Here is a 57254-nt window from a genome sequence, read left to right as displayed (position 1 = left end):
GGAGATCAGCACCAGGCGATCACCTACCCGCGCGTGCAGGCGGCGGAGGACCTCGAGGGATCGTTCGGCGACCGGAGGTCCCGACAACCCGCCCGCGCCGATCGCGGACACCTCGTCGTCCGGGGTGTTCAGCCCGTCTCGGCGGATGGTGGTGTTGGTCGCGACGATGCCGGCCAGGCCGAGTTCGAGCGTGAGATCCGCGACCGCGTCGACGTCGTCGTCGGACAGGTCGGGGGCGATCTTCACCAGAACCGGGACGGTCACGCAGTCGAGAACGGCACGCAGGAGAGGCCGGAGAGATTCGACGGCCTGCAGGTCCCGCAGTCCCGGGGTGTTCGGTGAGCTGACGTTGACCACCATGAAATCGGCCAGCGGGCCCAGAAGTTGCGCGCTCGCCGTGTAATCGGCCGGAGCGTCCGCGGCGTCGACGATCTTGGTCTTGCCGATGTTCGCGCCGATCGGGACACCGGCCCGGCGCTGACGGAGGTGGTTGGCGGCATTGCCTGCGCCGTGGTTGTTGAAACCCATCCGGTTGATCAGGGCGCGGTCCGCGGGCAGCCGGAACAGGCGGGGAGCCGGGTTGCCGGGCTGGGCCTGGGCGGTGACGGTGCCCACCTCGGCGAACCCGAAGCCGAGGGGACCCCACGCGTCGACGCCGGTCGCATCCTTGTCGAACCCGGCGGCCAGTCCGAGCGGTGCCGGGAAGTCGAGTCCGAACACGGTGTTCCGCAGTACCGGATCGTCCACGACGAGAACCTTGCCGACGAGCTGACGCAGCGGTGAGAACCGCGTGACCAGGCGCATCGCAGCGAAGGCCAGGTGATGAATCCGCTCCGGAGGAACGCGGAACATCACCCGTAAGAGCAGGTGGTACAAAGAGGTCTCCCTAGATTGCGGGGTCGGGGACATGATGAGCGGTCTTCCTTCGTTTGAGCAGCACACGGCGGCTTCCGTCGGAGTACAGGCGGACTCGGGACAGCTCCCAGCCACCGAACTCCGCCTGGATGGCCAACCTCATCGAAGCGCTGATACGGGTGACATCGGGTGGCAGCCGGAGCGGCACGTACTCGAAGTCCTCGGATTCGATCTCCCACCCGGAGGGGAGTCGACGTGAATGCGATGCCATCTACGAACTCCTCGTCGGGATCTGCTGCAGGCCGTCTCCCGTCGCGGAACCGATCAGGAGGTCACCGTTCACGGTATCCACAGTGACAGAGTTCGGCTGCCGGACGGTGGGATACCGTGCCGTTTCCACGCCGACACCGCTCGACAGGTCGAATCCCACCACTTCGTTGGTCTCGGTCAGCGTGACCCACGCCCGGTCGGCGGTGTCGTCGTAAGCGACGGCGTACGGCGCGAGCCCGGCGGGGAACCGCTGGCGGAGCATCAGTGTGTCGGTGGTGTAGGCGAGCAGTTCGTCGCCGGTGGTGTCGGTGACGAGGATCCGTCCGTAGTGATCGGTCGTGAGCTGCGTCGCGCCTTCCCCGGCGCGCAGCGCGACACCGAGCGCGGCAGCGGGGACGTCGATGGCGGTGACGGACGTCTGACCACGGTCGAGCGCGGTGAGCGAGTCGCCGACGACGGCAAGCCCGTCGACGGATGTGAGGCCGCCGATCACCTGTGACTCGTTCGTCTCGGTGTTCACGATGTGAATCTCGCCATTGCCCAGGCCCATCGCCAGCCGCCCGTCGGGCAGTTGGGCGACCGACCGGACGTCGCCGTCGGCCGGGACGAACGTCAGCTCGCCCGTGCGCAGGTCCAGGCGTCCTACCTGCGTGTTCATGGCGAGTAACGCCACACCACCGGGGGCGAGGGAGACCTGGGCGACGGTGTCGTCCAGCGGAATCACCCGTGGAGGCGCCGTGAAATCGCCGGCCGGGAACAGCAGGATCTGGTTGCCTTCGCCGCCCAGGACGACGGTCGTGCGGGTCTCGGTGTCGAATGTGGTGGATTCGATCGGCAGGCCGACCGGGTGGACGACACCGGCGGGCGTGGTGTTCTGGGCCGGGGACTGTGCGGCACTCGCGGGCGCGATCGTGATCGCCTGATCCTCGTCGGAGTTCGACGAACAACCCGTGACCAGTAGAAATGCCACTCCGATACACGAGGCGACGACGCGCGCTCCCGGTCTACCCATGTGCTGCTCCTCGGGGTTCTCTCATCGACCTACACCTGCACAACTGCCCACAAGCATCCCTGATCCGCGAAACGCCCACGAACGCGGTCGGTGCCGAGCGGGTGCCGAGGCGATACCGTGAGAAACATCGACCCCGCGCCCGGCGGTTTCCCGATCGCCGGCCCAGGTCATCGAGGAGAAGACCGTGGAAATACCCGAAACACCCACGTTCACCGTCGAAGACATCTCGGTAGGACCGCACGCACACGGCTTCGGCCGGACCGCAGAAGGTAACTCCTACGCATTCCGGGTGCGCAAGAGCACGATGCACGTCGAGGTCTACCGCGCCGACGTCGAAACCGAGGTTCCGGCTCCGGACGACATCGTGGCGTCGGCGCGGCGCTCGGTCCGGGAGATCGACCTGACCGATGAACGCAGCATCGTCGCCGTCGTGAGAGATGCCGTGTCCGATCCCGATTCGCACGTGGCAGGGCCGGAGGACGGGATCACCGTGCGTGCGGTGCTCAGCCGTCTCGGGGCGGTCATCGACGGGCTGTGAATCCCGCGGTCTAGCGCTGATCGCGGCGGGGGAGGACGAGGGTCGCACCGGTCACCGGGTGCTCGATGACCTCGACGGGGTGCCCGTACACCCGGGTCAGCAGGTCCTCGGACAGGACGTCGGCGGGAGGCCCGTCGGCGGCGACACGTCCCTGCTCGAGGACCACGATCCGGTCCGCGTACGCGGCGGCGAGCGCGAGGTCGTGGAGGACGACCACCACCGCGGTGCCCTGCTCCGCACGGGAGCGGGCGAGACGCATCACGGTCTCCTGGTGGCCGAGGTCGAGGGCGGCAGTGGGCTCGTCGAGCAGGATCGTCTCGGTGCGCTGCGCCAGCACCCGCGCCAGTGCCACCCGCGCACGTTCGCCACCCGACAACGCCGTGAACGGCCGGTCGGCGAACGCCACGACGTCGCAGATCCGCATGGCCTCGGCGATCGCGGCGGCGTCGTCGTCGGAGCGGGGTGTGCGTGCCCACGGTGAGCGGCCCATCGTGATCACCTGACGGGCGGTGAACGAGAATCCGACCGTGTTCTGCTGGGGGAGGACCGCCCGGCGCTGAGCCATCTCGAGCGTCGTCCAGTCGCCGAGGGTCCGGTCGTCGAGGTGCACGGTTCCCGAATGCACGTCCTGATCGCCCGACAGCGCCGCGAGGAGCGTCGACTTGCCCGCCCCGTTGGGGCCGACGAGAACGAGGACCTCCCCGATCCGCACGTCCACGGAGACGTCCTCGAGCACGGGCCTGCCCCCGCGGGTGACCGCGATGCCGACCGCCCGCAGCGTCACGGCCCCCGAGGAGCGCGGCGGGGGCATCGGGTCGGTCCGTCGGAACAGGCTCTGCTCGATGGCTTCGCCGATGCGGGTGCGGAGAGGGCGGGATGCCGGACTCATGCCCACCCGCCCTGGCTGGCCCGGGTGCGGCGCAGCAACCAGAAGAAGAACGGCCCGCCGACGAGGGCTGTCAGCATGCCGAGCGGGAGGTCCGCGTTCGCCACGAGCGATCGGGCGCCCAGGTCGGCGAGGAGCAGCACGAGCGAGCCGCACAGCGCGCTCGCCGGAATCAGGGCCCGGTGGCCGGGCCCGACGGCGATGCGCATCAGGTGCGGGACCACCAGTCCGACGAACAGGATGATGCCGGTGAAGGCGACGCTGGACGAGACGAGCAGGGCGACGATCAGCACGGCGATCTGACGCAGCCGCTCGACGTCGAGGCCGAGGTGCCGGGCCGCGCTCTCGCCGAGGGACAGCAGGTCGAGTTTCCCAGCGATCATCATCGTGGCGGCGATCCCGGCGACAGTCATCGGCGCCACCACCGCGACCGCGTTCCAGGTGGCCCCGTTGAGGCTGCCGAGTTGCCAGAAGACGATCTGATCGCGCGCCGCAGGGGACGCGACGAACGTGAAGAAGGCGATGAGGCCGCCGGCGAACGCGTTGACCGCCACACCGGTGAGGACGAGGGTGACCACCTCGGTGCGGCCCTCGTGCCGGGAGAGGACGTAGACGGCGACGGTGGTGATCAGTCCGGCGACGAAGGCGGCCGCGGCCACCGTCCACCCGGCCGCGAACGCGCCGCCGACCACGATGGCGGCGCTGGCGCCGACCGCGGCGCCGGCCGACACCCCGATGACACCCGGTTCGGCGAGCGGGTTGGCGAACACCCCCTGCAGCAGCGCACCCGCGCATCCGAGCGCCGCCCCGACCAGGATGGCGAGGACCACCCGCGGGAACCGGACCTCCCACAGCGTCACCTCACCGCTGGGGTGCGCGGGCATCGGTCCGAGATCCAGGCCGATGCGGTGCAGGATGCTGCCGAGAACCTCTCCGGGTCCGGTCGGCACCTGTCCGATGCAGGCCGAGAAAACGGCGGCGACAACGAGGGCGATCAGCAGGCCGCCGAGGACGGCACCGGTTCGAGTACGTGAGGAAGGCTTACCCGGAGCGCGGAGGTCTTCGACGGTCATGGATTGGCGGTCGGGTAGACGGCGTCGGCCAACGCGCCGAGAACACGGCCCGTGTTGGGGCCGAAGCTGAGCAGCACCCCGTCCTGCATGTCCACGACGCGCCGGTTCTTGCCCGCCGGAGTCTGCGCCACGCCGGGGATCTTCTCGAGTCCCTCGATGCCGCCGATCGATTCGAGCCCGCCCGTCATCATCAGGAGGACGTCGGGGGCGGCGGCGATCAGGGCCTCGCTGGTGATCGGCGCGAACTGCTGCGTGATGCCCGATGCGGTGCCCGCGTCGACGGCGCCGAGCGCGTCGATCAGCGAGTCGGCACCCGACCCCGGACCGCCGATCATGGTGATCGCGGTGCCGCGCAGATAGAGGAACGCGATCTTCAGCGGCTCGTCGCCCTGCGGGGCGCGACTCCGGGCGGCCGCGATCTCACTCTCGGTGCGGGCCGCGAGTTCGCGGCCCTGCTCGGGCACACCGAGCGCATTCGCCACCGCCGTGATCTGGCCGGGCACACCCTCGAGGGTCCGCGTCGGATCGAAGAAGACGACCGGAACACCGGCGGTCCGCAGCTGATCCTGCACGGCCTGCGGTCCGATGCTGGTGTCGGTGAGGATCACCGTCGGAGCCAGGTCGAGGATGGCCTCGGCGTTGAGGGACTGCCCGCCCGGGGTCACCACCGGCACGTCCTGTGCGGCCGGGAACTCGGAGGCGATGTCCCGGCCCACCACGTTGTCGCCGAGTCCGAGCGCGAAGACCGTCTCGGTGAGCGTTCCGTAGCGGTCCGCGGTCACGATCCGGCTCGCGTCCGTGATCGTCACGTCCACCCCGTCGAAACTGCGGACCGTGACGGGCAGCACCGGCGTGGCGGGGGACGCGAGAGGTTCGGGATTCAGGTCGTCGAGGACCGCCGTGCGCGCACCGCCGGTGCCGCCGGCGCTGTCACCGGCGCCGGAAGCGCAGGCCGACACCCCCACCGCGGACACGAGAAGCAGGACGAGGACGGCGAACAGCGACCTGTCCGTGCGGGTCCGGAACACCGATCTCATCGTGCGAGGTACCGGTCGATGTCCGCTTCGAGGGCGGCGAACAGGTCGCCGTTGAGACGGTAGGCAAGGTTGACCTCGTCGATCACCCGTTGCTGGTCCTCCGGAGTCAGGGGCGCGGCGTCGAGTTTCGCGCGGTAGGTGTCCTTGAACACCTTCGGTTTCGGGATCTCGCCGAAGATGTAGAACTGCAGGCCGTCGGTGGTGTACCCGTAGGCGCGTTCGAGCATGCGCCGGATGATCTGCCCACCCGACAGGTCTCCCATGTACCGGATGTAGTGGTGCGCAACGAAACCGGCGGGCCACTCGTACGCCACCTCGCGGAGCCGCTCCACGTAGCGGGTGGTGGCGGGCAGCGCGGACACCGTCTCGCGCCACGACGGCCCGCGCAGGAATTCGAGATCCGCTTCCAGCGACGGAACCCGCAGCAGTTCGTCGTGCAGAAACGGCGACGCGACGGGGTTGCCGGTGTGGGTGCGCCCGGCGTCCTCGAGTTCGCGGTAGACGAGGTAGGTCTGCGCGAGCAGTTCGGCGTAGCCGTCCGAGGTGAGTTCACCGGCGAGGAGGGCCCCGACGAACCGGGACTGCTCGGTCTCCCGGTGAGCGGCGTCCGTCCCGGCCTTGATGCGCTCGGCGAAGCCGACGGTTTGGCGATCGGCCGCGTCGGCCTCGTTCAGCGTGGTCATGGACTCTCCTGCAGATCTACGGGCGTCGGCCGGTGAGCACCAGGTTAGCCTGCCCTGCACGTGAACTGCAGGTGCACGTCTGCCGGCTCCTGTACACGCTAGGCGCTGACGTCGTCGAGCGCCGCCGCGATCGCGGCGGGCAACTCCAGTTCCTCGGCAACGAGCACACCGGTCAGCTGTGCAATGTCTCTGGCCCCGACGACCGCGCTCGCGACACCCGGACGGTCGCGCGCCCACGCGAGCGCGACGGCCAGCGGGGAGGTGCCGAGCCCGTCGGCCGCGGTCACGACCGCGTCGACCACCCGGACGGAGGAGTCGGTCAGGTAACTCTGGACGTCCTGCGCGTGCGCGTCGTCGGCACCGCGTGAATCGACGGGGATGCCGTTGCGGTATTTGCCGGTCAGGACCCCGCGGGCGAGCGGCACGGCAGCGAACACACCGATCCCGTGATGCACCGCGGCCGGAACGAGTTCTTCCTCGACTCCCCGGGCGAGCAGCGAGTACTCCACCTGGGTGGCGACGAGCGTGGTGCCGCGGGACGCGCCTGCCGCGGTGGCCAGCTGCCACCCGAGGTAACCCCGCGCCCCGACATACCGGACCCGGCCGCTCGCCACCGCGAAATCGAGTGTGGCGGCGACCTCGTCGACCGGCGTGAACGGATCCCACGTGGCGACCTGCCACATGTCCAGGTAGTCGGTGCCGAGCTCGCGCAGGGTGGCGTCGAGCTGGGCGACGAGACCCCGTCGCGAGCAGTCGATCCGCGAGGGACCCGACGGGTTGATCCCGGAACTCGAGCTCAGGACGAGTTCCGTTCGCGGCACCACGTCGTCGAGCAGTTCCGCCAGGATCCGCTGCGCCACACCGTCGCCGTACGCGGGCGAGGTGTCGACGAGCGTTCCGCCCGCATCGACGAACGCCGCGATCTGCGCCGCCGCCTCGTCGCCGTCCGTGTCCCGACCCCACGTGAGCGTGCCCAGGCCGAGCCGTGACACTCGCAACCCGCTTGCTCCGACCGATCTCTGTTCCATAACCGCCTGCGTCTCGTACCGTAGCTGCAACCCCGGCGTCGCCCCCGAAGATGCTGGTGCCCCCCGGAACCGGCCACCACAGGTGCAGAGTAGTGGGGTATCGCGTGGCAGGGGTCCTGCCACGCCGGATTCTGCCGGAGGTCACCCTCCCCGGTACCGTGGCGCCGGTGAATTACGAACGCGACATGGGAAATTGGCGTCAGAGCGGCACATTCGACCTCGGGACCGGTGAGTGATGGGCGAGGCGATGTCCTGGCTCCAGGCGATTGTCCTCGGTGCCGTCCAGGGATTGACCGAGTTCCTGCCGATCTCCTCGTCCGGCCATCTCCGGATCGTGTCGGAGGTCTTCTTCGGAGACGACGCCGGTGCGTCCTTCACCGCCGTCACCCAGCTCGGCACGGAAGCCGCGGTGCTCATCTACTTCGCCCGCGACATCGGACGAATCATCGCCGGGTGGTTCCGGGGACTGTTTCACCCCGAGCATCGCGGTGACCTCGACTACCGGATGGGCTGGTATGTGATCATCGGCACGATCCCGGTGGGTGTGCTCGGCTTCCTGTTCAAGGACCAGATCCGCACCGGTGCCCGCAACCTGTGGCTGATCGCCACCATGCTGATCGTGTTCGCGTTGGTCATCGCGGCGGCCGAGTACTACGGGCGGAAGGTGCGTCCCGTCGAGGACCTGCGCGCCAAGGACGGCATCATCATGGGTTCGGCCCAGGCGCTCGCCCTGATCCCGGGCGTCTCGCGGTCGGGCGGCACGATCAGCGCCGGCCTGTTCCTCGGACTCACCCGCGAAGCCGCGGCGCGCTACTCCTTCCTTCTCGCGATCCCCGCGGTCGTCGCGTCCGGGCTGTTCAGCCTGCCGGACGCCTTCGAACCGGCCGGTGAAGGTCTCAACGCGAGCGGCCCGCAGCTCCTCGTCGCCACCGCGATCGCGTTCGCCATCGGCTACGCGTCGATCGCGTGGCTGCTCCGTTTCGTCGTCGACCACTCGATGTACTGGTTCGTCGGCTACCGCATCATCCTCGGCGTGATCGTCCTGTCGCTTCTCTCGACCGGCGTCGTGTCGGCCACCTGAGATCGGGCGGCCGGGGAGTGCACGACACTAGGCTGGGCCAATGACAGTTGTGCTGCTGCGCCACGGGCGGTCGACCTCGAACACTGCACACACGCTTGCCGGCCGGTCACCGGGAGTCGAACTCGACGACCGCGGCCGCGAGCAGGCGCAGGCCATCGTGTCCCGGCTCGCCGACGTGGCGATCGAGGAGATCGTGCATTCGCCGCTCCTGCGGTGCGAGCAGACCGTGGAACCGCTCGCCCGGGCCCGGGGCCTGACCCCCGTGGTGGAACATCGGCTGGTCGAGGTCGACTACGGCGAGTGGACGGGTCGCGAGCTGAAGGTCCTGCTCGAGGAACCGCTGTGGAAGATCGTGCAGCAGCACGCGTCGGCCGCGGTGTTCCCGGGAGGGGAAGGTCTGGCGCAGGTCCAGGCGCGCGCCGTCGCCGCGGTCCGCGAGCACGACGCGCGGCTCGCGGAACTGCACGGCCGCGACGTCGTGTGGGTGGCGTGCTCGCACGGCGACGTCATCAAGTCGGTCCTCGCGGACGCTCTCGGCGCGCACCTCGACGGATTCCAACGGATCGTCGCCGAGCCGGCCTCGATCAGCGTCGTCCGGTACACCTCCACCCGTCCGTACGTGCTGAAGATGAACGACACCGGGGCCGATCTGTCCGGAGTGAACACGCCACCGGTGTCCGGAGACGGCGCCCGCGCCGAAGTATCCGGATCGGTGCCCGGCGGGGAGGTCCGCCTGTGAGTATTAGGCGGACCCCGCTGGTGACGATTGACGGATAATGAACGCAACATGCTGCGAGGAACAGTCCGAGACGGAACAACGAGTGGGCAGCGCCGCAGTAGGGCCCGGCTCCAGCTGAAGGAGGTGCAATGTCACGCGCAATTCACGTATTCCGCACTCCTGACCGATTCATTGCCGGGACGGTGGGTGAGCCCGGCGACAGGTCGTTCTATCTCCAGGCAGTACACGAGGCGCGAGTGATCAGCGTCCTGCTGGAGAAACAGCAGGTCCAGGTACTGGCCGACCGGATGGGGCTCCTCCTCGAGGAAGTGCACCGCCGGTTCGGGACGGAGGTTCCCCCGGAGGGGGCCGAACTCGACGACGCGAGCCCCCTCGTCACCCCGATCGACGCCGAGTTCCGGGTCGGCACGATGGGCCTGGGGTGGGACGCGGACGCCGGAGCCGTCGTGGTGGAACTGCTCGCCGTCAGCGAAACGGAGTTCGACGAGTCCGTCGTACTCGACGACTCCGAGGACGGACCGGACGCCGTGCGCGTGTTCCTCACCCCGTTGCAGGCGCGGGACTTCTCGTTGCGGTCCGAGCGGGTCATCGCCGCCGGGCGCGCGCCGTGCCCGCTGTGCGGTGAGCCGCTGGCCCCGGAGGGGCACATCTGCATCCGGACCAACGGGTACCGCCGCGGCCAGAGCTTCGGCCTCACCCCGGAGATGGACGAGGAGGACTGACGGTTGACTGCCGAGGAGTCCGATCCTCTGGAGTCCGGCGAGCTGACCCTCATCGGCCAGATCACCCACGCCAGTAACGCCACCCTGGTGTGCGACGCGGTCGAGGGCGAGAACACCGTCCGCTGCGTGTACAAGCCGGTCCGCGGGGAGCGTCCGTTGTGGGACTTCCCGGACGGCACGCTCGCCGGACGTGAATACGCGTCGTACCTCGTGTCCGAGCAGCTCGGATGGGGTGTGATTCCCCGCACTCTCTTGCGGGACGGTCCGTTCGGCCCGGGGATGGTGCAGCGGTGGGTCGACACCCCCGACCGGCACGCCGACGACCCCGGCGGTCTCGACCTCGTCGACATCTGCGCCCCCGACGCCGTCCCCGAGGGGTGGTTCGAGATCCTGCGCGCCACCGACATGGACGGCGAACCGGTCGCGCTCATCCACGCCGACGACCCGCGGCTGCAGCGGATGGCGGTTCTCGACGTGCTGATCAACAACGCCGACCGCAAGGGCGGCCACGCACTCGAGGGGCTCGACGGTTCCGTCTACGGCGTCGACCACGGCATCTGCCTGCACACGGAGAACAAGCTGCGGACCGTGTTGTGGGGGTGGGCCGGGACGGAGGTGCCGGGTGCCCTCGTCGTCGACATCGCCGAACTGATCTCCTCGCTCGAGGGCGACTTCGGTACGCGCCTGGGTGAGCACATCACGTCCGACGAGGTCGCCGCCCTGTACGAACGTGCCGTGGACCTCCTCGCGGCGCCGGTGATGCCCCGGCCGAACGGTCATCGGCCCATCCCGTGGCCCGCGTTCTGACGGACCCGATCAGCGGCCTGCGGGCGGCGGCTCCCTCCGAGGCGGAAACGCGGGTCCACTAGGCTCGCTGTCATGCAGTCTTGGTCCGAAACCGCTGTCCCGTCCGTTCCAGGCCAGGGGCCTCCGCTGCGGTTGTTCGACACCGCTGACCGGCAGGTTCGTCCCGTCACTCCCGGGCGCACGGCCACGATGTACGTGTGCGGTATCACCCCCTACGACGCCACTCACCTCGGTCACGCGGCCACATACCTGACGTTCGACCTGGTGAACCGGATCTGGCGTGACGCCGGGCACGACGTGCACTACGTCCAGAACGTCACCGACGTCGACGACCCGCTGTTCGAGCGCGCAAACCGCGACGGCGAGGACTGGGTCGTCCTCGGCATGCGCGAGACCGCGCTGTTCCGCGAAGACATGGAAGCCCTCCGGGTGCTGCCCCCGCGCGACTACATCGGCGCGGTGGAGTCGATCGGCGAAGTGATCGAGATGGTCGAGAAGTTCGTCGCGTCCGGCGCCGCCTACGTCGTCGACGACCCCGAGTTCCCCGATGTCTACTTCCGCGCCAAAGCGACGGAGCAGTTCGGGTACGAGTCCGGCTACGACCGCGAGACGATGGACAAGTTCTTCGCCGAACGCGGCGGTGACCCTGACCGCCCCGGCAAGGAAGATCCCCTCGACGCCCTGGTGTGGCGTGCGGTTCGCCCGGGCGAACCGTCCTGGCCGTCGCCGTTCGGCCCAGGGCGCCCCGGCTGGCACATCGAGTGTTCGGCCATCGCCCTCAACCGCATCGGCTCGGGTTTCGACGTGCAGGGCGGCGGCAGCGACCTGATCTTCCCGCACCACGAGTACTCCGCGGCGCACGCCGAGTCGGCCACGGGCGACCGTCGCTTCGCCCGCCACTACGTGCACACCGGCATGATCGGTCTCGACGGCGAGAAGATGTCGAAGAGCCGCGGCAACCTCGTGTTCGTGTCGAAGCTGCGCGGCGAGGGGGTCGACCCGGCCGCCATCCGCCTCGGACTGCTGTCCGGGCACTACCGGCAGGACCGTCCGTGGACCGAGCAGGTTCTCGCCGACGCCCACACCCGGCTGAAGCTGTGGAAGGACGCCGCCGCACTCGAGTCCGCGCAGTCGGCCACCGACACGATCGCCCGGCTGCGCCAGCATCTCGCGGACGATCTCGACACCCCGAAGGCGCTCGACGCCCTCGACGGCTGGGCCCGTCGCGCCCTCGACAACGGTGGCTCGGACACGAGCGCGCCGGGCGAATTCGCCGCCGCCGTGGACGCCCTGCTCGGTGTGCGCCTCCGGCGCCCGTGAGTACTTCTCAACCNNAACTCGAAGGCACCCTCCGCGGGCGTCGGGACGCGCCGGCGCAGGGGCGAACCGAGCGCCTGCGCCAGGTCGGTGCCGTCGTGTTCGGCGAGCAGTTCGCCATCCGACCACACGAGCAGCGTGGCGCTGACACTCTGCTCGGCCGTCGAGTGCGCCAGATCGTAGTGCGCACACCCCGGCACGCCGCCGTACGTGATCCACAGGTCGAACCCGGTCATGAACAGGTCGAGGTCGAATTGCACGCTGAGGCCGAGCAGTTCGGCGCGGCCGTTGTCGTCGACGCCGGCGAACGCCTCGTCCAGCGCCAGCAGTCGCGGTGCATGGGGGTCTGCCGAATCGAGCATGACGTGCGCTGCGGCGAACAACGGCAGGTGCAGCGAGACGGACTGCTCGCCGCCGGAGAGTGCGCTGTGCCGGGCGACGGTCAGCCGGTCCTCGTTGCCGTTGCCGCTGATCAGGGTGAACGAGAACACCCGCCACCGCCGGTAGTCGAGGGCGGACGCCAGGATCTCCGGGTACGAACGCTCCGGGTGCGCGGCGCGGGCGGTCCTGATCTGGTGGGCGAAGTGGGCGCGCATCGTGGCGAGCTCGTCCGGCCCCAGCGCCGAGGTGTCGCGCTCGAGCAGTTTGGAGATCGCCTTCGCACTGTCGTCGAGGTTGTCGGCGAGCACCCAGTGGACACCGATGGTGTTGCCGGACGACATCCGCCGCTCCCGCATCTCGGTGCCCATCCTGGCGATGAGTTCGCGGGCGTCGACGGTCCGTTCGTGGATCTGCTGTGCGAGACCCGTGAGCAGCGCGTCCTCCAGGATGCGACGCTCGGATTCGGTGAGCAGCAGTTCCTGATCGGAGCGAGCGGACGCGATGCGGGCGGCGAACTCGCCGATCGACGAGTAACCCTCGTCGTCCTGCACCTGCACCACGGTCACGCCGTCCGGGGCGTCCCACTGCAACCGGTAGTCCTGGCCGGCGGCCGCCAATTGTGCGTCGAAGTCCTGCAGCGCGGTGGTGAGCGCGGTGCGCGTCGACTTGCGCGCCGAGTCGCTGACCCGCACCGATTCGGTGGCGCCGTCCAGTGCGTGGAACAGCGCATCCACTTCGGGCGGCAGGATCGGGGTGTCGCCTTCGGCGTTCTGGATGCGATACACCAGCTGTTCGGCACTCATCCACGCCGCCGAGCTCGCCGGCCAGGTGTGGCCGCCGTCGACGCCGAGGAGTTCGAGTAGGTCGCGCCGGGCGTACGGCGCGAGGCGGGCGGCGTCGGCGTGCGTTTCGGTGAGCGCCAGCCGGAGCGTCTGGACGGCGGTGTTGTACGCGCCCTCGGCCTTACCGATGGCCTCACCCGCGTCCTTGTCCGCCTTGCGGGCGTCGCGCTGCTCTTTCTTGCACGCCTCGATCCGCGCGTGCGCCTCCTCGAGTTGCCGGTCCAACTGCTCGGCCCCCGCTCCCAGCGTGTCGCGCAGCGTCTCGAGGCGTTGGACCTGTTGCGCGAGAACCTCTTCGGCGATGGCAGCTTCTTCCGCGAACTCCTCCGCGCTGCCGCGCGCCTCGTGCAGTCGGTCTTCGGACTCGCGGGTGTGCTCCACCTCCTTGGCGTGTTCGCGCCTGCACCGCTGCACCATCTCGCCCTGCTTCTCGAAATGCCGGACGGCCGCGGCGAGCGAGTCGATCTCCCGGGCGACGTGCGGAGTCCGATGGGTGGACGCGGTGACCCGGAGCTGCTTCTCCTTCGCGGACAGGTCGGCGATGGCCTGGTCGAGTTCGCGACCGACCGCTGTCGCCGTGTCGGAGCGGCTGCGGAGTGCGCCGGCGGATTCGGTGACCTTCTTCAGCGCCGTGAGGATCGATCCGGTGCGGGGCAGGGCCTGCGCCGCCGCGGTGGTCCGCGACAGCAGCGCCGCTGCCGCATCCGCGGCCGCACGGGTCTCGTCGAGAGTCGCCCGGGTTTCCTCGAGGATCCTGTCGAGTTCGGCGATACGGGTGGCGCGCCTGCGGGCCCGTGCGGTGGTTCCGATGTACTCGGCGTCCGATTTCGTGTGGCGTCCCCGCTGGATTCCCTGCCGGTACGCACCGTCTTCGGCGACACCGACCGGACCTTCGGGCAGGTCGAGGGATTCGAGGGCGATGGATTCGAGGATCCCGCGCACGCGATCGTCGGGAACGCCCGTGTCTTGTTCGACCTCGAGAACGTCGGCGAGGGTCTTGCCGGTGGGCCGATCCTCGGCCGGAAGGGCCACGAGGAACTGTTCGGATTCGACGTCGGGGAGTGCGTCGTCGACGGGCACCCAGCCGTCGAGGAGATTCGCGGCCTGCAGTGCGGCCTCGATTCCTGCCGCCGCGGCAGCGTCGACACTGTCGGTGAAGCGGACCAGACGCCACAGCGGTGCACCGGTCAGCCGGGACCGGGCGTCCTGCCGGGCGGCCGAGAGCGGCGGGGCGTCGTCGTGCTCGGATTCGATGGCCGCACGGGCGGATTCGTGTTCGGCGATCGCCTCCTCGGCGGCGGCGACGTCGCGGTCGTACTGCTGACGACGCAGCCGGAGCGCGTCGACGGCGTCCGTCGTCTGTTCGGTCAGCGTCTCCGACAGGGTGGCGGCGTCGTCGTCGCCTATCAGGCCGAGGGCGGTGTCCAGGGCCTCGAACAGTGAAGCGGGCGTGTCGATCTCGGCGTAGAGGGACGACTGTTCCGTCCACCAGGACCGGAGTTCGGTGGCGCACCGGCTGCGGGCCGATTCGACCGCCGTCTCGGCTTCGAGAACGGCCACCTTCGCGGTGTCGAGTTGCTCCTGGCCGCGGCGTGCCGCCTCGTCGGCCCTGGTCCGTTCGGTGGCGGCCCTCTCGACGGTGGCGAGTGCGGCCCGGACCGCGCGGATGTCGCCGTCCCGTTCTTCGGTGTGCCCGCGCAGCGCCGCGGTCAGCTGGTCGGTGCGCGCGTTCTCGGGGAGTGCGGTCCAGGTGATTCCCGCGTCCTCGGCGGCGAGGTGAAGTTCGTCTTCGGCGTGGGTGAGCGCCTCGACGGCGCGGGCGACGGCGTCACCGGCCTTGTCGTGTTCCTCGGCCCGCTGTTCGAGGGTCGCCTTGGCCTTGCGTGCCTTCTCGGCCTGCAGTTCGGTCGATTTCTCGAGTGTCGAGACGGCCTGCGCGAGGTCGTCGAGTTGTGTCCGTCCCTCGTATGCCGTCGACCGCTTCAGCGCGTCCAGGGTGGCATTGGCCTGGTCGAGTGCGCGTTCGGCGGCGGTGAAGCGTTCCTCTGCGGCCGCTCGGCTCTCCTGGCTGCGCGCCCGGTCCGCTGCCGCCCCATGGAGGGCGGCGATACCGGATCGGACGGCCTCCAGGCGGGTCGCGAGGTGGTCGACGTCCGTACGCGCCTGCTGGCGAAGGTATTTCGCGTACACGCCGACGAAGCTCTGTGCCGCCTGGTCCGCCGCGGCCAGCCCCTCGAGCGCTCGGCCGACCTCCTCCATGTCGCTGAACGAACGGGCGGCCTCGAGGACCAGTTGCTCGTCGAGCGGTCGCAGACCGTCGGTGAGTGCCTGCGACAGTCCCTTGGGGTCGAGGTTCTTCGCGAGCTGAGGTCGCCGGAGCGTGAGGATGAGGTTGATCAGCTGGTCGTAGCGCTGGACGCCGAGCCCGAACATTCGGGCGTCGATGGCGGCGCGGTAGTCGAGCGGCCGGTCGGTGATGGAGTCGGTGCCGATCTGTTCGCCCAGTTGCTTCTTCGTGAGCGGACGGTCGTCGCTGCCGAGCAGGGAGAAGTCGACGCCGACGCGACCGTCGGCCACGAAGTACCAGCGTGTGACTTTGTCGTTGGTGCGGGTGGCGCGCATGCCGATGCCCACGGTGACGGCCTCGGGGTCGTCCTTCGCGCCGCGGCAGAATTCCATCCAGACGTACGAGTACGCGCTCTCCTGCCCGCGGTACAGGAGGTTCGACTTCATGGTGCGTTCCTCGCCGGCGAACGGATTGAGCCGCCGGGGTTCGATCCTGCCGTCGAATACGAACGGGAACAGCACTTCGAGGGCCTTCGTCTTGCCGGATCCGTTGGGACCGCGGAGAACGAGGCGACCGTCGGCGAAGGAGAACTCCTGATCGCGGTAGTCCCAGAGGTTGATGATCCCGGCGCGGGTGGGCCGGAAACGCGCACTCGTCATGCTGTGACTTCCTCGCTGTCGTTCGCTGAGCTCTGGAACAGGTCGATCTCGGGTGTGCGGTCGCGGATCGTGACCACCACACCCCGGTAGCGGGCGAGTGCCGGGAGTGCGAGCACACCACCCGGTACCGCCGCGGTGAGGCGTAGCCGCTCGAGCAGCGCCAGCGCCGCGCGTCCCAGACCGTCGGGGTCCGCCTGCCACCCGGCGGCGAATGTGCGCCCGAACCGTTCGGTCAGTGTGCGGACGGTGCCGGCGATCCACTCGTCCTCGACGACCGGGAACAGCCGGTCCGCGGGGGCGGGGTCTTCGGGCTCGAATCCGTCGTGGCCGGCGAGGCTGTCGAAGATCCCGGACTGCGGAATGGCGCTGTCGACCTGTTCGATCAGGTCGTCGAACCGGCCCCGCGGCAGCGGCATCCGGGCGGTCTCCGGGGCATCGGGATCCAGTACGCGATCGGCGATCTCCCCGGCGAGCAGAAGTGCGACCTGCGCGACCGTTCCCGTCCCGGGGAACCGGACGTCGGAGAGACGTCCGGAGGAGTCGATCATCGCGACGCCCTCCTCCCGCCGTTCCGCGACCAGTCCGGTGAGCAACTCGACATCGGCTGCGGTGCGGGGGAGTGCGAGTTGCACCAGTTCGTCATCGTCCAGGTCGGCGGCGTAGACCACGGGCCGTTCGACGAGGGCACGCCGCACTCGCCGCGCCGTCTCCTTCACGTCCACCGGCCGGGCCGTCCCGAACTCCGAGGTGTCGTCCTCGGTCACGGAGTCCGCACCGGCAAGCAGTCCGCGGATGGACCGGAGATGCTGTAGTGCGCGCGGCGGCCGGAACAGGGCGATGACGACGGACCTGTCGATGTCGTACAGCGCTTCTCCTGCATCGGGATTGGCGGCCCAGCCTCCCGCGTCACCGTCGGCGAGTGCGATCGCGCCGCGGGCGGCGAGCCAGCCGACGGCGTCGACGAAGGCGTCCCGGTCGGACGCGCGTTCCGTGGACAGATCCACACCGTCGACCTGTGCGGCGTCGGCGGCTACGTGATCGGCGAGTTCGGACAGGGTGATCTGGTTTCCGGCGCGGCCGAGCGCGGCCAGCGCCAACGCGAGGTAGGCGTAGCGGTACCGGTCGAACGTGCGGTCGGTGGCCGTCTTGGCCGGCGTCCCGGCGTCGAGTCGGTCGCTCACCGTGAACAGCCGGGCGGTCGTCTCGGTGACGTCGAGTCGGTACCCGAAGAGCGTCATCAGATCGTCGCGTAGTTCGGTCGCCCACCGGCGGAGCAGGGGAAGAGCGATGCGATCCGGATAGGTCTGTGTCACCAGGTGATTCGACAGGATGACACGGGCGGCGCGCTGATACGAATCGAGGGCGAGCGGCGAGATCTCCCGCGCCTTCACCGAACGCTCACCTGAAGTCCGTCGAGGTGCAGACGTCCTCGGGCGGTGCGCACCACCGTCGATTCGCTGTGCGGGCTGAGGGTCAGTTTCACGCCGTTCTCCGATCCTGTGCTGCTCTTCACGCGGCCGCTGACCGGTACCCGCGCCGTCAGTGCGGCGTTGAGCAAACTCAGCAGCACGTCGGTTTCGGCCTCGTCGAGTTCCCGCTCGTAGACTCCGCCCCGGGCGAGCGACTGGGCGGCGGAGGCGCGAAGTCGTTGTGCGGTCAGCTGTTCCTCCCGCAGGCGGCGCACGCTGCCCTCATTGCGCTGCACCCGTGCGGGCAGGCCGGGCGACGGGGGACGTCCCGTCTCGGCGAGCGTGCGGGAGATCTCCACGGGCTGGGCCTCCCACCACGACCGCGTGTCGGGAATGATGTCGGCGTCCGGATGCACCATCGACAGATGGCGCGGACGCCCGAGGTCGAACACGGCTCGGAACAGCGCATGCGCGGCGTCCTCGGTCGGAGTGGCGGCGAACCAGCCTGCGAGGTGGCGCAATTGGCTCTCCCTGCTGACACCACCCTTGCGGGTTTCGGTGACGCGGCGCAGCAGCGACAGGACGGCGGCGATGGCGCTCATCGTGCCCTCGCGCAGGCGTTCCGACTCGCTGAGACCGGCCTCGCTCCCGACGAACCAATGCGTCAGGCCTGCCCACCGCGCGCGCCAATCGGCTTCGCGCTCTTCGATGCTGAGGAACACCCGCTCGTCGCTGGCGGCGGCTCGCGCCACCATCGTCTCGACGCCGGTGTCTTCCACGAGCGCGATCGCCGCCGCGAGTTTCGGTGCATAGCGCGAGAGGTCGGAGCTGAACTCGCGCATGTGCGTGAGGAGAGCGTCCTTGTGGGACATGAACGTCTCCGGCGTGATCTCCGTGGTGCGGACGAGGTCGCCCAGGGTCAGGTAGAACTGGGCGGCGCGTCCGGCCATGTCCGACAGCGTCGCATCGAGACGGTTGAGTTTCCGGTACACCAGGTCGTTGTCGGCCGCGCGGTTCGCCGCGGCCAGGTCGTTCATGTCGGCGAGGAGGTCGGGCAGTGCCAGCCGGGACAGCGACGCGTCGTCGAGCCGGGCCGCCAGTGCGTCCTCGACTGCTCGGAACACCTGGTAGCCGGCCTGGCTGAATTGATAGACGAAGTGCCGGTTCCGGTATTCGGCCAGCGTCGCGGCGCGTGTTCCGTCGTAGCTGCGTTCGAGCACTTCCCAGACGTGCAGTTGCTCGAGTAGGGGAGTGACGTCTCCGGCGCCGAGTTGTCCGGCCAGATCGTCGCCGGCGAGGCCGTCCAGAATGCGGGCGACGTCGGCGGCGTGCAGCAGGACGACGTAGTTGGCGCGGGCGTGGTCGAAGGCCCGCAGCACCCACAAGTACTCCGCGCGCTTCTCCGCCGTGGTGAAGGCGAACAATTTCAACCGGTCGTCCCGGAGAGGGGGAGCAACCGCCGGGCGCGCTGCACGCAGCCCCGAGGGGGACCGACCTGGATCGCTGCCTGATTCACTCACCGTGACAGGTTATGCGGTCGCGCAGCCGTCGAGCGAACGCCGTGCCGACCTGCATCATCAACCTGTCGCTCTGAATCGGCCCCTGACGGAACACCATGAATTTCCGAATTACAGGGTCCGGCTCGGCACCAACCACCCTCTGTCACCGATGTTCCATCGTCACGATCGGCCCGCCTCACCCCACCGCTGCACCGATGAAGGCGGGCAGGCATTCAGAGGACGAACAGCACGAAGGCGATCGCCACCAGCACGAGAGCCAGCCCGACCGCTGCAGCGACGAGCCAGGACGCCCGGGACGTCGAGTCGGCGGTGGATTCGTCCCCGGACTGCGCGACGGCGCGAGGTTCCGGCGGAGCGGCCACGGCTGTTCCGCCCGACACCCGCGCGGGGGACGCGCCGACCGCTGCGGCGGACGCGGGGTTGTGCGCGCGCGTCGCCGGCCGGCTCGGGGTTGCGGGACCAGAGGGGACGGGCTCGCCGACCACGGCGTCGATCACCTCGGTGACGTCGTACGACGGCGGCAGGCCGATCGGGGTGACCTTGTGGGTGGTCGGGTTGAACCCGGCGGCGCGGATGGCGGCACCGAGCGCTGCGGTCTGCTCGGGTCCTGGGCCGACGACACACCGCACACCGAACTTCTCACCGACCGTGGTCGCGAACCCGTGAACGGTCGCGGAGTCCCGCGCGATCAGCCCGTCGCCCGTCACGACCACGGCATCGAGGTTGCTGGGCAGCCAGCCGAACGCACCGAGCGCGGTGGCGATCTGGGCCGTGGGGGAGCCCCCCGAGGAGAAGCGGAACGCCTTGCCTGCCTCGACGCCCGAGCGGATCAGCGCGACAGTCGCGCCGGTGTCGTCGACGTGATAGATGCCGACCAACTGCCCGGGACGCTCCGCGATCTCGGATTCGAACCAGGCCGCGGCGGCTTCGGCGTCCGAGACGAGGGACAGGTAGGACATGTCGGCGTAGTCCAGTGCGTCGCGCAGCGCCGCGACGGCGGCCGAGTCCCAGCGGGTGGGGTAGGTGGCCATGATGTCGGGGGCACCGCCGGTCCGGCCGCCGTGGTCGGGGAGAGGCTCGCACTCCCGGAGCAGGCATCGCATCGCGCCGGCGACCAGGTCTTCGGCGCGGTACCGTGATCCGTCGCCTACCGCGACACCGGCCGGGTCGCCGACGCGGGGAAGGAACCCCGACACGGTGTGGGTTTCGCCGATCGTGTGCGGCGCCGACCCGCCGAGAATTGCGGTGCCGTCCGGACACATGTGCAGGACGGTGTCCCGGACGATGACGACCGGATCCGGGGATCCTGGATCGTTCGACGCCACCACGGCGGTGGACACGACACTGCCGATCCTGAGCCCGACTCCCATGGACATGCAAGTACCTCTATTCGTTTCACGAACGGATTGCGACTTCCGTCAGGCCCGTTCCGATTCGCTCGGTGAGGCCACAAGATGTACATCCTGCTACCCGAGCGCGCTTGTGCGCGCCATCACGCGCGGCGTGGCGTGGTCGTGTTGCGCACAGTCGGGTCGTTTTCGCTCGTGGCGTGCGATCCGTCAGGTAACCGTCGGTGCGCCGAGGGCCGTTCTCCACTCGGTCACGTTCTCGGTCATCCAGTCGAGGAGGTGCTCCGCCTCCTGCGGATGGCGACCGGTGCCGGCGAGAAGATCCGCGAAGGCCTGCGCGGGGGCGACCAAGCGGACGTTGTCGCGGAAGAGGGTGCGCTCGAAGACCGCAGCCGATCGGGGAGTGGCGACGAGGACGTTGGCGCCCTGATCGACGGGGCGTAGCTCGAGTGCGCCGGCCAGCGCCTCGCCGTGGTCTGCGTAGATCTGGACCTGGTGCGCCGGCGCGTACTCGACGAACGCCGCGGCGGCGAGTGATCCGGTCACCGCATAGAGGTGGCCGGAGACTCTCGCGAGTTTCGCGACGAACGACTGCACGCCCTCGGGTGCGAAGTAGCCGACGGTGGGGCAGTCCTTGAAACTGGAGTCGCTGCTCCAGGCGCGCAGCATCGGCTGCCACTGGACGCTGGTGATGGGACCACGGGGAAGTCGTTCGAGCAGATCGCGTTCTTCGAGGGTTTCGACCACCCGATAGGTCGCGCCGGTGGACGCGCCGGACAGCCGGACGAGTTCGGGGACCGTCAGCTGACCCGAATGATCGGCGAGGGCACGCACGACCCGGGCGGCGGGATCGCCGGTCAGCTGCGCGGCCGGGCGGCCGGGGCCGCGCCATGGGTCGGCGTCCGCGCCCCGGTCGCGCACCCAGATCGCAGGCCGGTCCGCGGCAAGGGAGGTGTTGCCCGTCGCATCGGCGTAGGAGAGGCCCCTGGCGTCGAGTTGTCGACGAACCGGCTCGGAAAGATAACGGGCACAGACGAATCCGCGATCCGATCCGGACAGTCCGTCGGCGAACCGGGCGGCGTCGCCCGCGAGCACCCCTCGGGCGGGGATGACGGAGAAGGACGCCACCTCGCCGTTGGGCGCGCCGACCAGCAATCGTTCCGGTGCGTCGGCGAGGGAGCGGGACTTTCCGGACGTCAACGTCCAGCCGTGGGGGAGTGCGGCCTGGAGGGTGGCGATCGCCCGGCGGTAGAGATCGATGTCGCGTTCCGGCTTGGGAAACGGCACCTTCGGCTCGCTACCTGCGAATTCGGCGTTCTCCTGATTCGGCACATCGCCAGTCTACTGAATCGGTCCGAGACGGAACCAAAAAATAGACCGAACTATCGTGGTCGGCTCCCAACACCACCGAGTAGTCGGATCCCGCCACCACTGGCCACCTCCACGTGAACATTCCCCAAGGCCGGGACGGCGTGGCGAGTTCCACTCCGACCGGCGGGTTCAGGGGCGACGGGCAATCCAGACGGTCCGGCTGCCACGGACCGTCAGGTCCCCGCGGTGCAGGACGCTGTCGGGGTTGTCTTCCGAGAGAAGGCGATCGAGAGTGTCGCGGTCGTCGGCGGCAAGTTGCCCGTCGAGCGCGGTGCGGATGCGGCGCAGGAAATTCTGTGCGTAGCGTCCGGTGCTCGGCGGAGCCGGGGTTGCCTCGCTGGTGAAACTGCGCTCCTCGACGTCCACGAAACCGGCCCGTTCCACGTGGGCCCGCCAGTTCGGGTGTGAGTTCCAGTCCAACCGCGCCAAGGCTTCGTGGCAGCGCGACTCCAGGCCCGGGCGGCCCAGGCCGAGGTCGTCCGGCAACAGGCGCGGCAGCGCGTCCATCTCGACGACCACCAGCACGCCGTCGGTGTTCAGCGCGCCGTACATGTCGCGGAGCACCCGGTCGGGAGCGGCGACCTCGTGCAACGAGGAGGCCGCCCACACGACGTCCGCCGCGTCGACTGCGGGCCACGCGACATCCAGATCGGCGCGCACGACGCTCAATCGGCCGGCAAGTCCCTGCCCGCTCGCGGCCGTGCGGAGGCGCTCGAGCATCACCTCCGATCTGTCGATCGCGATCACCTCGGCCGCGGGGAATTGTCGAGCAAGGGTCAGGCTGCCGACTCCCGTTCCCGCCCCCACGTCGACGACCCGGTGCGTGGTCTCCCCGGTGCGCTGTCCGACCCATTCGGCCACCGGGTACAGGTAGGAGCCGAAGACCTCGCCGTCCAGGTCCAGTAGATCCGCCAGCGCTGCCTCGTGATCCCGGGTGTGCCCGCCGTGGTGACGGGCGTGGTGATGAGAATGCTGTGTCATTACTCCAGGCTAGCCACATACTGCGCGATACGCATACACTATTGCCTATGACGCAAGAAGTCGGGTTGGACAGCGTGATCCGTAAACGCATCCGAGGCCTTCGGCTGGCCCGCGGCTGGTCACTGGACGTGCTGGCCGCGCGCTGCTTTCTCAGTCCGTCCACCCTGAGCCGCATCGAAACCGGCCACCGCAGGATCGCCCTCGACCAACTGGTTCCCATCGCGCGGGCCCTCGGCACCACGCTCGATCAGCTCGTCGAGTCCGTCGAGGACGAGGATGTGGTGATCCGGCCGCAGCCCGAACACACGCGAGGCCTGACGATCTGGCTGCTGTCCCGCGAACGCGCGCTCCACGGCGCGACCGTGGCGAAGATGCGCATCACCTCCGACCGGCCCGCAGGCCCGGAGCATGTGAGTGTGCACCCGGGCCACGAGTGGTTCACGGTGCTGTCGGGGACAGCCCGCCTGCAGCTCGGTGAGCGAACCATACTGATCGAAGCGGGCGCCGCAGCGGAGTTCTCGACCATGGTGCCGCACTCCATCGGCGCCCACGACGGTCCCGTGGAGATCCTCACGATCTTCGACCACGACGGGGAACGTGCCCACCTGCACGCCGATCACAACGAGTAGAGAGGACAGGCATGTCGACTTCCGACACTGCAGGCCAGACGGAGTTTCCGGCGACCATGGGGAAGGTCTCCCGTCGTGAGCTCGCATCCCACGGCTATACGCGTTTCGACCAACTGACGACGGTCACCGCCAAGGAGCTGTTGAAGATCCACGGCGTCGGACCGAAGGCGATCCGAATCCTCGAGGAGGAACTCGCTGAGCGGGGGCTCGGCTTCGCGAAGTGAGCCGAGCCCGGCCGCGCTACAGCACGCCGCGCGTGCGCTGATAGGTGGCCGGTGGTGTCCCGACCACGTGAGTGAAGACACGGGTCAGGTGCGCCTGGTCGCTGAACCCCAGTTCGTAGGCGAGCGCCGACCAGTCGATCCTCTCGCCCGAGTGGGCGGCGCCGGCCGCGTCGAGGATGCGGAATCGCTGGATCACCCACTTCGGGCCGATGCCGACGTACTCGGTGAACAGCCGTTGCAGGGTGCGCAGGCTGCAGCCGGCGTGTGCGGCGAGCTGGTCTGCCCGGACGAGGTCGCGGTTGCGCTGGGCGTCGCCCACCAGGGCTGTGATCTCCCGTCCCGTGGGGTCCGGAACCGGATCGGTGCGAAGAAGGTATCGCTCGAAGGCGTCGATCATCTCCGCGCTGTCCGTGCCGGCGAGGATTCGCTCCGCGACCGGGCGATCGTCACCGGCGAGCAGATCCCGTCCGGGCTGGACGGTTCCCGAGATCGCGCCGACGCTGCCCTTCAACAGCGGCCGGAACCCTCCCGCGTGGAAGGCGGCTCCCAGCACGTGGCCCTTCCCTGTCAGCGTTCGATAGAACGGCGACCGGGAGATCCCGTGCACCAGCAACTGTCCGTCCTCGGCAGCGACATGCACGCGCGGCTGGGGCACCACCTGCTGACGATGGGGCTGCGGCACCGACCACCTCACCAGCCAGTGGTAGTCGACGAACTCGGCCAAAGCCTCTCGGGGAGCGACCCGTTCGACCTCGAACCCCGGTGCGGCGGCCGTCGGGCGGACGATCGCCTCGGGATGTCCTGGCACAGTCGACATTCGCTCATCCTAGTGTCGCGAATGTTCAAGAACGCCACGCTGCCGCGTACCTAGGGTCACGTGTCATGAGCTACTCACACACTGCACGAGGCAAGTTCTCCATCGCGTCGTGGTCGGAATCGGTGATCGTCGACATCGACGGCGAAGGTACGAGCGCCGGCGACACCTATTACCCCACACGCGGTGCCAACCGAGCGACCGTCGCGTACTCGTACTCCGGGGACATCGAGGGAACGAGCACGGTGGTCTACCTGATCGCATACAAGGCCGATGCCGCGCCGGTGCTCGGCCTCGAACGCTTCGAGGGCTCGATCGGCGGGCACGACGGAACGTGCGTGTTCCAGCACATCGGCAGCCAGGACCAGGGGTCGGTGGCGGCACGGATCGAGGTGGTGCCGGGTATGGGCACCGGCGGTCTGATCGACCTACGCGGCAGCGCGGACCTGTCGATCGCGGGCCCCGGCGACAGCGGCTACGAATTCGTTCTGTCGTACGACGTCGGCTGACATTTCGACGTCGCTCATGTCGTCGAGGGTGCGGCGAGGGGCTTCAGGCCACACGCCGTCGCGAAGCCCTGTGATTCGATGCCGAACGCGGTGTTGGTGCGGGTCGCGAAGTTCGCCAGCGCGATGAACGCGGTCAGTTCCACCAGCGCGGCCGGGCCGAGCGCGTCGAGCAGCCTGGCCGACATTTCGTCGGTGACCGTCGGCGGGGTCTGGGTCATCGCTTCGGCGTACTCGAGCACGTCCCGCTCCAGCGGCGTGAACACGTCCGACCGGCGCCAGCGGGGTACCTCGCATGCCTTGGTCAGATCGAGGCCCTCGTTGTGGGCTTGGAAGTAGCCGAAGTCCAGGCAGAAGCTGCAGCCGACCAGGCCGGCCACCGCCATGTGGGCAAACGACTTCAGGTTCGCGTCACACTGATCCCACTTCTGTGCCTGGCGACCGACGCTGAAGCTGAAGTTCAGCACCTTCCGGTTGTGCCACGCGACCTCGACCGGCTCGGCCACCTCGCCGAGCATCTTGCGGGACATCCGCTTGACGATCGCGCCGTAGATACCGGTCAGTTCGGCCTTCGGGATCCGGGTATTGCCGGCCATGATTCCTCCTCCGGTTGTCGTGCTCTCGGCATGAGACACCGGCCACGAACCGAATGTGACACCCGAACCGGAATTGGTTGCAGGAACCTTCGCTACCGCTCAGCCCGGTGCGAGTGCGCGGTCGGCCACCGCGGCGACGACGGGCGAGAGTGCCTGAGCGTGTTCGAGGGTCAGGTGGTTGTCGTCGCGGTACACGAGGTCGTTGCCGACGATGACGGGGCAGCGCTCGGCGGTGCAGAACAGGGCGGTGAGGTCGGCGTACCGCCCGCCGCCTGCCGCGGTGGCCACCGCCTCGGCCACGACGCCGGCGTCGTTCACCGCGACCGGCCGTGGCGGCGAGCAGGCGGTCGCGTCGTCCAGATGGGCGGACAGGCACGTCGGTACGGTCGACTGCGGATCCGGAATCGGTCCGAGGACGAGGACGGCCGCACCCGTGGCCCGCAGTTCCGTGACCAGGCGGGTCAGGCTGTCGAGCCAGGCCTGACCGTAGACGGTGAAACCGAAATCGGCGCCGTACCGCCGGGACATGCTCAGCACCACCAACCGGGGCCGTTCGGTCCGCAGCCGATCGACGATCTCGCCGCGCCACTGCTCGCACTCGGTGTATTCCCGCCCGAGGTAGGGGCTGGTGAGTGGGAGGTCGAGAAGCGGGCAGGTGACCTTGCCCATCGTCTCGAGCCGCCAATGATTCTGCTCGGCGGCCGATTCGAACGCCGGGGCCCACATCGCGGCATGCGAATCGCCGACCAGCGCCACCGTCGTCGGAGACGCCACGTCCCCCGTCGCACACTCGCCCTGACCCACTTCGAGCCACGACCGCACACAGCCGTTGACGAACACCTCCGGCTTGTCTGCCGGCGCGTCGGCGAGTGGTGGAGACAGATTCGACGGGACCGCTTGCAGCCCTGCCGATTCCGCGACAGCCGCCTGCACCTGCGCGGTCATGTCGTGCACCGCCGCGTCACGCGGATCGACTGCGGTAGGCGCCGATTCGGCCGGCGCAGAGACGGTGAGGGCTGTGGCCGCGGCTCCGTGTCCGACCGGAACCGGCCGCGTGATCAGCAACACCAGTGCCGCACACACTGCGATGGCGGTGACGGCGCCGCCGAGCACGAGGCTGCGCGAGGCCGAACGACGCAGCGGAGCAGCGAAGCGGACGGGATTCTCGACCAGGACCAGTGTCAGTCCGGCCAGACCCGCGGACACCATGACCATCGCCAGACGATCGGTGAGGTCGAGCGAGCGGCCGAGCACGATCGGCGCGAGCAGCAGCACCGGCCAGTGCCACAGGTACCAGGAATAGGACACCCGCCCGACCGCCCGCATCGGTGGCAGCGACAGGCTCCGCCCGACCCCCAGCCGGGGTGCGGCACACCCCGCCCCGATCACCAGCACCGTGCCGACGACCGGAACCAGCGCGGCGGTTCCGGGGTAGGGCGTCGTCTCGTCGAGTCGGAAACAGGCGACCACGATCAGTGCGAAACCCGTCCAGCCGGCTGCGGCGGCAACCACCGACGGCAGCCGCTGCCAGTGCCGAACCGACAGGGCGACCAACCCGCCTGCGGCCAGTTCCCAGCCGCGGGCGGGCAACGAGAAGAACGCCCACGGCGGCAGGGTCCGGGTCCAGTCGAGTGAGACCGCAAACGACACTGCGGCGACCACGGCGAGCACGATCAGATACGGGGTCGTCGACGGTGTTTCGTCCGCGTCGAGGCGCCGTGTCCTGCGCCGGACGAGCCAGGCGACCCCGATGATCAGCGCCGGCCACAGCAGGTAGAACTGCTCTTCCACGCCGAGCGACCAGTAGTGCTGGAACGGTGACGGGGGCGCGTCGGCGGCCAGATAGTCGGTGCCGTGCAGCGCGAACCGGTAGTTACCGACGTAGAGCGCACTGGCGACCCCGTCACCGAGGACCGCGCGGGCCTGCAGAGGGGGCAGGAGCAGGGCCGAGCCGATCGCAGTGGCCACCAGCACGATGCACCCGGCGGGCAGGAGCCTGCGGGCCCGGGCACCGTAGAACTCGGCCAACCCCACGCGGCCGCTGCTCGCGACGTTCCGCCACAGCAGCCCGGTGATGAGAAACCCCGAGACGACGAAGAAGATGTCGACACCGACGAAACCTCCGTCGATTCCGGGCACGCCCGCGTGAAAGAGAACCACGGCCAGCACGGCGACGGCCCGTAGACCCTCGATGTCCGCGCGGAACCTCGTCTCGGCCGGCTGGACACCGACCGGAGGGCGGTTACCGGATCGGCGTCGCCGTTCCGGACTCGCGACGGTATTCACTCGACCAGCGATCTGTCCATGCGACGCGCCCCTTCAGCTGCAGCATTGAGCTCATGATGACAGCGGTGCCGAGACTTTCCCGAAAGGCACGCCGTATCAGGGCAGAGCACTGGTGACTGGCCACTCACACGTGCACGACGACCGACCCCTCGCGAACCGAGGCGGCGTAGGTGCGGACCGTGCCCACACCCTCGGATGCGCAGGCGCCCGTGTCGAAGGCGAACGCGTACTGGTGGAGCGGGCACATCACGCCGGTGGCGTCGATCTGTCCGTCGGCGAGGGGACCGCCCTTGTGCGGGCACACCGCATCCATCGCCCGAACGGTGCCGTCCGACAACAGGAATACGGCCACCTGACGGTTCTGCACGACGTACGTCCGGCCTTCGCCGGGCGTCAGGTCGCTGACCGGCCCCACCGCGACCTCGGAAGGCCCCTCGATCAGGGCGGTCATCGGACCGGCACCTGGGGAAGCGGCAGCAGTGGGAGCGACGGAGCGAACTGTGCGGGCGATTTCGGCGCGCTGCGCTCCTTCCAGGGATCCCGGTAGCCGTCCACCGCCGTCTGGATCCGCTCGTCCAATCCCGTCACGATGTCCTCCTCGTCTCGGACCAGTAGCGCCTGAAGATGTTCGAGTCCCACCCGCGGCACGAAGTCGTACGTGCGTTCGAGCCATTTCGCGTTCTCGCGGTAGTACTGGATGAACCGTCCGCCGAGTTCCACGACGGCGTCAGGGGATTCGACCGTCGCCAGCAGATCGCCCTTGCGGATGTGCGCTCCGGCGGCGCCGCCGACGTAGATTTCCCACCGGCCGTCGCCGACCGCGACCACCCCGAAGTCCTTGCACAGGGCCTCCGAGCAGTTCCGTGGGCACCCGGCGACCGCGAGTTTCAACTTCGCGGGCGTCTCCAGGCCCTGGAACCTCTCCTCGAGCGCAATGCCGAGGCTCGTCGAATCGCCGAGACCGTAGCGGCAGAAATCGGTTCCGACGCACGTCTTCACCGTGCGCATGCTCTTGCCGTAGGCGAACCCGGACGGCATGTCGAGGTCACCCCACACCTTGGGGAGATCCTCCTTCTTGATGCCGAGGAGGTCGATGCGCTGCCCGCCGGTGACCTTCACGAGCGGCACGCCGTACTTGTCGGCCACGTCGGCGATCTTGCGGAGTTGCTCTGGCGTGGTGACGCCGCCCTTCATCTGCGGGACCACCGAGAACGTGCCGTCGCGCTGGATGTTGGCGTGCACGCGGTCGTTGATGAACAGCGCGCCGCGCTCGTCCACCCAGTCGGGACCCCAGATGGTGCGGAGCAGCGAGGCCAGGGGCATCTTCGCGGACGCGTCCTCCTTCGCGTCCGTCGCGAGCTCGGCGAACACCTGGGACACGGCGCGGAGGTCGCGTTCCCGGATGGTCGCGATGAGTTCGGGTTTCGTCATCGGGATGCAGGGCACATACCAGTCTGCGGAGGGGTCGGCCTCGAGTTCGCCGCCCGCGGCGCAGGCCACGATGTCGGCGACGAGACCCTTGCACGAGCCGCAGCCCTTTCCGGCCCGGGTCTGGGCGCAGACGTCGGTGAGTGTCTTGGCGCCGGAATGGACGCACGCCACCAGATCGCCCTTGCTCACACCATTGCAGTTGCACACCTGCAGGTCGTCGGGGAGATCGGCGACACTCGTCGCGGCGCTCGGGGCTCCGACGTCGAAGAGCATGCTGATCCGCTCCTCGGGCAGCGGCACTTTGCCGTCGAACGCCTGCGTGAGGAATCCAGCCTTGCTGATGTCGCCCATCAGGGTGGCGCCGATCAGCTTGCCGTCGCGGACGACGAGGCTCTTGTACGTGCCGCTGCGCGGTTCGTAGTACTGGACGAACTCGTCGTCCGCCGTCTCGGGTCCCTTGACTCCCATCGCGGCCACGTCGACACCGGCGACCTTCAGTTTGGTGGTGGTGCGCGAACCGATGTACGCCGCTTCGGGATTGGAGCCGGTGAGGACTTCGGCGAGGATGACCGACTGCTCCCACACCGGGGCGACGAGGCCGTAGGTCTCCCCGCGGTGCTGTGCGCACTCGCCGACGGCGTACACGGAACCCTCGTCCTCGCAGCGCATCTGGTCGTCCACCACGACGCCGCGTTCGACCACGAGCCCGGCGGCCCGCGCGAGTTCGGTATTGGGCCGGATTCCGGCGGTGACGACGACCATGTCGGCGTCCAGGGTGGAGCCGTCGACGAACGACACCCCGGTCACCAGGCCCGCGTCGTCGCGCAGCACGGCGGTGGTCCGCATCGAGGTATGGACGCCGACACCGAGTTTCTCGATCTCGGCGCGCAGGACACTGCCGCCGCGTTCGTCGAGCTGCTGGTTCATCAGGTGCCCGGGGGAATGCACGACGTTGACGGTGAGACCCTGAGTGCGCAGCCCGTACGCGGCCTCCAGGCCGAGCAGACCGCCGCCGATCACCACCGCGGACACGTCGTCGCGGGCCTGCGCCATCTGCAGCATGCCGTTGGTGTCGGCGATGTTCCGGAATCCGAACACCCCACGGGCCAGGCGCCCGTCGTGCTCCCGCAACCCGTCCATGTTGGGGAAGAACGTGTTGCTTCCCGTGGCGATGATGAGCACGTCGTAGTCGACGACGCGGCCGCTCTCACACGTGACCGTCTTCGCGAACCGGTCGAGTGCGACCGCGCGGTCGCCGGCGTGGAGTTTGACGCCGTTGGCGGTGTACCAGCCCATGGGGTTGAGGATGAGGTCCTCGTCGTCGACGGCCGCCTCCCCGGACAGCACGTGCGAGAGCATGATCCGGTTGTAGTTGCCGTACGGCTCGTCGCCGATCATGGTGATCTCGAAACGCTCGCCGCCGCCACGGTTCAGGATCTCCTCGACGGTGCGTGCGCCGGCCATACCGTTGCCGACGACCAGCAGCTTGCTCGAACTCGGAGTGTTGGCCATGCGTCGAGGCTCCGCCCCGGGAGTGTCGTAACGGCTGCGCGCACGTTACGTGGGAATCAGGAACACCTCACAGCCCTCCCGGAAGTCATGTCAGGCAGGTGCGCGGTCGCGGGGCATGAGCAGCGGGGCCAGCACGGCGAGGAGCAGGGCGGGCAGCAGGAAACCGGCCGCGGGCGACACCGAGTACACCGGGGTGAGGGTGATCGGGGCGAGCGCGTTGCCCATGAATCGCAGCGCCTGCACGACGGACACCGCGCCGCCCCGGTTCGGGCCCGGCGAACCCAGCACGGCGGCGTTGACCCCCACCAGGATGAACTGACCGGCGATTCCGGCCGCGAACCACGCCACGGCCGCGACCGCGAGGAGGGACACGGTCCCGGCGACCGCGACGAGAATCGCCCCGCCGAACGCGCCGATCAGGACGGCCGCCCGGGCCCCGATCTTGTCGATGACACCGCCGACGAAGCGTGCGGTGAGGATGCCGGCGACGCCGAACCCGGTGAGCAGCAGCCCACGCTGGGTCGGGCTCAGCCCGAAGACGTCTTCGGCGCGGAACGCCACCAGGAAGCTCAGCCCACCGAGCGCGCCCCAGCCGAGGAGTGCGACCACCCCGATTCTCAGCACCGACGGGGTGAGGGCGTCGCGCAGTCGTGGGCGCGGTGCCCCCGGCTCGGCGGGAGCACTGTCGGGAACACCGACCAGACCCAGCACCGCGGCCACGAGGGCGATGACGAGGAACGAGAGACGCCAGTCGACCTCCGCCGCCAGCCCGCCGACGAGCGGCGCGCTCGACTGTCCCGCGGCCTGGAAGGCGCCGAAGATCCCCAGCGCCCGGCCGAGATGTTTCTTCGGTGTCGAGGCGGCGAGCGCCGCCAGCAGCAGCGGCGTCGTGAACGAGTTCGAACACCCCTGGAGCACGCGGGCGCCGAGGAAGAGCGGCAGCGTCGGCGCCACGAAACACGCCAGCGACGACAGCAGGTAGACCCCGTACGCGATCCGCACGGTCCGCGTCTGCCCCCACCGGGCGCCCAGCGTGCCCGACACCAGCATCAGCAACGCGAACGGCAGCAGGTACGCCGTCAGCGAGCCGGCCGCGGCGGACGCACTCACGCCGAGGTCGTCACCGATCTCGGGAAGGATCGAGGCGACGACCCCGCCGCCGAACGGACCGAGGAAACCGCCGGCGTAGAGCGCCGTGCGCTGGAGTGAGGAACGAAGCGACTCGGATGAGTTCTTCGTCACAGCCCGAAGCTGCCGGGCCCACGCCTGCGGAGATACCGCTCGAACTCGGCCGCCAGCGCGTCACCGTCGATCTTCGAGATGGCGTCGGAGATGTCGGTCTCGGCGTCGCCGCGCTCCTCGAGTGAGCGGACGTACTCGCCGATCTCCTCGTCGTCCGCGGTCATCTCGGTGACCGCTTCCTGCCAGTCGTCGGCCTGGGCCGGGAGTTCCCCGAGGGGCACCTCGATGTCCAGGACATCCTCGACGCGTTGCAGCAGCGCCACCGTGGCCTTCGGATTCGGCGGCTGGGACACGTAGTGGGGCACGGCCGCCCAGAACGACACGGCAGGCACACCGGCCCGGACGCACGCGTCCTGCAGCACCCCGGTGATCCCGGTCGGCCCCTCGTAGCGGGTCTGTTCGAGCTTGAACCGCTCGGCGGCCTCGCTGCTGTACGCGCTGCCCGTCACCGGGACCGGCCGCGTGTGCGGGGTGTCCGCGAGCAGTGCCCCGAGGATCACCACGGTGTTGATCTGCAGCTGATCGATCAGCTCGAGGAGGTCCTCGCAGAAGCTGCGCCAGCGCATGTTCGGTTCGATCCCGCGCAGCAGAACCACGTCGCGGTCGCTGCCGGGAGGCGAGCACACCGACAGGCGGGTGGCGGGCCACACGATCTCCCGGGTGACACCGTCGACCTGCCGCACCGTGGGTCGATTGACCTGGTAGTCGTAGTATTCCTCGGAGTCCAGCTCGGCGAGCGGCTGGGCGTCCCAGGTCAACTCGAGGTGCTCGACGGCTCCGCTGGCGGCGTCGCCGGCGTCGTTCCAGCCCTCGAAGGCGGCGACGAGGACAGGGTCACGAAGTACGGGCACGCCACTGTCCGTCGCACCGGCATCCGCGGTGTCGGGGGTGTCGTCGGCGCGGCCCGCAGGCGTGACGGGGAACTCACTGGAACTCACCCACCCAGCCTACGGCCAGCATTGGTTCGCGCGCCCACTAGTCTGGACGGCATGTCTGCGCCATTTCACTCTGCCCTGCTCGATGCGTTGAACCAGCGCGTTGTCATCGGCGACGGAGCCATGGGCACCATGTTGCAGGCCGCGGACCTCACGCTCGACGACTTCCTCGGGCTCGAAGGCTGCAACGAAATCCTCAACGACACCCGCCCTGACGTGCTGAAAGGCATCCACCGCGCGTACTTCGAGGCCGGGGCGGACGCCGTCGAGACCAACACGTTCGGGTGCAACCTACCCAACCTCGCCGATTACGACATTTCGGACCGTATCCGGGAACTGGCCGAGAAGGGCACCCGGCTGGCGCGTGACGTGGCCGACGAGATGGGGCCCGGACGCGACGGCATGGGCCGCTTCGTCCTCGGCTCGATGGGACCCGGAACCAAGCTGCCGACGCTGGGCCACGCGCCGTTCGCGGTCCTCCGCGACGCCTACGCGGAGGCTGCGATGGGCATGATCGACGGGGGCGCGGACGCGATCCTCGTCGAGACCTGCCAGGACCTGCTGCAGGTGAAGGCAGCCATCCTCGGCAGTCAGCGGGCGATGGAGACGCTGGGGTCGCGGCTGCCGATCATCACCCACGTCACGGTCGAGACCACCGGCACGATGCTCCTCGGCAGCGAGATCGGTGCCGCGCTGACCGCGCTCGAGCCGCTCGGTATCGACATGATCGGCCTCAACTGCGCGACCGGTCCCGCCGAGATGAGCGAACATCTCCGCCACCTGTCCAAGTACAGCTCCCTCCCGGTGTCGGTGATGCCCAACGCCGGACTGCCGCAGCTCGGCCCGAACGGCGCCGAGTACCCGCTCACCGCGGAGGAGCTCGCCGAGGCGCTCAGCGGTTTCGTCACCGAGTTCGGTCTCGGTCTGGTCGGCGGCTGCTGCGGCACCACCCCGGAGCACATCCGGCAGGTGGCCGAAGCGGTCCGCCTGGTCGAGAAGGCCGAGCGGAACCCGGTGCACGAGTCGGGGACGTCCTCGCTGTACACGGCGGTGCCGTTCCAGCAGGACGCCAGCATCCTGATGATCGGTGAACGCACGAACACCAACGGCTCCAAGGCATTTCGCGAGGCGATGATCGCCGAGGACTACCAGAAGTGCCTCGACATCGCGAAGGACCAGACCCGCGACGGCGCCCACATGCTCGACCTCAACGTCGACTACGTCGGACGCGACGGTGCCGTCGACATGGCCGCCCTCGCAAGCCGGTTCGCGACGTCGTCGACGCTGCCGATCATGCTCGACTCCACCGAGCCCGCGGTCCTGCAGGCCGGCCTCGAGCACCTCGGCGGCCGGTGCGCCGTGAACTCCGTCAACTACGAGGACGGCGACGGACCGGACTCGCGGTTCCAGAAGATCATGCGGCTCGTCACGGAGCACGGCGCCGCCGTCGTCGCGCTGACCATCGACGAGGAGGGCCAGGCGCGCACCGCGGAGCACAAGGTCCGCATCGCCGAGCGTCTGCTCGAAGACATCACCGTGAACTGGGGTCTCGACGAGTCCGACATCATCATCGACGCGCTGACCTTCCCGATCTCCACGGGTCAGGAAGAGGTCCGCCGCGACGGCATCGAAACGATCGAGGCGATCCGCGAGCTGAAGAAGCGGCATCCGCGGGTGCACTTCACTCTCGGCGTGTCCAACATCTCGTTCGGTCTCAACCCGGCGGCCCGGCAGGTCCTGAACTCGGTGTTCCTGCACGAGTGCACCGAGGCCGGCCTGGACACGGCCATCGTGCACGCGTCGAAGATCCTGCCGATGGCGCGGATCCCCGACGAACAGCGGGAAACGGCCCTCGACCTGGTGTACGACCGCCGCCGCGAGGGCTACGACCCGCTGCAGAAGCTGATGGAACTGTTCGAGGGCGTCTCCGCGGCGTCGGCGCGCGAATCCCGCGCCCAGGAACTGGCGGCGCTGCCGTTGTTCGAGCGGCTGGAACGCCGCATCGTCGACGGTGAACGCAACGGCCTCGACGACGACCTCACCGCGGCGATGGAGGAGAAGCCGCCGCTCGCGATCATCAACGAGACGCTGCTGTCCGGCATGAAGACCGTCGGCGAACTCTTCGGGTCCGGGCAGATGCAGCTGCCGTTCGTGCTGCAGTCCGCCGAGGTGATGAAGGCGGCCGTGGCATACCTCGAACCGCACATGGAGGCCACCGACGAGGACGGCAAGGGCCGCATCGTCATCGCCACCGTGAAGGGCGACGTCCACGACATCGGCAAGAACCTCGTCGACATCATCCTGAGCAACAACGGGTACGACGTGGTGAACCTGGGCATCAAGCAGCCGATCGCGACGATCCTCGACGCGGCGATCGAGCAGAAGGCCGACGTCATCGGCATGTCCGGGCTGCTCGTGAAGTCGACCGTGGTGATGAAGGACAACCTGCAGGAACTCAACGCCAAGGGTGTCGCGGAGAAGTTCCCCGTCCTCCTCGGTGGTGCCGCGCTGACCCGTTCCTACGTGGAGAACGACCTGGCCGAGGTGTACGAGGGCGACGTCAGCTACGCGCGCGACGCGTTCGAGGGCCTGCACCGGATGGACGAGATCATGGCCGTCAAGCGTGGCGGCGGACCCGACCCGGACAGTCCGGAAGCGATCGCGGCCCGCGAGAAGGCGGCCGAACGGAAGGCACGGCACGAGCGGTCCAAGCGAATCGCGGAGAAGCGCAAGGCGGCCGAGACCCCGATCGAGGTGCCGGAGCGATCCGACGTGGCCACCGACATCGTCGTCCCGAGCCCGCCGTTCTGGGGCAACCGGATCGTCAAGGGCGTCTCGCTGTCGGACTACTCCGGGCTGCTGGACGAGCGCGCCCTGTTCCTCGGGCAGTGGGGTCTGCGCGGGCAGCGTTCCGGCGACGGTCCCACCTACGAGGAACTGGTGGAGACCGAGGGCCGACCCCGCCTGCGGTACTGGCTCGACCGGCTGAGCACCGAGGGAATCCTCGCGCACGCCGCCGTCGTGTACGGCTACTTCCCCGCCGTGTCCGAGGGCGACGACGTGGTCGTGCTCACCGACCCGACACCCGACGCCGAGGAACGCTTCCGGTTCACGTTCCCGCGCCAGCACCGCGACCGTTTCCTGTGCGTCGCCGACTTCGTCCGGTCCCGCACCGAGGCGAAGGAGACCGGTCAGGTCGACGTGTTCCCGATGCAGCTCGTCACCATGGGGCAGCCGATCGCGGACTTCGCGAACGAGCTGTTCGCCGCCAACGCGTACCGCGACTACCTCGAGGTGCACGGCATCGGCGTGCAGCTGACGGAATCGCTGGCCGAGTACTGGCATCAACGGGTCCGCGAGGAACTCGTGCTGCCCGGCGGTCACAACGTGGCCGAGCAGGACCCGTCCGAGGTGTCCGGATTCTTCGACCTCGCCTACCGCGGTGCCCGCTACTCCTTCGGATACGGTGCCTGCCCCAACCTGGAGGACCGCGCGAAGATGGTCGCTCTGCTCGAACCCGAACGGATCGGTGTGAAGTTGTCCGAGGAATTGCAGTTGCATCCCGAGCAGTCCACGGATGCGTTCGTGCTGCACCACCCGGAAGCGAAGTACTTCAATGTCTGATGCATTCGACGGTCTCGCAGGTGTTCTGTGGGACATGGACGGAACGCTGCTCGATTCCGAGAAGATGTGGGACGTCGCGGTCCGCGAGTTGTCGCTGCACCTCGGCGGTCCGATGACCGAGGAGACGCGGCTGAAGACGATCGGCGCGTCCAGCGCCAACGCCCTCGGCGTCATCTTCGACGCCCTCGGGCTCGACCGGGATCCGGCGGCGCTCGCCGAGGCCAAGGAATGGATGTTCACCCGCGTCGAGGAATTGTTCGGCGACGGGATCCCGTGGCGGCCGGGCGCCCACGACGCACTGCGGACCGTCCGGTCGCACGGCCTGAGGTCGGCGCTGGTGACCAACACCGAGCGCCGGCTCACCGAGCGGGCACTCGAGACGCTCGGCAGGCACCACTTCGACCACTCCGTGTGCGGCGACGAGGTGCCGGCAGGCAAACCGCATCCCGACCCGTACCTGCGGGGCGCGGAACTGCTGGGACTGGATCCGTCGCAGTGCCTCGCCATCGAGGACTCGCCCACCGGTGCGGCGTCCGCGCAGGCCGCGGGGTGCGTCGTCCTGATCGTTCCGTGCGAGATCGCGGTGGCCGACGGCCCGGGGCGGGTGTTCCGGGACAGTCTCGAGGGTCTCACCGGTTCCGACCTGGCAGAGGTGTGGGCGCAGCGGAGTGCCGTCCGTCTCTAGGTAGTCTGGTATCCCGTGGCTGTCCCGAAAATCGTGCTGTTCTACGTGTTCACTCCGCTCGCCGACCCGGAGGCGATACGGCTGTGGCAGTACACACTCGCCGAGGCGAACAACCTGACCGGACGGATCCTCGTCTCCGAGCACGGCATCAACGCGACGGTCGGTGGTGACATCCACGACGTCAAGCGGTACGTGAAGGGGACGCGCAGCTACGCCCCGTTCAAGGACGCCGACATCAAGTGGTCGAACGGGCTCGGTGACGACTTCCCGCGGCTGAGCGTCAAGGTGCGATCGGAGATCGTGACGTTCGGTGCGCCGGGCGAGCTGAAGGTGGACGCGGACGGTGTCGTCGGCGGCGGCACCCACCTCGCGCCCGACGAGGTGCACCGCCTGGTCGAGGGTCGCGGTGACGACGTCGTCTTCTTCGACGGGCGCAACGGTTTCGAGGCGGAGATCGGCCGATTCCGGGACGCCGTCGTGCCCGACGTGTCCACCACGCGCGAGTTCGTGCACGAACTCGACAGCGGCAAGTACGACCATCTGAAGGACAAGGCCGTCGTCACCTACTGCACCGGGGGAGTGCGGTGCGAGGTCCTGTCGTCGCTGATGCGCTCACGCGGGTTCGGCGAAGTCTACCAACTGGACGGCGGCATCGTCCGCTACGGCGAGACGTTCGGTGACACGGGCCTGTGGGAGGGATCCCTGTACGTCTTCGACAAGCGGATGAACATCGAGTTCAGCGATCAGGCCAAGACTCTGGGGCGCTGCAGCAAGTGCGGGGGTCCGACGTCCCGGTACGAGAATCTGCCGGACGATCGGGGCCGCGAACTCGTGCTCGTCTGCGCCGGCTGCACCGAGAACAGGGCGGGCTGAGGTGGCGGGGGCGCCCCTGCCGGTCCGCAACGGCCTCGGTCCCGACCGCATCCGGATGCCGGCAGGCGTCGGCGCGAAGACGGTCGCCGAATTCCTGGTCGAGGCGTACCCGGACGAGCGCGCGCACTGGCTGTCCCTGATCGACGGCGGGGACATCGTCGACGAGCACGGGAGGGTCGTCGACCGCGGGACCCGTTATGCCCCGACCCGTTTCGTGTACTTCTACCGCGACCCCGCACCCGAGATCCCGGTTCCGTTCGAGATCGACGTCCTGCACCGCGACGACCACCTCGTGGTCATCGACAAACCCCATTTCCTCGCGACCATTCCGCGGGGCGCGCACATCACCGAGACGGCGGTCGTGCGGCTGCGGAGGGCGCTCGACCTGCCCGACCTCACGCCGGCCCACCGGCTCGACCGGATGACGGCCGGCGTCCTGGTGTTCCTGATCAGGCCGGAAGACCGCAGGCCGTATCAGGAACTGTTCGTCTCCCAGCAGGTCACCAAGGAGTACGAGGCCGTCGCCGGGCACGATCCGACGCTCGCGTTTCCGCGGACCATCCGCAGCCACATCGTCAAGGAACACGGGATCATGACGGCGACGGAGGAACCGGGAGAACCGAACAGCGAGACCGTCGTCGAGCTGATCGAGACCCGGGACCGCCGCGCGCGGTACCGGCTGTTGCCGAAGACCGGCCGGACGCACCAACTGCGGTTGCACATGTCGTCGCTGGGCCTGCCGATCGAGGGCGACAACTACTACCCGGACTTCCGCCGATCCGAGCCCGGTGACTTCTCGACCCCGCTGCGGTTGCTGGCGCGGGCCATCGAGTTCACCGACCCCCGTTCGGGCGAGGTCCGCCGGTTCGAGAGTCGCCGCACACTCGGGTGGTGACCGGTTCGGAGAGGTCCGCGGCGGCGTGAAACAATGGGTCCTCGTGAAGACCTTCGAATCCCTGTTCGCCGAGCTGACCGAGCGTGCCGCTACCCGCCCCGAGGGGTCCGGCACCGTTGCCGCCTTGGACGCCGGCGTCCATTCGCAGGGAAAGAAGATCCTCGAAGAGGCGGGTGAGGTGTGGATCGCCGCCGAGCACGAGAGCGACGAGGCGCTCGCCGAGGAGATCTCTCAGCTGCTGTACTGGACGCAGGTGCTGATGGTGGGTAAGGGCCTGAAGCTCGAGGACGTCTACCGACATCTGTGATCGGTGATCGAGACTCCTCCACCCGCTCCCGAAAGGAACCCTCAGCCATGCTGCGCGTCGCAGTCCCCAACAAGGGCTCGCTGTCCGAGTCCGCCGCCGAAATCCTCAGCGAGGCCGGCTACCGCCGTCGCACCGACTCCCGCGACCTGACCGTCCTCGACCCGTCCAACCAGGTCGAGTTCTTCTTCCTGCGCCCCAAGGACATCGCGATCTACGTCGGATCCGGTGAACTCGATCTCGGCATCACCGGCCGCGACCTCGCCCGCGACTCGGGTGCCCCCGTCTCCGAACGGCTGTCGCTCGGCTTCGGCCGCTCCACGTTCCGGTACGCCGCCCCCGCGGGCAAGGACTGGTCGGTCGAGGACCTCGCCGGACTCCGGATCGCCACGTCCTACCCCAACCTGGTGCGCGACGACCTGTCCGCCCGCGGGATCGAGGCCTCGGTCATCCGCCTCGACGGGGCCGTGGAGATCTCGATCCAGCTCGGCGTCGCCGACGCCATCGCCGACGTCGTCGGCTCCGGCCGCACGCTGCGCCAGCACAACCTGGTCGCGTTCGGCGACACCCTGTGCGACTCCGAGGGTGTGCTCATCGAGCGCGCCGGTTCACCCGCCGGCGATTCCGCGCGCAACCAGCTGGTCGAGCGGGTGCGCGGCATCGTCTTCGCGCAGCAGAACCTGATGCTCGATTACGACTGCCCCAAGACGATCCTCGGCGACGCGTTGAAGATCACCCCGGGCCTGGAGTCGCCGACATTGTCGCCGCTCGCCGACGAGAACTGGGTCGCGGTCCGGGCGATGGTGCCGATCAAGGGCCACAACGGAGTCATGGACGAACTCGCGGACCTCGGTGCCAAGGCCATCCTCGCGTCCAACATCCGGTCCTGCCGCGCACTCTGATCTCGTTCCACCGCAACACGATCCGCGCCCGTTCCGCCCGCAACACGATCCGCGCTCGCTCCGCTCAGGGGCGGGCGCGGACCTGTACGGTCTGGGCGATCCGGCCGACGGCGCCGGTCTCGTCGTAGAGCACGCCCGCGCACATGCCCACTCCGTCGGGTCCGATGGAGGTTTCGGAGCTGACCCCCACCCAGTCGCCCTCGGGGACCCGGAAGATGTGCACGGTGAGGTCGGTGTTGAGGAACGTCCAGTCTGCCGGGTCGAGTTTCGATCCCACGCCGTTGGCGATGTCCGCGATGGAGAACAGCCGCTCGAGCGGCGTCATGGCCTCGCCGAGAACCAGTGCGGGCCGCGGCTTCGCCCACAGCTTGCCCGGGCCCTCGCATCCCATCTCGGCGATCCACCGCCAGTCGAGGGTCGTCAGGTAGCCCGAATTCCAGGCCTCGCCGAACTTGCCGTCCCGGCCGGTGGACCGCGGTTCGAGCGGCGGGTCGACGACGTGGACGGCGTCGCTGGTGTCGACGGTCTCCATCCGCCACGCCGAGCCCCGCGCCACGGCACGGGGCCGGTCGCCGACGGTCCACAACTCGGCGACCGCCAGCTCCACCCGGCGTCCCGGTCGCTGCACCCAGGACCGGACCTCGAGTTCGGCGATCGGGATGGGACCGAGGATCTCGACCACGACCCGCGTGAGTCGCACGTCGTCGCGAGGCGCGCAGCGCTCGAGTGCTCGCACGAGCAGCGCGGACGGGGGAGCGCCGTGCTGCATCGTCTCGGCCCACACACTGATCGTCAGATCCGTGCTGTCGAACCGCTCGACGGTGATCTTCTGGTCCGAGTCCACTTCCGGCGCACTCAGTGCTTCCGAACCGAGTGGTACGTAATAGGACTCGGAACTCATTCGACAATCTCCTCGAAACCCGGTGCGTCTTCGGCAGGCCCCTCGGGCCATCCCGGGTAGGGAGGCGGCGTTCCGCCGAACGAGGGGCACAGGGACTTATGATCACACCAGTCGCAGAGCCGGCTCGGCTTGGGTCGGAAATCGCCGGTGACACCGGCCGCCAGGATGGCCTTCCAGATCGCCGACAGCGTGCGCTCGAACCGCAGCAGTTCGTCCTCGTCGGGTGCGTAGGTGAGGACCGTGCCGGACGCGAGGTACAGCAACCGCAACTGCGCGGGGACGATGCCGCGGGTGCGCAGCAGGACCAGCGCGTAGAACTTCATCTGGAACAGCGCCTTGGACTCGGACATCTCGCGTGGTGCACGGCCGGTCTTGTAGTCGACCACCCGCACCTCCCCGGTGGGGGCGACGTCGATGCGGTCGACGAATCCGCGGAGCAGCACCCCGTCGGCGAGTTCGGTCTCGACGCGCTGTTCGCACGATTCGGCCTCGAACCGGGTGGGGTCCTCGAGCTCGTAATACGCGGTGACGAGGGACCGCGCCTCGTCGAGGAACGTGTCGCGCTGGTCCTCGGGGACCAGGTCGATCAGGTCGGGGGCCTCGGCGAGAATGCGCTCCCACGACGGGAGGACCAGATCGACCGCCTTCTGCGGAACGCGTTCGGCCGCGGGCAGCCCGAACAGGGTCTCCAGCGCGGCGTGCACGACCGTGCCCTTCACCTGCGCGCGCGACGGCGCCTCGGGGAGCCGGTCGACCGCGCGGAAACGGTAGAGGAGCGGGCACTGCTTGAAGTCGCCGGCGCGGGACGGTGACAGGGCGGGGCGCCTGCGGGTGGCCGAAGTGTCGCCGGGCTGTGACGGGGAACCCTTTGTGACGGGGGCTGGCGACTCTGAGATGCTCACACCTGGCAGGGTAGGCCCCCGGTCCGACAGTCGAGTCGGGGCTGCGGTGCGGGCGCCGGACGGCGCCGGACGAACAGGCTGAGGAGTCGGTGACGATGGTGGGACGCGAAACGCGACCGAGTGGACCGTTTCGGGTGGGCGATCGCGTCCAGTTGACGGACGCCAAGGGCCGGCACTACACGGTCAACCTGGAGGCCGGCAAGGAGTTCCACACGCACCGCGGCGGCATCCTGCACGACGACCTGATCGGCACCGACGAGGGCAGCGTGGTCAAGTCGACCAACGGCACCCCGTACCTCGCGCTGCGACCGCTGCTCGTCGACTACATCCTGTCGATGCCCCGCGGGGCGCAGGTCATCTACCCGAAGGACGCCGCGCAGATCGTCCACGAGGGCGACGTCTTCCCCGGCGCCCGCGTGCTCGAGGCCGGCGCCGGCTCGGGCGCGCTGACGTGCTCACTGCTGCGAGCGGTCGGTCCGGAAGGGCGGGTCATCTCGTACGAGGTGCGCGACGACCACGCCGAACACGCGGTCCGGAACGTCGAGACGTTCTTCGGGGAGCGTCCCGAGAACTGGGACCTGACCATCGCCGACGTCGCCGAGTTCGACGCCGAGGCGGCGGGCGGTCAGGTCGACCGGGTGGTCCTCGACATGCTCGCCCCCTGGGACGCGCTGCCCGCGGTGTCCAAGGCGCTGGTTCCCGGCGGTGTGCTCATCGTCTACGTCGCCACTGTGACGCAGCTCTCGAAGGTGGTCGAGGCGATGCGCGAGCAGGAGTGCTGGACCGAGCCGCGGTCCTGGGAGTCGATCGTCCGCGGGTGGCACGTCGTCGGGCTCGCCGTACGCCCGGAACACCGGATGCAGGGCCACACCGCGTTCCTGGTGAGCGCCCGGCGTCTCGCCGAGGGAACCGTCACCCCCAAGCCGCAGCGCCGGTCGGGCAAGGGCTGAGACACGCCTTCGGCGGCGCCCGGACAGGACGCCGCCGAAGGAGGGAAAACTAGCTGCAGCCGGCGCGTGCCATGCCCAGCAGGGTGCACGTGCTCTCGTCCGACACCTTCCAGGTGCCGTCGACGTTCTCCCACGTCCACGCGGTCGGAGCGGCCGTGCCGTGCGGGCTGACGATCGCGACGTTCGCCGTCGCGGTATCGCCCTCTACCTGCACATCCGTGACCGTGAAGGACACCGGGTAGCTGGCCATGGCCGCCGTCATGGCCTCGAGATTCGGGCGGCGTTCGTCGCCGTCGACGACCACGACGGTCTTCTCGTCGACCGGTCGGGCGGGGTCCACGAGGACCTGGAGCGTACCGAGCAGTTCGTCCGACGTGGGGGCGGCAACCGCCTCGCCTGCCGCGGACGACGTGGCCGCGGACGTCGCCGCCGCGGTGTCGGAAGCGTCGTCGGACGAGCAGGACGACATCCCGAGCGCGAAGACCACCGCGCCCACGGCAACCACGGACCTACCGATGAAGGATGTTCCGTTCAGGGGCTTGCGGATTATCACGACGAACCCTTTCGTTACACAGAACAGAGAGGAACTGCTCGACAGGTAGGTAAGGCTAACATGAGAGGTTCGGTGGCCCAGGGCGTCACGTATGCCGATTCGCAATCGGCAGAATCCGTGTCACGGCGCAGAATTCGGGCAGTGCCGGTAGCGTTGATAGATCTCATTGGGAGGAGACGCACATGAGCTCGACAGAGAACCCCGATTCGGTTGCGGCCGCACGAGAGCTCGAGGCGTTGCGCGCAGAGGCGTCGGCACTGCGCAGGCAGCTCGCGGAGTCGCCGGAACAGCTTCGTGAGATGGAATCGCGAGTGGACTCGCTGTCCATCCGGAACACCAAGCTGATGGACACCCTCAAGGAGGCCCGTCAGCAGCTCATCGCCCTTCGAGAAGAAGTCGATCGCCTCGGCCAGCCGCCGAGCGGGTACGGCGTGCTGCTCGGAGTGCACGACGATCAGACCGTGGATGTGTTCACCTCCGGACGCAAGATGCGGTTGACCTGCTCCCCGAACGTCGACGCCGAGACCCTCAAGCTCGGCCAGACCGTGCGCCTCAACGAGGCGCTCACGATCGTGGAAGCGGGCAACTTCGAGCGTGTGGGTGAGATCAGCACGTTGCGCGAGGTCCTCGACGACGGTCAGCGCGCCCTCGTGGTCGGCCACGCCGACGAGGAACGGATCGTGTGGCTGGCCGAACCCCTCGCGACCGTCTTCGAGGAGAGCGAGAGGGAGTCGATCGCGTACGACGCGGAATCGCCCACCCGCAAACTACGGCCGGGCGACTCCCTCCTCGTCGACACCAAAGCCGGGTACGCGTTCGAGCGGATCCCCAAGGCCGAGGTCGAGGATCTGGTCCTCGAAGAGGTTCCCGACGTGCACTACGACGACATCGGCGGCCTCGGACGGCAGATCGAGCAGATCCGTGACGCCGTCGAGTTGCCGTTCCTCCACAAGGACCTGTTCCACGAATACGAGCTGCGGCCACCGAAGGGTGTCCTCCTCTACGGTCCGCCCGGGTGCGGTAAGACGCTCATCGCCAAGGCGGTCGCCAACTCGCTCGCGAAGAAGATCGCGGAGGCCCGGGGACAGGACAGCAAGGAAGCCAAGTCCTACTTCCTCAACATCAAGGGCCCCGAGCTGCTGAACAAGTTCGTCGGCGAGACCGAGCGGCACATCCGGCTGATCTTCCAGCGGGCCCGGGAGAAGGCGTCCGAGGGCACCCCGGTGATCGTGTTCTTCGACGAGATGGATTCGATCTTCCGTACCCGCGGGTCGGGTGTCTCCTCCGACGTCGAGACCACCGTCGTGCCTCAGCTGCTCAGTGAGATCGACGGTGTCGAGGGACTCGAGAACGTCATCGTGATCGGCGCATCCAACCGCGAGGACATGATCGACCCCGCGATCCTGCGTCCCGGCCGCCTCGACGTGAAGATCAAGATCGAACGCCCCGACGCGGAATCGGCGCAGGACATCTTCTCGAAGTACCTCGTCGAGACGCTGCCGGTGCACGCCGACGACATCGCGGAGTTCGGCGGCGACCGCACGGCCTGCATCCGGGTGATGATCGAACGGGTCGTCGACCGCATGTACGCCGAGAGCGAGGAGAACCGCTTCCTCGAGGTCACGTACGCCAACGGTGACAAGGAGGTCCTGTACTTCAAGGACTTCAACTCGGGCGCGATGATCCAGAACATCGTCGACCGCGCCAAGAAGTACGCGATCAAGTCGGTGCTCGACACCGGTGCCCCGGGCCTGCGGGTCCAGCACCTGTTCGACTCCATCGTCGACGAGTTCTCGGAGAACGAGGACCTGCCGAATACCACCAACCCCGACGACTGGGCCCGGATCTCGGGCAAGAAGGGTGAGCGGATCGTCTACATCCGCACACTGGTCACCGGTAAGAACGCGAGCGCGAGCCGCGCCATCGACACCGAATCCAACACGGGCCAGTACCTGTAAGCCGTTCGGCACCACCTGCGCGGCGGGAACTCGAACACGGGTCTCGCCGCGCAGGCGGCCGGGTGTCAGCGGTCCCGTGTGACGAGGTAGTCCTCCAGGAGCGCCCGGGTGTCCGGCACGAACGGCCACTGCGGGTCGCGCAGATGCGTCACCAGTTCGTGGGGCGTCCACCACCAACCCGACGCGATCTCGCTGGCCTGGTGGACGATGGGTCCGTCCCAGTGCGTCTCGTAGGCGTACAGGTGGCACCGCAGCCGCATTCCCTGCCAGTGCCCGTCCCACGCCACCGCCGCGATGGGGGTGAGGCCCACTCCGGTGACGCCCAGTTCCTCCGCCAGTTCCCGGCTCGCGGCCTCCTCCGGGGTTTCCCCCGGATCGACCACCCCGCCCGCCAGGCAGTCGTGATGACCGGCGAACACCGTCTTGGTGTCCGAGCGTCGGTGCACGTAGAGGCGCTTCCCGTCGCCGGATCGGACGAGGACGCCGGCGCTCGCGTGCCACAACCCCTCGGCGTAGACGCGGGAACGCGCGGCGGACCCCACCGGTCGTCCCGCACTGTCGAACACCGCCACCACTTCATCCGTGCCGGGTGGGGTGTTCGGTGCGGAATCCATGTGTCGATCCTGCCAGCCCCCCGGCGAACGTCGGTACTGTCGAGGTCGGTTGCTCGTTCCGGTGTCGAAGGGGTGCGAGGTCATGGCGTTGCCGCGTTCGATCGCCCGGTTCAACCGGGTCGTGACCAATCAGGTGAGCCGGCACGTCGCGACGATCCTGCCCGGTTTCGCCATCGTCGAGCACCGGGGCCGCACGTCGGGCAAGACGTACCGCACACCCGTCAACGTGTTCGTCGTGGACGGCCGCTACCGGTTCGCGCTGACGTACGGTGCGCAGAGCGACTGGGTGCGAAACGTGGTGGCGGCGGGCGGATGCACCATCGTGACGCGCCGCCGGACGGTGCACCTGACGGGCCCGAGGATCGTCACCGACAGCACCCACTCCTGGGCCCCCGCCGGGGTCCGCACGGTGCTCCGGGCGATCTCGGCGGACGAGTACCTGGAGTGCTCGCCGGACTAGCCGCCGGGAGCGGACGGCTCGCGTAGCAGGAGTGTGCCACCGGGTGGCGTCGGTGATCGCATAGGCTCGGCAGCATGCAGCGGATCATCGGTGTCGAAGTCGAGTACGGAATCTCCTCACCCAGCGAGCCTTCGGCCAATCCGATCTTGACGTCCACCCAGGCGGTGCTGGCCTATGCGGCGGCAGCGGGAGTGCCGCGCGCCAAGCGCACCCGATGGGACTACGAGGTGGAATCCCCGCTGCGGGATGCCCGCGGGTTCGACCTGGGCCGGCTGAGCGGCCCGGCGCCGGTGATCGACGCCGACGAGGTCGGCGCGGCCAACATGATCCTCACCAACGGCGCCCGGCTCTACGTCGATCACGCGCACCCCGAGTACTCGGCCCCGGAGGTCACCGACCCCCTGGACGCCGTCATCTGGGACAAGGCCGGCGAACGGGTGATGGAGGCGGCCGCCCGGCACGCGTCGAGCGTTCCCGGCGCCCCGCGACTGCAGCTGTACAAGAACAACGTGGACGGCAAGGGCGCGTCGTACGGCACCCACGAGAACTATCTGATGTCCCGGGCCACGCCGTTCTCCGCGGTGATCAACGGGCTGACGCCGTTCTTCGCGTCCCGTCAGGTGATCTGCGGGTCGGGCCGGGTGGGCATCGGCCAGTCCGGTGACGAGGCCGGTTTCCAGCTGTCCCAGCGGGCCGACTACATCGAGGTGGAGGTCGGGCTCGAGACGACACTCAAGCGCGGCATCATCAACACCCGCGACGAACCCCACGCGGACGCGGACAAGTACCGGCGTCTGCACGTCATCATCGGCGACGCGAACCTCGCCGAGATGTCGACGTACCTGAAGGTCGGGACGACGGCTCTGGTCCTCGATCTCATCGAGGCCGGTGTCGACCTCACCGACCTGCAGCTGGCCCGCCCGGTGACCGCCGTGCACCACATCAGCCACGACCCGACGCTGCGCGCCACGGTCGCGCTGGCCGACGGCCGGGAACTGACCGGGCTTGCCTTGCAGCGGATCTACCTGGACCGAGTCGACAAGTTCATGTCCGCCGAGGGCAACGACGACCCCCGCGTCGCCGATCTGATGGAGAAATGGGCGATGGTGCTCGACCTCCTCGAGCGGGATCCGATGGAGTGCGCTCACCTGCTGGACTGGCCGGCCAAGCTGCGTCTGCTCGAGGGTTTCCGGAACCGGGAGGGCCTCAACTGGTCCGCGCCGCGACTGCATCTCGTCGACCTGCAGTACTCGGATGTCCGCCTGGACAAGGGGCTCTACAACCGGCTCGTCGCCCGCGGGTCGATGGAACGCCTCGTCTCGGAGCAGGCCGTGCTCGACGCCGTCGACACCCCGCCCACCGATACCCGCGCCTACTTCCGGGGTGAGTGCCTGCGCAAGTTCGGCGCCGACATCGCGGCCGCGAGCTGGGATTCGGTGATCTTCGATCTCGGTGGCGACTCCCTGGTCCGTATTCCCACCCTCGAGCCGTTGCGGGGCAGCAAGGCGCACGTGGGGGAGTTGCTGGAGTCGGTGGAGACCGCGAAAGAACTCGTCGACGAGCTCACGAACTGACCCGTCGACCGGTCGCGGACGGATCTGCGCCGGAACTCGCCGTCGCGTCGGCACACGTGCGGCGGCGACGCTCGGTAGGGTGAAGGTCCGAGCGGATGATGTAGTCAGACTGCTTGGCAGGACAGGACGCTCGGAAGAAGAGCTCCCTTCACACAAGGAGGTCGGCTGCGATGGCGCAAGAGCAGACCAAACGTACTGGTGGCGGCGACGAGGACGACACCCCCGGCGGAGACGGTGCCGCGGGTCAGGAACGTCGCGAAAAGCTGGCCGAGGACACCGACGACCTGCTCGACGAGATCGACGACGTGCTCGAGGAGAACGCCGAAGACTTCGTCCGGGCCTATGTCCAGAAGGGCGGCCAGTGACGGCGGATCGACCGGCATTGCGGACAGGCGACGGTGACACGAAGCTCAGTTTCGGTTCGAATCTGAGCTCGTTCACCGAGTATCTGCGTGGTCACGCACCAGAATTGCTGCCGGAGAATCGGATCGGCCATCGTTCGCACTCGACACGGGGTGGTGACGGGATGGAGAGCGGTGATCTCGCACCGCACGGAACGACGATCGTGGCGCTCACCTACAAGGGTGGCGTCCTGCTCGCCGGCGACCGGCGCGCGACCCAGGGCAACCTGATCGCCAGCCGGGACGTCGAGAAGGTGTACGTCACCGACGAATATTCGGCGGCCGGCATCGCCGGCACCGCGGGGATCGCCATCGAACTGGTCCGCCTGTTCGCCGTCGAACTCGAGCACTACGAGAAGATCGAGGGCGTTCAGCTGACGTTCGACGGCAAGGCCAACCGCCTGGCGTCGATGGTCCGGGGCAACCTGGGGGCGGCGATGCAGGGTCTCGCGGTCGTCCCGCTGCTTGTCGGCTACGACCTCGACGCGGACGACGAGGCCCGCGCGGGCCGCATCGTCTCGTACGACGTCGTCGGCGGCCGGTACGAAGAGCGCGCCGGATACCACGCGGTCGGTTCGGGATCGTTGTTCGCGAAGTCGGCACTGAAGAAGATCTACTCGCCGGACAGCGACGAGGAGACCGCCCTGCGGGCGGCCATCGAATCGCTGTACGACGCGGCCGACGACGACTCGGCCACCGGTGGGCCCGACCTGACCCGCGGCATCTACCCGACCGCGGTCACGATCACCGAGGCCGGTGCCGTGCACGTGTCCGAGGAGACGACGTCCGAGTTGGCTCGGCGCATCGTCGCCGAGCGCACCGAAGAAGGGGGGTCTGCGCGATGACCATGCCGTATTACGCGTCCGCCGAGCAGATCATGCGGGACCGCTCGGAACTGGCGCGCAAGGGAATTGCCCGCGGACGCAGCGTCGTGGTGCTCACGTTCCGCGACGGCGTGCTGTTCGTCGCGGAGAATCCCTCCACCGCGCTGCACAAGGTCAGCGAACTGTACGACCGGCTCGGCTTCGCAGCCGTCGGCAAGTACAACGAGTTCGAGAATTTGCGGCGCGCCGGGATCGTCCATGCCGACATGCGCGGCTACTCCTACGACCGCCGGGACGTGACGGGCCGATCGCTGGCCAACGCGTACGCGCAGACCCTGGGCACGATCTTCACCGAACAGCCCAAGCCGTACGAGGTGGAGATCTGCGTCGCGGAGGTCGGGCGAGTGGGCAGCCCGAAGGCGCCCCAGCTGTACCGCATCACCTACGACGGATCCATCGTCGACGAACAGCATTTCGTCGTGATGGGTGGCACGACCGAGCCGATCGCGACCGCCATGCGCGAGTCGTACCGTGCCGACCTCGATCTCGAGGCGGCGGTCGGTATCGCGGTCAACGCCCTGCGTCAGGGCGGTGCCGGGGAAGGCGAGAAGCGGAACGTCGACATGGCCAGCCTCGAGGTGGCCGTGCTCGACCAGTCCCGGCCTCGCCGCGCGTTCCGGCGGATCACCGGACCCGCGCTCGAACAGCTGATTCCCGCAGCGCCTGCGGCCGCCTCGGAGCCCGCTCCGGAGTCGAAGCCGGACACCGAGACGAAGCCGGCCGACCCTCAGGACTGAGGCCGGTACACCGCGATCGCTTCGGGCACCGTCCGGAAGTCGAACCTCAGGGCGTCGGCGACCACTTCACCGTCGGTGGCCAGCGCAACCGGCGAGCCGTCCACGCGGACGGTGAGCCGGGGCACGAGGGATCGGACGTACACCCGGCTGCTTCCGAGCGTTCCGGTGGCGGCGGCGAACAGCAGCCGCGGCCGGGACGCTCGCCGGTCGGCCCGCACGTACCGGACATCGAGCAGTCCGCCGGTGATGGCGGGACGCGACATCGGAACCTGATCGCCGGGGGAATACCGACCGTTCCCCACGAACAGCATCCAGACCTTCACCGGCCTGCCGTCGATGGTGACGGCGAGCGGTGTTGCCGCGGAGAGAATCCGGATCATCGCCACACATGCCGCGGGCCACTTTCCGTACCGTGGCTGCCACTTCTCCCGCAGTCGCACCGCGTCGGGATAGCCGCCGAGACTGGCGGTGTTGAGGAACGGCGCCGGCTCCGCGACATCGGTGTGGACGACGGCCTGATCGACGAGAACCGCATGCCCGGTCTCGACGGCGTTCACCGTGTCCGAGATGTCGGCGACGCCGGCATCCCGTGCGAAGTGATTGAGCGTGCCGCCCGGGAACACCGCCAGCGGCAACGCGTGACGCGCTGCAGCGGACGCGACGGCGACCACGGTCCCGTCTCCACCGCACACTCCGAGTGCGCGCGGCTTCCTGTCGGTCACCCAGGCGTCGAGTTGTTCGGCGAAATCGCGGTCGGTGTCGAGTGCGCGCACGTCGGCCTTGGGGAGAGCGGTCGTGATCTCCTCACTGGGATCGACACTGTCGGGCCCGGACTCCGGGTTGACCACCACGAGCAGGTCCTCACCGCCCCGAAGTGCCGGTGCGTCGACGGTGGGGCCCAGCTCTGCCGGTTCCTCCGTGCGCACCGCCCACCAGCGGCGGGTGCCCGACGCGACGGCCCCGCCGAGTAGCAGCCCGGCGGCAACATCGGTCGGCCAGTGCACGCCGTTGTGCACACGGGAGTAGGCGACCGCGGCGGCAAGGGGGGCCACGACGGCAGCGGTCGCGGGCGATTCCAGGGCGACGCCCGTGGTGAACGCCGCCGCCGACGCCGCATGTCCCGACGGGAACGACGAGGACCGGGGGATCGCCACCCCGCGCAGCACGTTCGTCCATACGCGGGCAGGCGGGCGCCGCCGGGGGAACAGCGGTTTGAGGATGCCGTTGGCCAGACCGCTCGCCATCATGAGGGACAGCAGTCCGCGCACACCACCGCGGCGGGCGCGCCCACCGACCAGTCCCAGCACCGCCGCCACGAACCACCACAGGAGCCCCTTGTCGGCCGCGCGGCTGAGGAAGCGCATGGCCCGGTCGAGCTCGGAGGGGCTCAGATCGGCGCTGCGGTCGAAGACGATCTCGTCGGCCCGGTGGATTCGGCGTAAGTGTCGGTTCACCATCTCAGGGTATGCGCGGGGTGTCGCCGGAGGGTTTTACCGCTCCGCCGGGTGATCGGCGTTGTACTGTCGAGGTGTGCAGCGACGAATCATGGGAATTGAGACAGAGTTCGGTGTGACCTGCACCTTCCATGGTCACAGGCGACTGAGCCCGGACGAGGTTGCGCGCTACCTGTTCCGGCGGGTGGTGTCGTGGGGCCGGAGCTCCAACGTGTTTCTCCGGAACGGTGCCCGCCTGTATCTGGACGTCGGCTCGCACCCCGAATACGCGACAGCCGAGTGCGACAACCTCATCCAATTGGTCAACCACGACCGGGCGGGGGAGCGCGTTCTCGAGGAGCTGTTGATCGACGCCGAACAGCGGCTCGCCGAGGAAGGCATCGGCGGCGACATCTACCTGTTCAAGAACAACACGGACTCGGCGGGCAATTCGTACGGCTGTCACGAGAACTTCCTCGTGGCCCGGGCCGGCGAGTTCTCCCGGATCTCGGACGTGCTGCTCCCGTTCCTGGTGACGCGGCAGCTGATCTGTGGCGCGGGCAAGGTCCTGCAGACGCCGAAGGCGGCCACGTTCTGCCTGTCGCAGCGCGCCGAGCACATCTGGGAGGGCGTGTCCTCGGCGACCACGCGGTCGCGGCCCATCATCAACACCCGTGACGAGCCGCACGCCGACGCTGAGAAGTACCGCCGCCTGCACGTGATCGTCGGCGACTCGAACATGTCCGAGTCGACCACCATGCTGAAGGTGGGCACGGCGGCGCTCGTGCTCGAGATGATCGAGGCCGGGGTGTCGTTCCGCGACTTCGCACTCGACAACCCGATCCGCGCCATCCGCGAGGTCAGCCACGACGTCACCGGACGCCGCCCGGTGCGGCTCGCCGGCGGCCGGCAGGCCAGCGCCCTCGACATTCAGCGGGAATACCACGCGCGCGCGGTGGAACACCTGCAGAACCGGGATCCTGATCCGCAGGTCACTCAGGTCGTCGACCTGTGGGGTCGCATGCTCGACGCCGTCGAGACACAGGACTTCGCGAAGGTCGACATGGAGATCGACTGGGTGATCAAGCGCAAGCTGTTCCAGCGCTATCAGGACCGGCACGGCTTCGAGCTGGCCGACCCGAAGATCGCGCAGCTGGATTTGGCGTACCACGACATCAAACGCGGTCGCGGCGTGTTCGACGTGCTGCAGCGCAAGGGTCTGGTGAAGCGGATCACCGAGGACGAGACGATCGAGGCGGCGGTGGACACTCCGCCGCAGACCACCCGGGCGAAGCTGCGCGGCGAGTTCATCACGGCGGCGCAGGAGGCCGGACGCGACTTCACGGTCGACTGGGTGCACCTCAAGCTCAACGACCAGGCCCAGCGGACCGTGCTGTGCAAGGACCCGTTCCGGTCGGTCGACGAGCGGGTGGAGCGGCTGATTGCCTCGATGTAGCGGCGCTGTGAGAGTCCGTAACGGGCTCACCCACTAGGCTTCCGGGCGTGCCGACTTCCAAGATCGAGCGGTTGATGAACCTGGTGATCTGTTTGTTGTCCACCAGACAGTTCCTTACCGCCGAGAAGATTCGCGAGAGCGTTGCCGGGTACGCCGACTCCGCGAGCGACGAGGCGTTCAGCCGCATGTTCGAACGCGACAAGAACGAGCTCCGGGATCTCGGTGTTCCGCTCGAGACCGGGCAGGCGTCGCGCTTCTCGACGGTCGAGGGCTACCGCATCAACCGCAACGCGTACGAGCTCCCCGACATCGACCTCAGCCAGGAGGAGTCCGCGGCGGTCGCGGTGGCGGTCCAGCTGTGGGAGTCCCCGGAGTTGACGTCCGCGGCTCAGGGGGCACTGCTCAAGCTGCGTGCGGCGGGTGTGCAGGTGGATCCGGATTCGGCCGCCACCCCGATCACCGCGGTGCCCGCCCGCACCCGAGGCTCCGAACCGGCGCTCGGCAAGCTGCTGGCCGCGGTCGATGCGGGCCGTGCCGTGCATTTCCCGCACCGCGGCGCCCTGAACGAGCCGTACACCCAGCGCACCGTCGAACCCTGGGGTGTCGTCACCGCGCACGGCCGGTGGTACCTCGTCGGTCACGACGTCGACCGGGGGGCTGTCCGGACGTTCCGGCTGTCGCGGATCGGCGACGACGTGACGGAGTTCGGACCGTCGGGGGTCGTCCACAAACCGGCGGGCGTCGACCTCCGGGAGATCGTCGACCGGGTCACCGGTTCGGGTGAGGTCACCGGCACCGCGACTGTGTGGGTGGCCGAGGGCCGTGCCCAGGAATTGCGCCGACTGGCGACCACTGCGGAGGAGAAGCGGGTGAACGAGCGCAGCGGCACCGTGCTCGGGATCCCGGTCCGCTCCCGGGACTGGATCGCGCGGCTGGTCGCGGGCCACGGGGCGGACGCCCTGGTCCTCGATCCGCCCGAACTACGTCACGATGTGCTGACCAAGCTGAAGGACGCCGCACGGGAAGGGGGGACGTCGTGAGCAACAGGCTGTCGTCGAGACTGTCCCGGCTCCTCAACCTGGTGCCGTACTTCATCGCGAACCCCGGGATGAGTGCGGCCGAGGCCGCCGCCGAACTGGGCGTCACCACCACACAGCTGATGTCCGACCTCAACCAGTTGTGGGTGTGCGGGCTGCCCGGCTACGGTCCCGGCGACCTCATCGACCTCTCGTTCTCCGAGGAGAGCATCGAGGTGACGTTCTCGGCGGGCATCGACCGCCCGCTGCGGTTGACGTCCACCGAGGCGACCGCGCTTCTGATTGCCCTGCGTTCGCTGGTGGAGATGCCGGGCATGGTCGATCCGTCCGCGGCGCACAGCGCGATCGCGAAGATCGAGGACGCCGCGGGCACCGCGGCGGCCCGCGCGGCGGTGACGCCGGCGTCGGAGCGGGAGGCGGTGGAGGACGTGGCGGAGGATCCCATCGCCGCCACGGTGCGGTCCGCGCTTCATCATCGGCGTGCCCTCCACCTGACGTACTACTCGGCCTCCCGGGACCGCGTCACCGAGCGCACCGTGGATCCGGTGCGGGTCGTGCTGGTCGACAATCAGAGTTACCTGCAGGCGTGGTGCCGGCAGGCCGAGGGGGTCCGGCTGTTCCGGCTCGACCGGATCGACGCCGCCACCGAGCTGGACGAGCCGTCCACACCGCCGGCGCAGGCTCTCGTGCGGGATTCCAACCTGGAATTGTTCAGCGGCGACGCGTCCCTTCCCCAGGCCCGGTTGCACATCGGCGCCGACTGCGTCTGGGTGCTCGACTACTACCCGATGGACGTCCGGACGGTCGCCGCCGACGGCTCGGTGGAGGCGAGCATGAGTTACGGGGCGCTCGAGTGGATGGCCCGGCTCGTGCTCGGGTTCGGTGCCGGAATCACGGTGCTCGAACCGGCGGAACTGGTCGACGAGGTGCGCCGCCGGGCCGTGGAGGCATTGTCCGCCTACGACGCCGTCGAGGCATGAGCGGCGACGGGCGTCCGCTGCGGATCAGCGTCTTCGGCGCGGGCAGCATCGGCTGCTATGTCGGGGGCCGGCTCGCGGCGGCCGGCGCCGAGGTGACCCTGATCGGCCGGGAGCGCGTCGGGGCGGAGATCCGCGACCACGGGTTGCGGCTGACGGACCTGCACGGAGCGGATATCCGGGTCGGTGCCTCCGACATCGCCTTCGCCACCGGCCCCGAGTCGGCGGCCACGGCCGATCTCGTCGTGGTCTCGGTGAAGTCGGCGGGGACACCGGAGGCAGGTGCCGCACTGGCGTCGGCGATCGGTTTCGACACGGTGGTGGTCAGTGCGCAGAACGGGCTGGGCAATGCGGACACCCTGCGCGCGGCACTGCCGGAGCACGTCGTTCTCGCGGCGATGGTGCCGTTCAACGTGGTGCACCGCGGCGACGGGCATTTCCACCAGGGCTCCGAGGGTGACCTCGAGATCGAGCAGCATCCGGCGGTGCGCGCATTCGCGGCGGTGTTCGACGACGCCGGGCTGCCGCTGCACGCACGTGAGGACTTCCGCTCGGTGCAGTGGGCGAAGCTGCTGCTCAACCTGAACAACGCGGTCAACGCCCTGTCCGGTCTGCCGCTCCGCGAGGAGTTGTCGCAGCGGTCGTTCCGGCGCGCGGTCGCCCTGGCCCAGCGGGAAGCGCTCGCCCTGCTGACCGCCCGCGGCATCGCTGTCGCCAAGCTCACGCCGCTGCCGCCGCAGTGGATTCCCCGGTTGCTGACCGTCCCGGACGGGGTGTTCCGGGTGGCGGGCAGCCGGATGCTGGCCATCGACCCGCACGCGCGATCCTCGATGTGGGACGACCTCGAAGCGGGCAGGCGCACCGAGGTGGACTGGATCAGCGGGGAGGTCGTGCGGCTGGCCGCGGCGTCGGGTGCGGACGCCCCTGTGAACGCGCGGCTGGTCGAACTGATCCGCGCGGCCGAGGCGGGCGGGAACCGGCATTGGTCCGGGGACGCCCTGCTCGCCGATCTGCGCTCACAGCGGGCACCCAGGAAACCGACAGGCAAACGGCAGCGCAACTAGCAAGTTTCGACCGGGCTGGTGCCGTGTATGTCCGGTAGCATCGGGGTCACCTGATCTTTTGGAGGTTTCATCATGGGAGCCATGAGCCCCTGGCACTGGGCCATCGTCGCGCTGGTCGTCATCATCCTGTTCGGTTCCAAGAAGCTGCCCGATGCGGCTCGTGGACTCGGCCGTTCGCTCCGCATCTTCAAGAGCGAGGTCAAGGAGATGCAGAACGACAACAGCACGCCGGCGCCCACCGCGCAGCAGAGCGCGCCCGCCGAGCTGCCCGTGGCAGACACCACGGCCGCACCGGTCACCCCGCCGGCGCCGGTGCAGCCGCAGCACACCGAGCCGAAGTCGGCTTAGCCCGAGCCGCCTGACAACCGGGGTGAATCTTCACCCCGGTTGCCTGCTGACCAAGACTAGGGCGAACAACAGTGCGAATTCCGTTCGATCCGCGCACCAGCAAGCGGAGGACCAATCCCGACGGCACGATGTCGTTGGTCGATCACCTCTACGAGCTGCGGACGCGACTGCTCCTGTCGGTGCTGGCCATCCTGGTCACCACCGCAGTGGGCTTCTACTGGTACTCCCACCAGATTCTCGGGATCGAGAGCCTCGGTGAGCTCCTGCAGGGACCGTACTGCTCGCTGCCGGCGTCGAGTCGCGCCGACCTGACCAGCGACGGGTCGTGCCGCCTCCTCGCGACCGGACCGTTCGAGCAGTTCATGCTCCGGTTCAAAGTTGCGTTGACGGCGGGCATCGTCCTCGCCTGTCCGATCTGGCTGTACCAACTGTGGGCGTTCATCACTCCCGGCCTGTACGCGAAGGAACGTCGCTACGCGATCGGCTTCGTGGTGTCCGGCGCGGTGCTGTTCATCGCGGGCGCCGTCCTCGCCTACGTGGTGGTCGCGAAGGCCCTGCACTTCCTGCTGACGATCGGTGACAACGTCCAGATCACCGCACTCGGCGGCGCGGAATACTTCGGGTTCATCATCAACCTGCTGATCATCTTCGGTGTCAGCTTCGAGATCCCGCTGCTCATCGTCGCGCTGAACTTCGTCGG

Annotated in this window: 53 protein-coding genes and 1 pseudogene (2 of these 54 only partly in view); 28 read left to right on the top strand and 26 right to left on the bottom strand. The window is 68.8% G+C overall.

Annotated elements, in window-relative coordinates; translation table 11 throughout:
* The 3 genes in view from AZG88_RS48025 to AZG88_RS48015 are tightly spaced (at most 10 nt apart) and all read right to left on the bottom strand, a layout consistent with a single transcriptional unit that may run on beyond the window.
* Positions 1–876, bottom strand: the 5' portion of a protein-coding gene (locus AZG88_RS48025; RefSeq protein WP_061046080.1) for a quinone-dependent dihydroorotate dehydrogenase. The gene continues 195 nt to the left of window position 1, outside the view; the window shows 876 of its 1071 coding nt (coding positions 1–876); its start codon is at positions 874–876; the stop codon falls past the left edge of the window.
* A 10-nt stretch (positions 877–886) separates the two neighbouring features.
* Positions 887–1126: a DUF5703 family protein gene (locus tag AZG88_RS48020; protein WP_005243088.1), complete on the bottom strand. Its 240-nt coding sequence runs from the start codon at positions 1124–1126 to the stop codon at positions 887–889.
* Positions 1127–2137 carry a YncE family protein gene (locus AZG88_RS48015; RefSeq protein WP_005243086.1) on the bottom strand — a complete coding sequence of 337 codons (1011 nt, stop codon included), beginning with the start codon at positions 2135–2137 and terminating at the stop codon, positions 1127–1129.
* 184 nt (positions 2138–2321) lie between these two features.
* Between AZG88_RS48015 and AZG88_RS48010 the strand changes: the two genes are divergently transcribed.
* On the top strand, positions 2322–2675 hold the full coding sequence (locus AZG88_RS48010; protein WP_005243085.1) for a hypothetical protein: 354 nt from the start codon (positions 2322–2324) through the stop codon (positions 2673–2675).
* Between the two features lie 10 nt (positions 2676–2685).
* Here AZG88_RS48010 and AZG88_RS48005 read toward each other — a convergent pair whose 3' ends face one another.
* The 5 genes from AZG88_RS48005 to AZG88_RS47985 form a co-directional block, all read right to left on the bottom strand.
* On the bottom strand, positions 2686–3564 hold the full coding sequence (locus AZG88_RS48005) for a heme ABC transporter ATP-binding protein (RefSeq protein WP_061046087.1): 879 nt from the start codon (positions 3562–3564) through the stop codon (positions 2686–2688).
* The gene (locus AZG88_RS48000; protein WP_061046079.1) at positions 3561–4634 is read right to left on the bottom strand and encodes a FecCD family ABC transporter permease; all 1074 of its coding nucleotides are present in this window, start codon (positions 4632–4634) and stop codon (positions 3561–3563) included. Before AZG88_RS48000 ends, AZG88_RS48005 begins: the two co-directional genes overlap by 4 nt.
* Positions 4631–5671 carry a heme/hemin ABC transporter substrate-binding protein gene (locus tag AZG88_RS47995; RefSeq protein ID WP_061046078.1) on the bottom strand — a complete coding sequence of 347 codons (1041 nt, stop codon included), beginning with the start codon at positions 5669–5671 and terminating at the stop codon, positions 4631–4633. Before AZG88_RS47995 ends, AZG88_RS48000 begins: the two co-directional genes overlap by 4 nt.
* Entirely contained in the window at positions 5668–6354 is a 687-nt protein-coding gene (locus tag AZG88_RS47990; RefSeq protein WP_061046077.1) for a biliverdin-producing heme oxygenase, read from the bottom strand. The genes AZG88_RS47995 and AZG88_RS47990 overlap by 4 nt, the downstream gene beginning before the upstream one ends.
* Positions 6355–6452: 98 nt before the next feature.
* Positions 6453–7382, bottom strand: a complete 930-nt coding sequence (locus tag AZG88_RS47985; RefSeq protein ID WP_025432822.1) for an aldo/keto reductase — start codon at positions 7380–7382, stop codon at positions 6453–6455.
* A 235-nt stretch (positions 7383–7617) separates the two neighbouring features.
* Here AZG88_RS47985 and AZG88_RS47975 point away from each other — a divergent pair, with 235 nt between their 5' ends.
* From AZG88_RS47975 to mshC, 5 genes are all read left to right on the top strand, one after another.
* Positions 7618–8463 (top strand): undecaprenyl-diphosphate phosphatase, encoded by an 846-nt coding sequence (locus AZG88_RS47975; RefSeq protein WP_005243071.1) that lies wholly within the window; start codon positions 7618–7620, stop codon positions 8461–8463.
* A gap of 40 nt (positions 8464–8503) precedes the next feature.
* Positions 8504–9202: a histidine phosphatase family protein gene (locus AZG88_RS47970; protein ID WP_061701488.1), complete on the top strand. Its 699-nt coding sequence runs from the start codon at positions 8504–8506 to the stop codon at positions 9200–9202.
* A 128-nt stretch (positions 9203–9330) separates the two neighbouring features.
* A complete protein-coding gene (locus AZG88_RS47965; protein WP_005243068.1) occupies positions 9331–9924 on the top strand; it encodes a DUF3090 domain-containing protein in 594 nt (197 codons plus the stop codon).
* A 3-nt stretch (positions 9925–9927) separates the two neighbouring features.
* The gene (locus AZG88_RS47960; protein WP_061046075.1) at positions 9928–10731 is read left to right on the top strand and encodes an SCO1664 family protein; all 804 of its coding nucleotides are present in this window, start codon (positions 9928–9930) and stop codon (positions 10729–10731) included.
* A gap of 72 nt (positions 10732–10803) precedes the next feature.
* Positions 10804–12051 carry a cysteine--1-D-myo-inosityl 2-amino-2-deoxy-alpha-D-glucopyranoside ligase gene (gene mshC, locus AZG88_RS47955; protein ID WP_061701487.1) on the top strand — a complete coding sequence of 416 codons (1248 nt, stop codon included), beginning with the start codon at positions 10804–10806 and terminating at the stop codon, positions 12049–12051.
* Positions 12052–12068: 17 nt separating this feature from the next.
* Here the strand turns inward: mshC and AZG88_RS47950 are convergent.
* From AZG88_RS47950 to AZG88_RS47925, 6 genes and pseudogenes are all read right to left on the bottom strand, one after another.
* Positions 12069–16217, bottom strand: a pseudogene (locus tag AZG88_RS47950) (TIGR02680 family protein); the annotation flags it as partial.
* Positions 16214–17608, bottom strand: coding sequence for a TIGR02678 family protein (locus AZG88_RS47945; protein ID WP_005243054.1), 1395 nt, complete (start codon positions 17606–17608; stop codon positions 16214–16216). The pseudogene AZG88_RS47950 and the gene AZG88_RS47945, both read right to left, overlap by 4 nt.
* The gene (locus tag AZG88_RS47940) at positions 17605–19056 is read right to left on the bottom strand and encodes a TIGR02677 family protein (protein ID WP_061701486.1); all 1452 of its coding nucleotides are present in this window, start codon (positions 19054–19056) and stop codon (positions 17605–17607) included. The genes AZG88_RS47945 and AZG88_RS47940 overlap by 4 nt, the downstream gene beginning before the upstream one ends.
* A gap of 302 nt (positions 19057–19358) precedes the next feature.
* Positions 19359–20522, bottom strand: a complete 1164-nt coding sequence (locus tag AZG88_RS47935; RefSeq protein WP_061701485.1) for a hypothetical protein — start codon at positions 20520–20522, stop codon at positions 19359–19361.
* 183 nt (positions 20523–20705) lie between these two features.
* On the bottom strand, positions 20706–21827 hold the full coding sequence (locus tag AZG88_RS47930) for a helix-turn-helix domain-containing protein (RefSeq protein WP_061701484.1): 1122 nt from the start codon (positions 21825–21827) through the stop codon (positions 20706–20708).
* A gap of 168 nt (positions 21828–21995) precedes the next feature.
* On the bottom strand, positions 21996–22847 hold the full coding sequence (locus AZG88_RS47925) for a class I SAM-dependent methyltransferase (RefSeq protein ID WP_005243046.1): 852 nt from the start codon (positions 22845–22847) through the stop codon (positions 21996–21998).
* 47 nt (positions 22848–22894) lie between these two features.
* Between AZG88_RS47925 and AZG88_RS47920 the strand changes: the two genes are divergently transcribed.
* A complete protein-coding gene (locus AZG88_RS47920; RefSeq protein WP_061701483.1) occupies positions 22895–23476 on the top strand; it encodes a helix-turn-helix domain-containing protein in 582 nt (193 codons plus the stop codon).
* Positions 23477–23487: 11 nt separating this feature from the next.
* Positions 23488–23700 carry a hypothetical protein gene (locus AZG88_RS47915; RefSeq protein ID WP_005243042.1) on the top strand — a complete coding sequence of 71 codons (213 nt, stop codon included), beginning with the start codon at positions 23488–23490 and terminating at the stop codon, positions 23698–23700.
* 16 nt (positions 23701–23716) lie between these two features.
* Here AZG88_RS47915 and AZG88_RS47910 read toward each other — a convergent pair whose 3' ends face one another.
* Positions 23717–24517 carry a helix-turn-helix domain-containing protein gene (locus AZG88_RS47910; RefSeq protein ID WP_061701482.1) on the bottom strand — a complete coding sequence of 267 codons (801 nt, stop codon included), beginning with the start codon at positions 24515–24517 and terminating at the stop codon, positions 23717–23719.
* 65 nt (positions 24518–24582) lie between these two features.
* Here AZG88_RS47910 and AZG88_RS47905 point away from each other — a divergent pair, with 65 nt between their 5' ends.
* Positions 24583–25023 carry a DUF3224 domain-containing protein gene (locus tag AZG88_RS47905; protein ID WP_025432821.1) on the top strand — a complete coding sequence of 147 codons (441 nt, stop codon included), beginning with the start codon at positions 24583–24585 and terminating at the stop codon, positions 25021–25023.
* A gap of 14 nt (positions 25024–25037) precedes the next feature.
* Here the strand turns inward: AZG88_RS47905 and AZG88_RS47900 are convergent, their stop codons facing one another.
* From AZG88_RS47900 to AZG88_RS47875, 6 genes are all read right to left on the bottom strand, one after another.
* On the bottom strand, positions 25038–25616 hold the full coding sequence (locus tag AZG88_RS47900) for a carboxymuconolactone decarboxylase family protein (RefSeq protein ID WP_005243036.1): 579 nt from the start codon (positions 25614–25616) through the stop codon (positions 25038–25040).
* Between the two features lie 99 nt (positions 25617–25715).
* The gene (locus AZG88_RS47895; RefSeq protein WP_061701481.1) at positions 25716–27902 is read right to left on the bottom strand and encodes an acyltransferase family protein; all 2187 of its coding nucleotides are present in this window, start codon (positions 27900–27902) and stop codon (positions 25716–25718) included.
* A gap of 124 nt (positions 27903–28026) precedes the next feature.
* Entirely contained in the window at positions 28027–28353 is a 327-nt protein-coding gene (locus tag AZG88_RS47890; RefSeq protein WP_025432820.1) for a Rieske (2Fe-2S) protein, read from the bottom strand.
* Positions 28350–30845, bottom strand: a complete 2496-nt coding sequence (gene nirB, locus AZG88_RS47885) for a nitrite reductase large subunit NirB (RefSeq protein WP_005243031.1) — start codon at positions 30843–30845, stop codon at positions 28350–28352. Before nirB ends, AZG88_RS47890 begins: the two co-directional genes overlap by 4 nt.
* 90 nt (positions 30846–30935) lie before the next feature.
* Positions 30936–32087 carry an MFS transporter gene (locus tag AZG88_RS47880; RefSeq protein ID WP_005243030.1) on the bottom strand — a complete coding sequence of 384 codons (1152 nt, stop codon included), beginning with the start codon at positions 32085–32087 and terminating at the stop codon, positions 30936–30938.
* The gene (locus AZG88_RS47875) at positions 32084–33025 is read right to left on the bottom strand and encodes a PAC2 family protein (protein WP_005243029.1); all 942 of its coding nucleotides are present in this window, start codon (positions 33023–33025) and stop codon (positions 32084–32086) included. The genes AZG88_RS47880 and AZG88_RS47875 overlap by 4 nt, the downstream gene beginning before the upstream one ends.
* Positions 33026–33076: 51 nt before the next feature.
* On the opposite strand from AZG88_RS47875, the gene metH reads away from it, so the two are divergent.
* The 6 genes from metH to hisG are packed head-to-tail and all read left to right on the top strand — an operon-like array spanning position 33077 to position 40305.
* On the top strand, positions 33077–36646 hold the full coding sequence (metH, locus tag AZG88_RS47870) for a methionine synthase (protein WP_061701480.1): 3570 nt from the start codon (positions 33077–33079) through the stop codon (positions 36644–36646).
* A complete protein-coding gene (locus tag AZG88_RS47865) occupies positions 36639–37331 on the top strand; it encodes an HAD family hydrolase (protein ID WP_005243022.1) in 693 nt (230 codons plus the stop codon). Before metH ends, AZG88_RS47865 begins: the two co-directional genes overlap by 8 nt.
* 15 nt (positions 37332–37346) lie before the next feature.
* Entirely contained in the window at positions 37347–38204 is an 858-nt protein-coding gene (gene trhO / locus AZG88_RS47860; RefSeq protein ID WP_061701479.1) for an oxygen-dependent tRNA uridine(34) hydroxylase TrhO, read from the top strand.
* A gap of 1 nt (position 38205) precedes the next feature.
* Entirely contained in the window at positions 38206–39099 is an 894-nt protein-coding gene (locus tag AZG88_RS47855) for a pseudouridine synthase (protein ID WP_061701478.1), read from the top strand.
* Positions 39100–39124: 25 nt separating this feature from the next.
* Complete coding sequence (locus tag AZG88_RS47850) at positions 39125–39406, top strand: phosphoribosyl-ATP diphosphatase (protein WP_009473527.1); 282 nt, start codon at positions 39125–39127, stop codon at positions 39404–39406.
* Positions 39407–39453: 47 nt separating this feature from the next.
* Complete coding sequence (gene hisG / locus AZG88_RS47845) at positions 39454–40305, top strand: ATP phosphoribosyltransferase (protein ID WP_061701477.1); 852 nt, start codon at positions 39454–39456, stop codon at positions 40303–40305.
* A gap of 64 nt (positions 40306–40369) precedes the next feature.
* Here the strand turns inward: hisG and AZG88_RS47840 are convergent, their stop codons facing one another.
* Entirely contained in the window at positions 40370–41206 is an 837-nt protein-coding gene (locus AZG88_RS47840; RefSeq protein ID WP_061701476.1) for a thioesterase family protein, read from the bottom strand.
* On the bottom strand, positions 41203–42108 hold the full coding sequence (locus tag AZG88_RS47835) for a RecB family exonuclease (RefSeq protein WP_005243009.1): 906 nt from the start codon (positions 42106–42108) through the stop codon (positions 41203–41205). The genes AZG88_RS47840 and AZG88_RS47835 overlap by 4 nt, the downstream gene beginning before the upstream one ends.
* A gap of 95 nt (positions 42109–42203) precedes the next feature.
* Here AZG88_RS47835 and AZG88_RS47830 point away from each other — a divergent pair, with 95 nt between their 5' ends.
* Complete coding sequence (locus AZG88_RS47830) at positions 42204–43058, top strand: tRNA (adenine-N1)-methyltransferase (RefSeq protein ID WP_025432818.1); 855 nt, start codon at positions 42204–42206, stop codon at positions 43056–43058.
* Positions 43059–43107: 49 nt separating this feature from the next.
* On the opposite strand, the gene AZG88_RS47825 is transcribed toward AZG88_RS47830, so the two are convergent.
* Positions 43108–43611 carry a hypothetical protein gene (locus AZG88_RS47825; protein ID WP_061701475.1) on the bottom strand — a complete coding sequence of 168 codons (504 nt, stop codon included), beginning with the start codon at positions 43609–43611 and terminating at the stop codon, positions 43108–43110.
* A gap of 182 nt (positions 43612–43793) precedes the next feature.
* Between AZG88_RS47825 and arc the strand changes: the two genes are divergently transcribed.
* A complete protein-coding gene (arc, locus tag AZG88_RS47820; protein ID WP_005243005.1) occupies positions 43794–45569 on the top strand; it encodes a proteasome ATPase in 1776 nt (591 codons plus the stop codon).
* A gap of 65 nt (positions 45570–45634) precedes the next feature.
* Here arc and AZG88_RS47815 read toward each other — a convergent pair whose 3' ends face one another.
* Entirely contained in the window at positions 45635–46183 is a 549-nt protein-coding gene (locus AZG88_RS47815; RefSeq protein WP_061046061.1) for an NUDIX domain-containing protein, read from the bottom strand.
* A gap of 82 nt (positions 46184–46265) precedes the next feature.
* On the opposite strand from AZG88_RS47815, the gene AZG88_RS47810 reads away from it, so the two are divergent.
* The 5 genes from AZG88_RS47810 to prcA all read left to right on the top strand — a co-directional run bounded on the left by AZG88_RS47810 (position 46266) and on the right by prcA (position 50239).
* Complete coding sequence (locus tag AZG88_RS47810) at positions 46266–46643, top strand: nitroreductase family deazaflavin-dependent oxidoreductase (RefSeq protein ID WP_005243002.1); 378 nt, start codon at positions 46266–46268, stop codon at positions 46641–46643.
* A 74-nt stretch (positions 46644–46717) separates the two neighbouring features.
* A complete protein-coding gene (dop, locus tag AZG88_RS47805; protein ID WP_005242993.1) occupies positions 46718–48217 on the top strand; it encodes a depupylase/deamidase Dop in 1500 nt (499 codons plus the stop codon).
* 170 nt (positions 48218–48387) lie between these two features.
* Complete coding sequence (locus AZG88_RS47800) at positions 48388–48582, top strand: ubiquitin-like protein Pup (protein WP_005242990.1); 195 nt, start codon at positions 48388–48390, stop codon at positions 48580–48582.
* Positions 48579–49463 (top strand): proteasome subunit beta, encoded by an 885-nt coding sequence (prcB, locus tag AZG88_RS47795; protein ID WP_025432817.1) that lies wholly within the window; start codon positions 48579–48581, stop codon positions 49461–49463. The genes AZG88_RS47800 and prcB overlap by 4 nt, the downstream gene beginning before the upstream one ends.
* Complete coding sequence (prcA, locus tag AZG88_RS47790; RefSeq protein ID WP_005242982.1) at positions 49460–50239, top strand: proteasome subunit alpha; 780 nt, start codon at positions 49460–49462, stop codon at positions 50237–50239. Before prcB ends, prcA begins: the two co-directional genes overlap by 4 nt.
* Here the strand turns inward: prcA and AZG88_RS47785 are convergent.
* The gene (locus AZG88_RS47785; protein ID WP_005242980.1) at positions 50230–51696 is read right to left on the bottom strand and encodes a phosphatase PAP2 family protein; all 1467 of its coding nucleotides are present in this window, start codon (positions 51694–51696) and stop codon (positions 50230–50232) included. The two genes, prcA and AZG88_RS47785, sit on opposite strands and share 10 nt — an antisense overlap.
* Before the next feature lie 73 nt (positions 51697–51769).
* On the opposite strand from AZG88_RS47785, the gene pafA reads away from it, so the two are divergent.
* The 6 genes from pafA to tatC form a co-directional block, all read left to right on the top strand.
* Entirely contained in the window at positions 51770–53128 is a 1359-nt protein-coding gene (pafA, locus tag AZG88_RS47780) for a Pup--protein ligase (protein ID WP_005256282.1), read from the top strand.
* Between the two features lie 47 nt (positions 53129–53175).
* Positions 53176–54168: a helix-turn-helix transcriptional regulator gene (locus AZG88_RS47775; RefSeq protein WP_005242976.1), complete on the top strand. Its 993-nt coding sequence runs from the start codon at positions 53176–53178 to the stop codon at positions 54166–54168.
* Entirely contained in the window at positions 54165–55145 is a 981-nt protein-coding gene (locus AZG88_RS47770) for a helix-turn-helix transcriptional regulator (RefSeq protein ID WP_005242974.1), read from the top strand. The genes AZG88_RS47775 and AZG88_RS47770 overlap by 4 nt, the downstream gene beginning before the upstream one ends.
* Entirely contained in the window at positions 55142–56206 is a 1065-nt protein-coding gene (locus AZG88_RS47765) for a 2-dehydropantoate 2-reductase (protein WP_005242972.1), read from the top strand. Before AZG88_RS47770 ends, AZG88_RS47765 begins: the two co-directional genes overlap by 4 nt.
* Before the next feature lie 72 nt (positions 56207–56278).
* The gene (gene tatA / locus AZG88_RS47760) at positions 56279–56554 is read left to right on the top strand and encodes a Sec-independent protein translocase subunit TatA (RefSeq protein WP_005242971.1); all 276 of its coding nucleotides are present in this window, start codon (positions 56279–56281) and stop codon (positions 56552–56554) included.
* 71 nt (positions 56555–56625) lie between these two features.
* On the top strand, positions 56626–57254 hold the 5' portion of the coding sequence (tatC, locus tag AZG88_RS47755) for a twin-arginine translocase subunit TatC (RefSeq protein WP_025432816.1). Its footprint extends 412 nt past the window's final position; the window shows 629 of its 1041 coding nt (coding positions 1–629); the start codon lies at positions 56626–56628; the stop codon falls past the right edge of the window.

The organism is Rhodococcus sp. LB1, assembly GCF_001583455.1.
In the GTDB taxonomy this organism is placed as follows: Bacteria; Actinomycetota; Actinomycetes; order Mycobacteriales; family Mycobacteriaceae; genus Rhodococcus_F; species Rhodococcus_F opacus.
This window is presented reverse-complemented; position numbering and strand designations above follow the sequence as displayed.

Bases quoted from the DNA above. Each gene is read 5' to 3' on its own strand.
- AZG88_RS48020 (WP_005243088.1), bottom strand. From the start codon at position 1,126: ATGGCATCGCATTCACGTCGACTCCCCTCCGGGTGGGAGATCGAATCC.
- AZG88_RS48015 (WP_005243086.1), bottom strand. From the start codon at position 2,137: ATGGGTAGACCGGGAGCGCGCGTCGTCGCCTCGTGTATCGGAGTGGCA.
- AZG88_RS48005 (WP_061046087.1), bottom strand. From the start codon at position 3,564: ATGAGTCCGGCATCCCGCCCTCTCCGCACCCGCATCGGCGAAGCCATC.
- AZG88_RS48000 (WP_061046079.1), bottom strand. From the start codon at position 4,634: ATGACCGTCGAAGACCTCCGCGCTCCGGGTAAGCCTTCCTCACGTACT.
- AZG88_RS47995 (WP_061046078.1), bottom strand. From the start codon at position 5,671: ATGAGATCGGTGTTCCGGACCCGCACGGACAGGTCGCTGTTCGCCGTC.
- AZG88_RS47990 (WP_061046077.1), bottom strand. From the start codon at position 6,354: ATGACCACGCTGAACGAGGCCGACGCGGCCGATCGCCAAACCGTCGGC.
- AZG88_RS47985 (WP_025432822.1), bottom strand. From the start codon at position 7,382: ATGGAACAGAGATCGGTCGGAGCAAGCGGGTTGCGAGTGTCACGGCTC.
- AZG88_RS47975 (WP_005243071.1), top strand. From the start codon at position 7,618: ATGGGCGAGGCGATGTCCTGGCTCCAGGCGATTGTCCTCGGTGCCGTC.
- AZG88_RS47970 (WP_061701488.1), top strand. From the start codon at position 8,504: ATGACAGTTGTGCTGCTGCGCCACGGGCGGTCGACCTCGAACACTGCA.
- AZG88_RS47965 (WP_005243068.1), top strand. From the start codon at position 9,331: ATGTCACGCGCAATTCACGTATTCCGCACTCCTGACCGATTCATTGCC.
- mshC (WP_061701487.1), top strand. From the start codon at position 10,804: ATGCAGTCTTGGTCCGAAACCGCTGTCCCGTCCGTTCCAGGCCAGGGG.
- AZG88_RS47935 (WP_061701485.1), bottom strand. From the start codon at position 20,522: ATGTCCATGGGAGTCGGGCTCAGGATCGGCAGTGTCGTGTCCACCGCC.
- AZG88_RS47925 (WP_005243046.1), bottom strand. From the start codon at position 22,847: ATGACACAGCATTCTCATCACCACGCCCGTCACCACGGCGGGCACACC.
- AZG88_RS47920 (WP_061701483.1), top strand. From the start codon at position 22,895: ATGACGCAAGAAGTCGGGTTGGACAGCGTGATCCGTAAACGCATCCGA.
- AZG88_RS47915 (WP_005243042.1), top strand. From the start codon at position 23,488: ATGTCGACTTCCGACACTGCAGGCCAGACGGAGTTTCCGGCGACCATG.
- AZG88_RS47910 (WP_061701482.1), bottom strand. From the start codon at position 24,517: ATGTCGACTGTGCCAGGACATCCCGAGGCGATCGTCCGCCCGACGGCC.
- AZG88_RS47905 (WP_025432821.1), top strand. From the start codon at position 24,583: ATGAGCTACTCACACACTGCACGAGGCAAGTTCTCCATCGCGTCGTGG.
- AZG88_RS47900 (WP_005243036.1), bottom strand. From the start codon at position 25,616: ATGGCCGGCAATACCCGGATCCCGAAGGCCGAACTGACCGGTATCTAC.
- AZG88_RS47890 (WP_025432820.1), bottom strand. From the start codon at position 28,353: ATGACCGCCCTGATCGAGGGGCCTTCCGAGGTCGCGGTGGGGCCGGTC.
- nirB (WP_005243031.1), bottom strand. From the start codon at position 30,845: ATGGCCAACACTCCGAGTTCGAGCAAGCTGCTGGTCGTCGGCAACGGT.
- metH (WP_061701480.1), top strand. From the start codon at position 33,077: ATGTCTGCGCCATTTCACTCTGCCCTGCTCGATGCGTTGAACCAGCGC.
- AZG88_RS47865 (WP_005243022.1), top strand. From the start codon at position 36,639: ATGTCTGATGCATTCGACGGTCTCGCAGGTGTTCTGTGGGACATGGAC.
- hisG (WP_061701477.1), top strand. From the start codon at position 39,454: ATGCTGCGCGTCGCAGTCCCCAACAAGGGCTCGCTGTCCGAGTCCGCC.
- AZG88_RS47840 (WP_061701476.1), bottom strand. From the start codon at position 41,206: ATGAGTTCCGAGTCCTATTACGTACCACTCGGTTCGGAAGCACTGAGT.
- AZG88_RS47830 (WP_025432818.1), top strand. From the start codon at position 42,204: ATGGTGGGACGCGAAACGCGACCGAGTGGACCGTTTCGGGTGGGCGAT.
- arc (WP_005243005.1), top strand. From the start codon at position 43,794: ATGAGCTCGACAGAGAACCCCGATTCGGTTGCGGCCGCACGAGAGCTC.
- AZG88_RS47815 (WP_061046061.1), bottom strand. From the start codon at position 46,183: ATGGATTCCGCACCGAACACCCCACCCGGCACGGATGAAGTGGTGGCG.
- AZG88_RS47810 (WP_005243002.1), top strand. From the start codon at position 46,266: ATGGCGTTGCCGCGTTCGATCGCCCGGTTCAACCGGGTCGTGACCAAT.
- dop (WP_005242993.1), top strand. From the start codon at position 46,718: ATGCAGCGGATCATCGGTGTCGAAGTCGAGTACGGAATCTCCTCACCC.
- AZG88_RS47800 (WP_005242990.1), top strand. From the start codon at position 48,388: ATGGCGCAAGAGCAGACCAAACGTACTGGTGGCGGCGACGAGGACGAC.
- prcA (WP_005242982.1), top strand. From the start codon at position 49,460: ATGACCATGCCGTATTACGCGTCCGCCGAGCAGATCATGCGGGACCGC.
- AZG88_RS47785 (WP_005242980.1), bottom strand. From the start codon at position 51,696: ATGGTGAACCGACACTTACGCCGAATCCACCGGGCCGACGAGATCGTC.
- AZG88_RS47765 (WP_005242972.1), top strand. From the start codon at position 55,142: ATGAGCGGCGACGGGCGTCCGCTGCGGATCAGCGTCTTCGGCGCGGGC.
- tatA (WP_005242971.1), top strand. From the start codon at position 56,279: ATGGGAGCCATGAGCCCCTGGCACTGGGCCATCGTCGCGCTGGTCGTC.